Annotated in this window: 51 protein-coding genes, 1 pseudogene and 1 riboswitch (2 of these 53 only partly in view); of the genes and pseudogenes, 31 read left to right on the top strand and 21 right to left on the bottom strand. The window is 64.3% G+C overall.

Features of this window, described 5'->3' with window-relative positions; all coding sequences use genetic code 11:
• The 3 genes in view from B0G73_RS04385 to B0G73_RS04375 are tightly spaced (at most 53 nt apart) and all read left to right on the top strand, a layout consistent with a single transcriptional unit that may run on beyond the window.
• A protein-coding gene (locus B0G73_RS04385) for an amino acid aminotransferase (protein ID WP_106278228.1) crosses the window boundary here: on the top strand, positions 1 to 954 show its 3' portion. Its footprint begins 246 nt before the window's first position; only the last 954 of its 1200 coding nucleotides appear in the window; its start codon lies off the left edge, out of view; it ends in the stop codon at positions 952 to 954.
• Positions 955 to 1007: 53 nt separating this feature from the next.
• Positions 1008 to 1799: a class II aldolase/adducin family protein gene (locus B0G73_RS04380; RefSeq protein WP_106278226.1), complete on the top strand. Its 792-nt coding sequence runs from the start codon at positions 1008 to 1010 to the stop codon at positions 1797 to 1799.
• 4 nt (positions 1800 to 1803) lie between these two features.
• A complete protein-coding gene (locus B0G73_RS04375) occupies positions 1804 to 2787 on the top strand; it encodes a 2-dehydropantoate 2-reductase (RefSeq protein ID WP_106278224.1) in 984 nt (327 codons plus the stop codon).
• 58 nt (positions 2788 to 2845) lie between these two features.
• Here B0G73_RS04375 and B0G73_RS04370 read toward each other — a convergent pair whose 3' ends face one another.
• The 4 genes from B0G73_RS04370 to B0G73_RS04355 form a co-directional block, all read right to left on the bottom strand.
• Positions 2846 to 3037: a hypothetical protein gene (locus B0G73_RS04370; protein ID WP_106278222.1), complete on the bottom strand. Its 192-nt coding sequence runs from the start codon at positions 3035 to 3037 to the stop codon at positions 2846 to 2848.
• 20 nt (positions 3038 to 3057) lie between these two features.
• A complete protein-coding gene (locus tag B0G73_RS04365; protein WP_106278220.1) occupies positions 3058 to 4809 on the bottom strand; it encodes an FAD-dependent oxidoreductase in 1752 nt (583 codons plus the stop codon).
• A 160-nt stretch (positions 4810 to 4969) separates the two neighbouring features.
• The gene (locus tag B0G73_RS04360) at positions 4970 to 6922 is read right to left on the bottom strand and encodes an AI-2E family transporter (protein WP_106278218.1); all 1953 of its coding nucleotides are present in this window, start codon (positions 6920 to 6922) and stop codon (positions 4970 to 4972) included.
• A 133-nt stretch (positions 6923 to 7055) separates the two neighbouring features.
• A complete protein-coding gene (locus B0G73_RS04355) occupies positions 7056 to 8336 on the bottom strand; it encodes a DUF445 domain-containing protein (protein ID WP_106278216.1) in 1281 nt (426 codons plus the stop codon).
• Between the two features lie 223 nt (positions 8337 to 8559).
• Here B0G73_RS04355 and B0G73_RS04350 point away from each other — a divergent pair, with 223 nt between their 5' ends.
• The 5 genes from B0G73_RS04350 to B0G73_RS04330 all read left to right on the top strand — a co-directional run bounded on the left by B0G73_RS04350 (position 8560) and on the right by B0G73_RS04330 (position 14155).
• A complete protein-coding gene (locus B0G73_RS04350) occupies positions 8560 to 9702 on the top strand; it encodes a DNA repair exonuclease (protein WP_106278214.1) in 1143 nt (380 codons plus the stop codon).
• A complete protein-coding gene (locus B0G73_RS04345) occupies positions 9699 to 12323 on the top strand; it encodes an AAA family ATPase (protein WP_106278213.1) in 2625 nt (874 codons plus the stop codon). Before B0G73_RS04350 ends, B0G73_RS04345 begins: the two co-directional genes overlap by 4 nt.
• 245 nt (positions 12324 to 12568) lie before the next feature.
• Entirely contained in the window at positions 12569 to 13045 is a 477-nt protein-coding gene (locus B0G73_RS04340; protein WP_106278211.1) for a type VI secretion system tube protein Hcp, read from the top strand.
• A 19-nt stretch (positions 13046 to 13064) separates the two neighbouring features.
• Positions 13065 to 13547: a DUF2778 domain-containing protein gene (locus tag B0G73_RS04335; protein ID WP_106278209.1), complete on the top strand. Its 483-nt coding sequence runs from the start codon at positions 13065 to 13067 to the stop codon at positions 13545 to 13547.
• Complete coding sequence (locus B0G73_RS04330) at positions 13544 to 14155, top strand: hypothetical protein (protein WP_106278207.1); 612 nt, start codon at positions 13544 to 13546, stop codon at positions 14153 to 14155. The genes B0G73_RS04335 and B0G73_RS04330 overlap by 4 nt, the downstream gene beginning before the upstream one ends.
• 14 nt (positions 14156 to 14169) lie before the next feature.
• Here the strand turns inward: B0G73_RS04330 and cobJ are convergent, their stop codons facing one another.
• Genes cobJ through cobG form a run of 4 tightly spaced genes read right to left on the bottom strand, consistent with a single transcriptional unit; the run spans position 14170 to position 18843 of the window.
• Positions 14170 to 15873 (bottom strand): precorrin-3B C(17)-methyltransferase, encoded by a 1704-nt coding sequence (gene cobJ, locus B0G73_RS04325; protein ID WP_106278205.1) that lies wholly within the window; start codon positions 15871 to 15873, stop codon positions 14170 to 14172.
• Positions 15870 to 16601, bottom strand: coding sequence for a precorrin-2 C(20)-methyltransferase (locus B0G73_RS04320; RefSeq protein ID WP_106278203.1), 732 nt, complete (start codon positions 16599 to 16601; stop codon positions 15870 to 15872). The genes cobJ and B0G73_RS04320 overlap by 4 nt, the downstream gene beginning before the upstream one ends.
• Complete coding sequence (locus tag B0G73_RS04315; RefSeq protein WP_106278201.1) at positions 16602 to 17228, bottom strand: precorrin-8X methylmutase; 627 nt, start codon at positions 17226 to 17228, stop codon at positions 16602 to 16604.
• Positions 17221 to 18843 (bottom strand): precorrin-3B synthase, encoded by a 1623-nt coding sequence (gene cobG, locus B0G73_RS04310; protein ID WP_374956996.1) that lies wholly within the window; start codon positions 18841 to 18843, stop codon positions 17221 to 17223. Before cobG ends, B0G73_RS04315 begins: the two co-directional genes overlap by 8 nt.
• Positions 18844 to 18935: 92 nt before the next feature.
• A riboswitch (cobalamin riboswitch) is annotated at positions 18936 to 19115 on the bottom strand.
• Positions 19116 to 19199: 84 nt separating this feature from the next.
• On the opposite strand from cobG, the gene cbiE reads away from it, so the two are divergent.
• From cbiE to cobM, 4 genes are read left to right on the top strand one after another with little or no spacing between them, the layout of a single operon-like run.
• Positions 19200 to 20588, top strand: a complete 1389-nt coding sequence (cbiE, locus tag B0G73_RS04305) for a precorrin-6y C5,15-methyltransferase (decarboxylating) subunit CbiE (protein ID WP_106278414.1) — start codon at positions 19200 to 19202, stop codon at positions 20586 to 20588.
• Positions 20588 to 21685, top strand: a complete 1098-nt coding sequence (locus B0G73_RS04300; protein WP_106278198.1) for a cobalt-precorrin-5B (C(1))-methyltransferase — start codon at positions 20588 to 20590, stop codon at positions 21683 to 21685. The genes cbiE and B0G73_RS04300 overlap by 1 nt, the downstream gene beginning before the upstream one ends.
• A gap of 2 nt (positions 21686 to 21687) precedes the next feature.
• Positions 21688 to 22410: a cobalt-precorrin-6A reductase gene (locus B0G73_RS04295; protein WP_106278413.1), complete on the top strand. Its 723-nt coding sequence runs from the start codon at positions 21688 to 21690 to the stop codon at positions 22408 to 22410.
• A 46-nt stretch (positions 22411 to 22456) separates the two neighbouring features.
• Entirely contained in the window at positions 22457 to 23182 is a 726-nt protein-coding gene (cobM, locus tag B0G73_RS04290; protein ID WP_106278196.1) for a precorrin-4 C(11)-methyltransferase, read from the top strand.
• A gap of 73 nt (positions 23183 to 23255) precedes the next feature.
• Here cobM and metE read toward each other — a convergent pair whose 3' ends face one another.
• The gene (gene metE / locus B0G73_RS04285) at positions 23256 to 25550 is read right to left on the bottom strand and encodes a 5-methyltetrahydropteroyltriglutamate--homocysteine S-methyltransferase (RefSeq protein ID WP_106278194.1); all 2295 of its coding nucleotides are present in this window, start codon (positions 25548 to 25550) and stop codon (positions 23256 to 23258) included.
• A 135-nt stretch (positions 25551 to 25685) separates the two neighbouring features.
• On the opposite strand from metE, the gene B0G73_RS04280 reads away from it, so the two are divergent.
• Positions 25686 to 26615 carry a LysR family transcriptional regulator gene (locus B0G73_RS04280; RefSeq protein ID WP_106278192.1) on the top strand — a complete coding sequence of 310 codons (930 nt, stop codon included), beginning with the start codon at positions 25686 to 25688 and terminating at the stop codon, positions 26613 to 26615.
• A gap of 30 nt (positions 26616 to 26645) precedes the next feature.
• Here the strand turns inward: B0G73_RS04280 and B0G73_RS04275 are convergent, their stop codons facing one another.
• Both B0G73_RS04275 and speB read right to left on the bottom strand, forming a co-directional pair.
• Positions 26646 to 27731 carry a polyamine ABC transporter substrate-binding protein gene (locus B0G73_RS04275; protein WP_374956997.1) on the bottom strand — a complete coding sequence of 362 codons (1086 nt, stop codon included), beginning with the start codon at positions 27729 to 27731 and terminating at the stop codon, positions 26646 to 26648.
• A 57-nt stretch (positions 27732 to 27788) separates the two neighbouring features.
• Positions 27789 to 28766 (bottom strand): agmatinase, encoded by a 978-nt coding sequence (gene speB, locus B0G73_RS04270; protein ID WP_106278188.1) that lies wholly within the window; start codon positions 28764 to 28766, stop codon positions 27789 to 27791.
• A gap of 189 nt (positions 28767 to 28955) precedes the next feature.
• On the opposite strand from speB, the gene B0G73_RS04265 reads away from it, so the two are divergent.
• The 3 genes from B0G73_RS04265 (at position 28956) to B0G73_RS04255 (ending at position 32088) form a co-directional block, all read left to right on the top strand.
• A complete protein-coding gene (locus B0G73_RS04265; protein ID WP_181196490.1) occupies positions 28956 to 29852 on the top strand; it encodes a LysR substrate-binding domain-containing protein in 897 nt (298 codons plus the stop codon).
• A gap of 215 nt (positions 29853 to 30067) precedes the next feature.
• A complete protein-coding gene (locus B0G73_RS04260; RefSeq protein WP_106278184.1) occupies positions 30068 to 30961 on the top strand; it encodes a GyrI-like domain-containing protein in 894 nt (297 codons plus the stop codon).
• Between the two features lie 2 nt (positions 30962 to 30963).
• On the top strand, positions 30964 to 32088 hold the full coding sequence (locus B0G73_RS04255; protein ID WP_106278182.1) for a prolyl oligopeptidase family serine peptidase: 1125 nt from the start codon (positions 30964 to 30966) through the stop codon (positions 32086 to 32088).
• 75 nt (positions 32089 to 32163) lie between these two features.
• Here B0G73_RS04255 and B0G73_RS04250 read toward each other — a convergent pair whose 3' ends face one another.
• Entirely contained in the window at positions 32164 to 33657 is a 1494-nt protein-coding gene (locus B0G73_RS04250; protein ID WP_106278180.1) for an MDR family MFS transporter, read from the bottom strand.
• A 215-nt stretch (positions 33658 to 33872) separates the two neighbouring features.
• Between B0G73_RS04250 and B0G73_RS04245 the strand changes: the two genes are divergently transcribed.
• The 5 genes from B0G73_RS04245 (at position 33873) to B0G73_RS04225 (ending at position 37881) form a co-directional block, all read left to right on the top strand.
• Positions 33873 to 34139: a DUF1488 domain-containing protein gene (locus B0G73_RS04245; RefSeq protein ID WP_106278178.1), complete on the top strand. Its 267-nt coding sequence runs from the start codon at positions 33873 to 33875 to the stop codon at positions 34137 to 34139.
• Positions 34140 to 34435: 296 nt separating this feature from the next.
• On the top strand, positions 34436 to 35587 hold the full coding sequence (locus B0G73_RS04240) for a porin (RefSeq protein ID WP_106278176.1): 1152 nt from the start codon (positions 34436 to 34438) through the stop codon (positions 35585 to 35587).
• Between the two features lie 144 nt (positions 35588 to 35731).
• A complete protein-coding gene (locus B0G73_RS04235) occupies positions 35732 to 36040 on the top strand; it encodes a DUF4148 domain-containing protein (protein WP_106278174.1) in 309 nt (102 codons plus the stop codon).
• 349 nt (positions 36041 to 36389) lie between these two features.
• Positions 36390 to 37025: a carbonic anhydrase gene (locus tag B0G73_RS04230; RefSeq protein WP_106278172.1), complete on the top strand. Its 636-nt coding sequence runs from the start codon at positions 36390 to 36392 to the stop codon at positions 37023 to 37025.
• Between the two features lie 118 nt (positions 37026 to 37143).
• Positions 37144 to 37881, top strand: a complete 738-nt coding sequence (locus B0G73_RS04225) for a carbonic anhydrase (protein WP_106278170.1) — start codon at positions 37144 to 37146, stop codon at positions 37879 to 37881.
• A gap of 15 nt (positions 37882 to 37896) precedes the next feature.
• Here the strand turns inward: B0G73_RS04225 and B0G73_RS04220 are convergent, their stop codons facing one another.
• Positions 37897 to 38484, bottom strand: coding sequence for an alpha-ketoglutarate-dependent dioxygenase AlkB (locus tag B0G73_RS04220; RefSeq protein WP_106278168.1), 588 nt, complete (start codon positions 38482 to 38484; stop codon positions 37897 to 37899).
• Between the two features lie 124 nt (positions 38485 to 38608).
• Positions 38609 to 40282: an alpha,alpha-trehalase TreA gene (gene treA / locus B0G73_RS04215; protein WP_106278166.1), complete on the bottom strand. Its 1674-nt coding sequence runs from the start codon at positions 40280 to 40282 to the stop codon at positions 38609 to 38611.
• Positions 40283 to 40581: 299 nt separating this feature from the next.
• On the opposite strand from treA, the gene B0G73_RS04210 reads away from it, so the two are divergent.
• A complete protein-coding gene (locus tag B0G73_RS04210; RefSeq protein ID WP_106278164.1) occupies positions 40582 to 41481 on the top strand; it encodes a DMT family transporter in 900 nt (299 codons plus the stop codon).
• A gap of 346 nt (positions 41482 to 41827) precedes the next feature.
• The gene (locus tag B0G73_RS39975) at positions 41828 to 42811 is read left to right on the top strand and encodes a DUF4148 domain-containing protein (RefSeq protein ID WP_146144150.1); all 984 of its coding nucleotides are present in this window, start codon (positions 41828 to 41830) and stop codon (positions 42809 to 42811) included.
• A gap of 41 nt (positions 42812 to 42852) precedes the next feature.
• Here B0G73_RS39975 and surE read toward each other — a convergent pair whose 3' ends face one another.
• The 3 genes from surE to B0G73_RS04190 all read right to left on the bottom strand — a co-directional run bounded on the left by surE (position 42853) and on the right by B0G73_RS04190 (position 44825).
• Positions 42853 to 43632: a 5'/3'-nucleotidase SurE gene (gene surE / locus B0G73_RS04200; protein WP_106278162.1), complete on the bottom strand. Its 780-nt coding sequence runs from the start codon at positions 43630 to 43632 to the stop codon at positions 42853 to 42855.
• 84 nt (positions 43633 to 43716) lie between these two features.
• Positions 43717 to 44457 carry an LrgB family protein gene (locus tag B0G73_RS04195; RefSeq protein ID WP_106278160.1) on the bottom strand — a complete coding sequence of 247 codons (741 nt, stop codon included), beginning with the start codon at positions 44455 to 44457 and terminating at the stop codon, positions 43717 to 43719.
• Positions 44454 to 44825 carry a CidA/LrgA family protein gene (locus tag B0G73_RS04190; RefSeq protein ID WP_106278409.1) on the bottom strand — a complete coding sequence of 124 codons (372 nt, stop codon included), beginning with the start codon at positions 44823 to 44825 and terminating at the stop codon, positions 44454 to 44456. The genes B0G73_RS04195 and B0G73_RS04190 overlap by 4 nt, the downstream gene beginning before the upstream one ends.
• Before the next feature lie 147 nt (positions 44826 to 44972).
• Between B0G73_RS04190 and B0G73_RS04185 the strand changes: the two genes are divergently transcribed.
• Together B0G73_RS04185 and B0G73_RS04180 are read left to right on the top strand one after the other, a co-directional pair.
• A complete protein-coding gene (locus B0G73_RS04185; protein WP_106278158.1) occupies positions 44973 to 46136 on the top strand; it encodes an epoxide hydrolase family protein in 1164 nt (387 codons plus the stop codon).
• A gap of 539 nt (positions 46137 to 46675) precedes the next feature.
• Positions 46676 to 47635 carry a hypothetical protein gene (locus B0G73_RS04180; protein ID WP_106278156.1) on the top strand — a complete coding sequence of 320 codons (960 nt, stop codon included), beginning with the start codon at positions 46676 to 46678 and terminating at the stop codon, positions 47633 to 47635.
• Positions 47636 to 47696: 61 nt separating this feature from the next.
• Here B0G73_RS04180 and B0G73_RS04175 read toward each other — a convergent pair whose 3' ends face one another.
• Together B0G73_RS04175 and B0G73_RS04170 are read right to left on the bottom strand one after the other, a co-directional pair.
• Positions 47697 to 48782 (bottom strand): TIGR03118 family protein, encoded by a 1086-nt coding sequence (locus B0G73_RS04175; RefSeq protein WP_106278155.1) that lies wholly within the window; start codon positions 48780 to 48782, stop codon positions 47697 to 47699.
• Positions 48783 to 48902: 120 nt separating this feature from the next.
• Positions 48903 to 50306, bottom strand: a complete 1404-nt coding sequence (locus B0G73_RS04170; protein WP_106278153.1) for a PLP-dependent aminotransferase family protein — start codon at positions 50304 to 50306, stop codon at positions 48903 to 48905.
• A gap of 395 nt (positions 50307 to 50701) precedes the next feature.
• Here B0G73_RS04170 and B0G73_RS04165 point away from each other — a divergent pair.
• Positions 50702 to 51909, top strand: a pseudogene (locus B0G73_RS04165) (NAD(P)/FAD-dependent oxidoreductase).
• 135 nt (positions 51910 to 52044) lie between these two features.
• Positions 52045 to 53196, top strand: a complete 1152-nt coding sequence (locus B0G73_RS04160; protein ID WP_106278151.1) for a branched-chain amino acid ABC transporter substrate-binding protein — start codon at positions 52045 to 52047, stop codon at positions 53194 to 53196.
• 22 nt (positions 53197 to 53218) lie between these two features.
• On the opposite strand, the gene B0G73_RS40380 is transcribed toward B0G73_RS04160, so the two are convergent.
• Positions 53219 to 53362, bottom strand: coding sequence for a hypothetical protein (locus B0G73_RS40380; protein WP_181196489.1), 144 nt, complete (start codon positions 53360 to 53362; stop codon positions 53219 to 53221).
• A gap of 31 nt (positions 53363 to 53393) precedes the next feature.
• Here B0G73_RS40380 and B0G73_RS04155 point away from each other — a divergent pair, with 31 nt between their 5' ends.
• Positions 53394 to 54008, top strand: coding sequence for an HAD family phosphatase (locus tag B0G73_RS04155; protein ID WP_106278149.1), 615 nt, complete (start codon positions 53394 to 53396; stop codon positions 54006 to 54008).
• Positions 54009 to 54033: 25 nt separating this feature from the next.
• On the opposite strand, the gene B0G73_RS04150 is transcribed toward B0G73_RS04155, so the two are convergent.
• Positions 54034 to 54939: a LysR family transcriptional regulator gene (locus tag B0G73_RS04150; RefSeq protein ID WP_106278148.1), complete on the bottom strand. Its 906-nt coding sequence runs from the start codon at positions 54937 to 54939 to the stop codon at positions 54034 to 54036.
• 160 nt (positions 54940 to 55099) lie between these two features.
• On the opposite strand from B0G73_RS04150, the gene B0G73_RS04145 reads away from it, so the two are divergent.
• The 3 genes in view from B0G73_RS04145 to B0G73_RS04135 are tightly spaced (at most 39 nt apart) and all read left to right on the top strand, a layout consistent with a single transcriptional unit that may run on beyond the window.
• The gene (locus B0G73_RS04145; RefSeq protein WP_106278146.1) at positions 55100 to 55435 is read left to right on the top strand and encodes a helix-turn-helix transcriptional regulator; all 336 of its coding nucleotides are present in this window, start codon (positions 55100 to 55102) and stop codon (positions 55433 to 55435) included.
• Complete coding sequence (locus B0G73_RS04140; RefSeq protein WP_106278145.1) at positions 55432 to 55881, top strand: SRPBCC domain-containing protein; 450 nt, start codon at positions 55432 to 55434, stop codon at positions 55879 to 55881. The genes B0G73_RS04145 and B0G73_RS04140 overlap by 4 nt, the downstream gene beginning before the upstream one ends.
• A 39-nt stretch (positions 55882 to 55920) precedes the next feature.
• Positions 55921 to 55967, top strand: partial view of a glutathione S-transferase family protein gene (locus B0G73_RS04135; protein WP_106278143.1) — the 5' portion only. Its footprint extends 592 nt past the window's final position; only the first 47 of its 639 coding nucleotides appear in the window; its start codon is at positions 55921 to 55923; the stop codon falls past the right edge of the window.

The following is a 55967-nucleotide window of genomic DNA, read 5'->3' as shown; positions in this document are numbered from 1 at the left end:
TTCGGCGCGGACAGCGAGGCGCGCAAGGCGGGGCGGATCGCTACGCTGCAGACCATCGGCGGCTCGGGCGCGCTCAAGGTGGGCGCCGATTTCCTGAAACGTTATTTCCCCGGCTCACAGATCTGGATCAGCGACCCGAGTTGGGAAAACCATCGCGTCGTGTTCGAAGGCGCGGGGCTCACGGTCAACACTTATCCGTATTACGACGAACACACCGGCGGCTTGCGTTTCGCCGACATGATCGAAACGATCGGCCGCTTGCCGGAACAGAGCGTCGTGCTGCTGCACGCGTGCTGCCACAACCCGACCGGCGTCGATCTGAGCGCGGCGCAATGGGCCGAGCTGGTGCCGGTCTTGCAGCGCCGCAAGCTGATCGCATTTGTCGATATGGCTTATCAGGGTTTCGGCGCCGGTCTGGAAGAAGACGCCGCTTGCGTGCGTCTGCTGGCCGACGCGGGCATACCGTTGATCGCCGCCAATTCGTTCTCGAAGAATTTCTCGCTGTATGGCGAGCGGGTCGGTGCGCTGAGCGTGGTGTGCAAGAGCGCGGAAGAGGCCGGCCGCGTACTCGGTCAATTGATGTCGACGGTGCGCGCGAACTACAGCAATCCGCCGACGCACGGCGCGCGGCTCGTCGCCAACGTGCTCGCCGATGCCTCGTTGCGCGCTTCGTGGGAAGCGGAACTCGCCACCATGCGCGAACGGATTCTCGCCATGCGCGGCACGATACACGCCGGACTCGCGGGCCGTGTGGATGAAGTGATGCGCGCGCGCTACCTCGCGCAGCGCGGCATGTTCACCTATACGGGCTTGAGCGAAAGCCAGGTGGAGCGTCTGCGCAGCGAATACGCGGTGTATGTGCTGCGCTCCGGGCGCATGTGCGTGGCCGGTCTGAACGAACGCAACGCGGAGTATGTGGCGGCGTCGATCGCGGCCGTGGTGTCGGGCGCGTAAGCACGGCTTTTCGAGCAACAGAACGATAACAGCGGTCGACAAGGGAGACCCAGATGACCACCCTCGATATACCAGCGCCGACGGCGCCGAAGGCTCACGCGATGCATCCGGACGAATGGCACGCGCGTGTGCAGCTTGCAGCGTGCTACCGGATCTTCGACATGCTCGGCTGGACCGAGATGATCTACAACCACATCACGCTGCGCATTCCCGCCAGCGTGAGCGGCGGCGAGCGGCAGTTCCTGATCAATCCGTTCGGGCTGCACTATAGCGAAGTGACCGCGAGCAATCTCGTGAAGATCGACGCACAGGGTCGCGTGCTCGATCACTCGCCGTATCCGGTGAATCCGGCCGGCTTCGTCGTGCATGCGGCGATTCATGAAGGCTTGCCCGACGCGCACTGCGTGATGCACACGCACACCACGGCGGGCGTCGCCGTGGCCTGTCTGGAAGACGGTCTGCAGCAGACCAACTTCTACAGCGCGCAACTGCACGATCGCATTGCGTATCACGACTTCGAGGGCATCACCGTGCACGCGGAAGAAGGTCCGCGTCTGCTGGAGCACATCGGCAACCGGCAGGCGGTGATCCTGCGCAACCATGGGCTGCTTGCGTGGGGCCACACCTTGCCGCAAACTTTCGCGGTTCTGTGGACGCTCAACCGGGCCTGCGAAATCCAGATGGCGACGTTTGCAATGGGTCGCGCGCGGCCGGTGCCGGAAGAGGTCGCGATTCGCTGCTCGCGCGACGCGCTGCAGTTCGATCCGCGTCACGGCGCGGGGCAGGACGTGTTCGACGCGTTGGTGCGGCGAGTGGACCGCATCGACGCCAGTTATAAGGATTGAAACGATGAAAGTAGCAATCTACGGCGCGGGCGCGATCGGCGGCTGGATGGGCGTGAAGCTCGCGCAGGCCGGCCACGGCGTGAGCGTGGTGGCGCGCGGCGAGACGCTGAACGCGCTACGCGAGCACGGCCTGCGTTTGATCGAAAGCGGCGCGACGCATGCCGTGAAAGTGAACGCGAGCGAGAAGCCCGCGGACCTCGGCGTGCAGGATCTCGTCGTGGTCGCCGTCAAGGGTCCGGCGATGGCGTCGGTGGCCGCGCGGATCGCGCCGCTGCTTGGCGCGCAAACCATCGTCTTGACCGCGATGAACGGCGTGCCCTGGTGGTTCTGCGACGGACTCGGCACGGACTTCGCCGGCAAGCGCCTGAAGTCGATCGATCCGGACGGCGCGATTGCCGCCGCGATTCCGTCTGCGCAGACGGTGGGCTGCGTGGTGCACGCCAGTTGCCTCGTCGAAGCGCCGGGCGTCATCCGGCATCATCAGGGTAACGGGCTGATTATCGGCGAGGCGTCGGGACAGGCGAGCGAGCGTGTCGCGGCGCTCACGGCCAAGCTCGCGGCGGCCGGCTTCAATGCGTCGGCGTCTGCGCAGATTCAGCGCGACGTCTGGTACAAGCTGTGGGGCAATATGACGATGAATCCGATCAGCGCGATCACCGGCGCGACCACGGACCGGATTCTCAGCGACGAGCTGGCCCGCAACTTCGTCACGAGCATCATGCTGGAGGCCAAGGAAATCGGCGCGCGCTTCGGCATTCCGATCGATCAGGAGCCGGCGGATCGCCACGAGGTCACGCTGAAACTCGGCGCGATGAAAACCTCGATGCTGCAGGACGTGCAGGCGGGTAAAGCAGTCGAACTCGACGCGCTGGTGGCCGCGGTGCGCGAACTGGGACAACTGACAGGCGTCGCTACGCCGTATACGGATGCGTTGCTCGGTCTCGCGCGCCTGCATGCGAGCACGTTGGGTTTGTATCCGAAGCAGTAACACTGTCGTCGAGGAAAAGCCGCCGCGCCCCGTCAGGCGCGGCGGCTTTTTTTACGCTTTATGCCGGCACCGCAGTCGAAACCGGCAGCCGTGCCGCATCGATCAGCGACAACGCGCGCTGCGGGTTGTCGAGTTCGGTCAGGCACAGCATCGCGAGGCGGGCCAGATATAGCGGCGCCTGAGTCTCGCCTTCGTTCGTGAGGGTCTTGCAGAGCGTCGTGTAGACGAGGTCGAGATCGCTATCGGTCATGATGTTTGTCTCCCTTTGTACTAGATCGTCAGCGCCGCGCCGATGGCGCGCTGCGTGGCCGCTGCGCTGCCGTCGCGCCAGCGGGCGAGTACATGGCCATCGGGACGAATCAGATAGACCGTGCCGGGCGTGGCGTCGAGCATGTCGTGCAAACGGCCGGTGTGATCGATCACGTTTGAGCTCGCGACGTTTTGCGTGTCGTTCCTGACCAGCTTGACGGTTTTGAACGGGATACGTTGTTCGGCCAACGTGCTTTGCAACTGCTGCCACGCTGTGTCTTGCGTGGAGTCGTCGTTCGCGTTCGCGCCGAAGCGCAGCGCGGTGAAGCAAGCTCCGAGCAGATCCGTCAGATGGATATCGTCCAAGACGCCTTGGTCCCTGCGTTTGAGTCTGCATTCCGGAAGCACAGTACCGGGCGCCGGCCCTTGCGCGAAAGCGCCGTTCGCGTCACCCGCGGTTTCGTTCAGCGGCGACTGCGCGTATGCAATCGCATGCGTCTGCCGCGGGTTGATCAACGGACGCACCGCCGCATGATGCTCGGCGAGACCGAGCACGGCCTGGCGCATCAGGTCGAAGGCGAACGAGGGCGGCGCCATGAACTCCGTGCTCTTCATGCCGTAGCTCAGGTTCTCGCGCGCGGCGAACACGCGCTCGTCGCTGTAGCTGTCGAGCAGACGCAACGACGCCACGCCGTTCACCACGCAGGCCAGTTTCCAGCCAAGGTTGTCCGCGTCGTCAATACCGGAATTGGCGCCGCGCACGCCGAAAATCGGCACGAGATGCGCGGCGTCGCCCGCGAACAGCACCGCGCCATGCCGGTAGCGTTCGAGCGTCAAGGCGTTGGCCTTATAGACGGTGATCCAGATCGGCGACCACGCGCCGGTTTCGCCCATCGAATCGAGCACGCTCTGCACGCGCGGCATGACGTTCTCGGGCTGCACGGCGGCTTCCGGGTCTTCGTCGTCGCGAAGCTGGTAGTCGATGCGCCAGACATTGTCGGGCTGCTTGTGCACCAGCACCGTCGAGCCGGGATTGGACGGCGGATCGAAATAGGCGAGGCGTTCGGTGGCGCGCGCGCTGGCCAGTTCGATATCCACGATCACGTAACGGCCTTCGTACGTGGTGCCGGTGAGCTTGAGGCCGAGCGCCTCGCGAATCGTGCTGCGGCCGCCGTCGCAGGCCACCACCCAGTCGGCGTCCATCTGCCATGCGGTGTCGCCGGTGCGCAGGGCGAGCGTCGCGCCGGCCGTGCCTTCCAGATTCTCGCGGCCGCCTTCGGCCGCGTGTTGCTCGATGCCGGTCACGCGCGTCTGCCAGCGGATCTCGATCAGATCCGCATGCCGTTCTATCTCGCCGAGCAGCAACTGCTCGATCTGATATTGCGCGATGTTGATCATCGGCGGCAGCGATTGCTCGTCGTCCTGATGCATGGCGAAGCGGAACACTTCGGTGTCGCGATAGAAGCTGCGGCCGCCGGTCCACGGCAAGCCTTTTTGCAGGAAGCCTTGCACGACGCCGAGTCGCTTGAAGATTTCCAGACTGCGCCGCGAGATGCAGATCGCGCGGCTGCCGGTGCAGACGCCGTCGTCGGCTTCGATCAGCACCGAGCGCACGCCCTGGCGAGCCAGCGCGAGCGCCAGCGTCATGCCCACCGGCCCGCCGCCGACAATCGCCACCGGCCACCTGACCGGATCGCGCCCGTCGACGAGCGGTGGCGCCACGCCTTCATAGTGACGCGGCGAAAATGGATAGGGTTTGAAGGGGCGGCTCATGCGTGTCTCCTGGAGCTTCGATGCCGGGGATCGACCGCCGTGGCTGGTTAGCTCTTCGAGGCGGTGCGAATCGATAGCGAAGTATGAAGGAGGGTGCGCGCGTGGCTGTCCTCATTTTGGGTACAGCGGCGCGGGGCGGCTGTACCCACAGCGAAAGCGCCTAGTCCGCGCCGCCCACATGCGAAGCGTGGCGCGCGTGCTGCAGGCTCGACGCCGCCAGGCATTCTTCGATCATCGCGCGGAAGGTGGGCGCCGCGTGCGAAGCGCCGGTCGCGCCCATCTCCGCGCCGCCCTCCGGCGCACCGCCGACGCCGACCACCAGCGTCGCGCGCGGCCGCCATTCGCGCGTGCGCCGCAGCATGTTGCGCAGATACGGCGGCGATTCGGGCGCATCGAGCGAGACGATGCAGATGATCGGCGCGTCCTTGAAGCTCGGTTCGTCGGCGCGTGCGCTGCGATAGCCCGAGTGCGTCGCCATCATCGGCGCGAGACCCTGGCGGCCGAGCAGTTGCACGGCGATCGCGGTGGTGACTTCGTCGAACGAACCGCGGCCGGGTACGCACAGCACGGACGTTTTTGCCGCTTCGGAGCGCATCTGCGGGTGCGCTGAAACGTGGCTGTCGTGCCGCTCGGACAGATCGGCCGAGGCCGAAGCGAGCAGCGCGCTCGCGGTATCGGCGGGTTCGCTGCGTGCGAGGCGGTCCGGCAAGCCGTCGGCGATTTCGAGGTTTTCGACGATGTCCACCAGCGCGTCGTTGATACGCTGCAACTGGTCCGGCATTAGCACGCCGCGCATTGCGTCGTTGCGGGCGAGCTTGAGACCTTCGAGCGCGACCTTATCGTAATAGTCGATCAGCGACATCTCGCGCAGCAGGCGCTCCGCCTGCACGATCGCCTCGTGCGGATCGTCCGCGAGCAGCCGCTGATAAAAGTTCTGCGCGGGCGTGAGCGCGGGCTGATCGCCCAGCAGCACCGTGAGAAAGTTCAGCCGGTCAGCGTAGCGGCCCAGCGTGACCACGCACAACGTGAGCGGCGTCGACAGCACGAGACCGATCGGCCCCCACAGCCAGCTCCAGAAAATCGCCGCCACCACGACCGCGAGCGGCGAAAGGCCGGAACGGTGACCGTAAAGCAGCGGCTCGGCGATCTGCCCGGCCACCACGTCGACGACAATGAACAGGATCAGCGTATAGACCGCCATGGTCCATTGCGGCTGGATCGCGGCCGCGAGGAACACGGCGAGAATCGCGGCGATCCAGATGCCGATATACGGCACGAAGCGCAGCAAGGCGGCGATCACGCCGAACAGCAGCGCCCCCGGCACGCCGATGATCGCGAGCCCGATGGCGATCACACCGCCCGCGCTCAGATTCACCCCGAGTTGCGCGACGAAGTAGCGCGACAGCCGCACGGCGGCGTCGTTGATCGCGGTGGTGGTGCGGTGCAGATCGCGTGAGCCGAACAGGCTGATCAAACGGTCGCGCAAATCCTCGCGTTGCAGCAGGATGAAGATCGTCACGACCAGCACGATAAAGGTCGTTTCGATCGGCGCGATGGCGGGCGACAACGCGCGTTGCGCGAGCTGCATCGGCGTGGGCGAGGGTTCGTGCACTTCGACCGGCTGCGGCACGGCGGGCGCATTGCGCGCGGCGCGTCCGGTGGGGCGCGGCGGGTTCGGCTTGGGCGGGGACACGCGCTGCAACGCGACGGCGGCGCGGCTCATCAGCGAATCGGCGCGGCCGACGGTTTTTTCCTGCACCGTTTCGATCTTCTGCTCGATCGCCTCCTGATACTGCGGCAGGTCGGCCGCGAGCTGCACCAGTTGCGCGGTGATCAGCGCACCGACGGCGAGTAAGCTGGCCAACGCGAACAACACGGCGATAAAAATCGACGGCAATTGCCCCATATGGAAACGCCGCAACATCTGTACGAGCGGAGCGAGCAGGAAGCTGAGTAGCACCGACAGCGTGATCGGGATCAACACCGCGCGGCCGAAGTACAAGCCGCACACCACCACCACGCCGGTAATCACCGACGCAAGCCCGTGCAGACTCGGCGTGCCCGGCGGGTAAACGCGGTTCGGCCGCTCAGTTGGCGGTAACGAGATTTTCATGAGCACACTTTCCGATTGAGACGTGCTGTCGTTCTTATAAGGGCTGCTCGCGGACCGAGAGAGGGTGTCCGGGCCAAACGCATGAGCAATTCGTATGCCCGGATTGTAGGCGCTTTGACGCAGGGCGGCCTGCTCATCCCATGTGCAGACGCAGCAAGCCCAGCAATTGCGAGCTCGCGTACAGCAGCAGGCCGATAAAGCCGCCCACGATCGTCCCGTTGATGCGGATGTATTGCAGATCCTTACCAATGTTCAGCTCGATCTGCCGTGACATCTCATGCGAGTCCCAGTTCTTGACGGTGTCGCTGATATGGCGCGTCAGGAACCGCGCGAAGTCCGGCGCCATTGTGCGCGCGGCTTCTTCGAGGTGATCGTTGAGCGACTGGCGCAACGCCGGATCGTGCGCGAGTTCGCGGCCGACCCATTGGCCCATTGCCACCACGCGCGCGTGCAGGGCCGAGTCGCTGCTTTGCAGATCGCGCTTGAGCCACGCGCGCAATTCGCCCCACATGTCTTTCACGTACGAACTGAGCGCGTCGCCTTCCACCAGATAGCGTTTCAGTTCCTCGCCTTTTTGCAGGAACGCGGGATCGGTTTTGAGCTTGACGATCAGCTTGTGCGCCGCGTCGTCGAACTTCTGACGCAGTTCATGCGTAGGATTCTCGCTGATCTGTTCGAGCATGCGATTCACCGCGTTGGCGATAGCTTCGGCGCCTTTCTCTCCGAGCCATGCCGACGGCAGGATCTTCTCCATCTTCGGGTACTCGCTTTTCACCCAATCGACGATCCGCCCGGCGATGAACTCGCGCGCGTACGGTTCGCGCAGCAGCGCCACCACCTGTTCGATGCCGGCGTCGAGCAGTTCCTGATGGCGGCCGTCCTTGGTGAGCGTGTCGAGAATCGAACCCATCGATTGCGACAGATCCACCTTGGCCAGCACGTCGCGCAGCGCGTCCTTGATGAAAACCTGAATGCGCACGTCGTCGGTCAATTCGAGAATGCCGCTGGTGAGCTTGACGACGTAGTCGCCTAAACGGGCGGTGTTTTCCGGCTGCGTCAGCCACGCGGTGATGGTGCGCGCGGGGTCGTGCTTCTGGATCAGACCGACCAGTGAAGGCACATCCAGGAATTTGTCCTGCACGAACACCGCGAGGTTGTCGGCGATCTTGTGCTTGTTCCGCGGAATGATCGCGGTGTGCGCGGAGACGACCGGGATCGGCACGCGGCGAAACAGGGCGGCGACCGCGAACCAGTCGGCGAGCGCGCCCACCATCGCGGCCTCGGCCACCGCCTTGATGCCGTCCACCCAGATGCCGCGCGGCATGAATGCGGTCACCACGAAAACGCAGGCGGCGGCGATCAACAGCAGGAGCGGGGTGCGCTTGGCCTTCTTCAGTTCGATTGCTTTGTTCATCGGCGGCGGGCAACGGGTCCAGGTCGATTGAAATCAGGCGGCGCGCTCCACGCGCGCGTCCGGAATCGCGAGTGTAGCGCCGCTCGCCGGCGCATGGGCCAGGCGCGCTCGTTGTCTAGGACTAGCTTTGCCGCGCGGGCACGGTAACATCTGCGGTTAGACTGCGCTGGCTCGCCTGGAGAGACAGCTTGCAATTGAACGGAATGAAACGGAAGGAGGCACAGTGATCAGGTTTCTGCACACCGCGGACTGGCAGATCGGCACGCAATTCGGCCAGTTCGAGCCGGACGAGGCGGCACATCTTGCCGAGGCACGCTTCGAGACCGTGCGCCGGATCGCAGCAGAAGCCGCTGCGCGCGATGTCGATGCGGTGCTCGTTGCCGGCGACGTGTTCGATCTCCAAACCGTCTCCGACACGGTGATCCGCCGTTTGTTCGGCGCGTTGCAAGCGTTCGCGGGGCCGTGGATCATGTTGCCGGGCAATCACGATGCCGCGCTCGTCGAGAGCGTATGGACGCGCGCGCAGCGCCTGAACTGCATCGCGCCGAATGTGCGCGTGGTGCTCGAACCCGGCGTGGTGCTGCTGGACGAGTGCCGCTGCGCGGTCTTGTGCGCGCCGCTCACGCAACGCATCACGTATGACGACACCACCGGTTTCTTCGATACCGCGGAGACACCGGCCGGCTATCATCGCGTCGGACTCGCGCACGGCAGCGTAAGCGGGATTTTGCAGGAAGGCATCGACTCGTCGAATCCGATTGCGCCGACGCGTGCCGCGAGCGCGCGTCTGGACTATCTGGCGCTCGGCGACTGGCACGGGCATCTGCGTGTCGATGAGCGCATCTGGTACGCGGGCACGCATGAGCAAGACCGCTTCCGCGCCAACGATCCGGGTTTCATGCTCGATGTCACGCTGAGCGAGCCGGGCGCGGCGCCGGTGGTCGAGCCGGTGCGGGTCGGTCAATATCAATGGCATCGCTGGGAGGAGACCATCGCCGTGCCGACCGATGTGGATTCGCTCAAGGCGCGCCTCGCCACGCTGGGCAGCCACGACGTGCTGCGCGTGACGGTTGGTGGCACGGCCGCGCTGGCCGACGCCGAAGCGCTTCACATCGCCGTGGAAGAAGCCCGCGCGCGTGTGCGCGCTTTGCGCGTCGACCTGAGCGGCCTGCAAGTGCTGCCCACCGACGACGATCTCGCCGAACTCGGCGCGCAGAGCGGCTACCTCGCGAAAGTGGTGGCGCGTCTGCGCGGCTTGCAGGAGGACCCGCAGTCCGACCCGCAAGAGATCAAGCGCGCGGCCGAGGCGTTGCTGCTTCTGGCGCGTTTTCAACGTGAACTGCCGCGCGAAGCGAGGTCCGCATGAAGCTGCAAAGTATTGCGATTCAGGAGTTCAAGCAGTTCACCGGGAAGCTCGTCATCGACGATCTGCAGCCCGGTCTGAATCTTTTCGTCGGTCCGAACGAAGCCGGCAAGAGCACCATTGCCGAAGCCGTGCGCGCCGTGTTTCTGGAGCGCTACAAGGCCTCCCATCTGAAAGACCTGTTGCCGTGGGGCAAGGCGAGCGGGCAACCGTCGGTCGAAGTGAGCTTCGAACTGGACGGCATGGCGTGCCGCTTGTCGAAGCAGTTCGTCACGCGGCAGCGTTGCGAGCTGAGGATCGGCCAGAGCGCGTTCGGTGAGGATGAAGCCGAAGACAAGCTCGCGGCCTTGCTCGGTTTTTCACGTCCGGCGCGTGGGCCGTTGAAGGCAGAGAACGCAGGGGTTCCTGGCTTGCTATGGGTGCAGCAAGGCGGCACCCAGGAGATGCGCGATTCCACCGGCCACGCCGCGCAGTATCTGCGCGATGCGTTATCGCAGTTGTCGGGCGGCCGCGAATCGGCAGGCGAGGACGCATTGATCGCCGCCGTGCAGCGCGAGCTTCGGCAACTGCTCACCGCGCGCACGCAGAAGTCCACCGGTCCGCTCGCCGAGGCCGAACAGACCCTCACGCGGCTGATCGAGGAGCGCGCTGATCTCGAACAGCAGCGTCAACAGTTCGAGGCGAACATTGCCAGTCTCGCCACGCAGCAACAAACCTTCGACGATACGCAGCGCAAACGCCCGTGGGAGGTTCACGAGCAGAAAGCGCTACAGGCGCAATTGCGCGCCGATGCCGTCGTGCAACTCGAAGGCAGCCTCAAAGGACTGGAGCAGTCGCTGAAAGCGAGCGAAGCCGAACTGGCTTTGCCATTGCAGCAGGAGCAGAACGCGCTCGACCTGGAAGCGGCCGTCGCGCGCGAGCGCCAGCAACTCGATGCGCTGCGGGCCAGCGTGGCGGCGGTCCAGGCCGAACACGCGGATGCCGCGGCCAGCGTGACGCAATTCGAGCAGGCTTTTGCCGATGCCAACCGCGCGCTCGAACTGGCCAACGCAGCCGTGACCGCGGCCGATCTGCGCAGCCAGATCGGACTCTTTCGCGCGGAAAGCGAGCGGCTCGAAGCGTCGATCGCCGCAGCCAGCAAGGCAAACGGTGCCGTGCTCGAAGCCGCGCGCGAAGCGGCCATGTTCGAAATCGACGAGGCGAAGCTGAAGCGGCTCGCCGCGCTCGGCAGCGAGCTGAGCGTGTTACGTGCTCGCACCGAAGCCGCGATGACGCGCATCGAATATCGCCTGAACGGCGCGATCACCGTCAACGACCACCCAGTGAGCAACGAGGGCGTGCTGCGTGTGGACGAGGAGAAGCGGATCGGCCTCGGCGCGCTCGGCGAATTGCGGGTGATTCCCGGCGTCTCCGATCTGCCGGCGCGTTTGTCCGAACTCGCGTCGCTCGAAACCCAGCATGCGCAGTTGTTGCAGGCGCTCGGCGTCGCCTCGCTCGGCGAGGGCGAAGCGCGGCACGAGCGCTGGAAGACGGCGCTCGCCCAGCAGAAAAGCCAGGCGGAGATTCTCGACTTGTATGCGCCGCAGGGCATCGACGCGTTGCGCGCGGCGTCGGCGACGGCCACGGCGCGCATGCAGGCCGCCAATGAGCGGCTCGCGGGTCTGCCCGACGTTTCCTCTGCACCGCCGCTCGATGAAGCACGCCGCAACGCCGAGATCGCGCGCGACGCGTTGGAAGCCGCACGAAAAGTGCTGACGCAGGCAGCCGACAAAAAATCGACCGGCATGGCGAACGCGGAATCGCTCGCTGATCAATTGCAACGCAAGCAGGCGCAACTGGACGACGAAGCGTTCCGCCGCAACCGTGCGCAGTGGCAGGCGAAGATCGTCGAACAGCGCGTGCAGGTCGAGGCATTGCGCAAGCAGCGCGAAGGGCGCGAGCGCGAACTGGAAACGGCGCGTCTCGACGATCCGGCGGCTGAGGCGAAGCGCTATCGCGCGTCGGCGGAGCTTGCGCGCGGCGAGCAGAACGATCGGCAGGTGAAGATCGCGGCGTTGCGCAGTCAACTGGAGACGGTCGGCGCGTCCGGTCTCGGCGAGCGTCTGGCAGCGGTGGAAGCCAAAGTCGAGCAGGCGACGCGGCGCAAAAACGAACTGAGCTTGCGCGCGAGCGCGTTGAGTCTGCTCGACGAAGTGCTGGTCGACGAACGCGATGCCGCGGTCGCACAATTGCGCGCGCCGCTGACCGAGCGGCTCGGGCATTATCTGAAACGGATTTTCCCGCAATCCACGATCGCGCTCGGCGACGATCTGAGTCCCGCGACATTGGACCGCTTTGGCCGCGCGGACACGCTCGAGGCGCTGAGCTTCGGCACGCGCGAACAACTCGGGATTCTGACGCGGCTCGCTTACGCGGATCTGTTGAAGGCATCAGGCCGGCCGACCCTGCTCATGCTCGACGACGCGGCCGTGCATACCGACGCCGCACGGCGCGACGCGATCAAGCGCGCGCTGATCGACGCGGCCACGCGGCATCAGATTCTGGTGTTCACTTGCCACCCGGAGTTGTGGGATGACCTGGGCGTGAGGCAGCGGGCGATTGAGGATTTGAAGGTGGCGGCGTAGGGGTACGACGCGCGGCGTGACGTGATCGATGCAGACTGCATGAGCGAAGCCGCGCCGCCGATGAATCAACGTGAATTTGCAGAAAGGTCCGTCTTCAGGGATCGTTATTTCCCCGGAAACTACTGATCCGAGTCTTCACCGCAGTCTGAGCCTTTCGCCAAGAGTAGTCGAATCTGCTTGTGTCGAATGCCTACCATGTCCGCGTGACGACCGTCAGAACAGTCGTAATGTCACGGGGATAGTCAATGGCACAGGATACGTTCATCAAGATCAACGGCATCGACGGCGAATCGCAGGACGCCTCGCATCTGAACGAAATTGATGTAATCGGTTGGCGCTGGAAGGTTTCACAGGACTCGACCATGATGTCGGGCTCCGGCGGCGGAGCCGGCAAGGCCACCGTTTCCGATCTGGAATTCACGCACAAGCTGGATCGCGCAAGTCCGAATTTGACCAAATACTGCTTCACCGGCAAGCACGTGGATCAGGTGAAGCTGACTGTGCGAAAGGCCGGGGGAATGCCGTTCGAATATCTGAAGATCACGATGTACGACGTGATCGTTACCCAAGTGGAACCGATCGGCGGCGGTGACGAGTGCCATGAAGATGTTCACCTGTCTTTCTCGACGATGAAGCATGAGTACTTCGTGCAAAACGCGCTGGGAGGAAGCGGCGGTGCGGTGACTGCCACTCTGTATATCAAGAACAACACGACGAATTGACCGGGCGGGGGAGGAGGATATGCCGGTTAAGTGTACTTTTGTTTTGAATGGGCAGGTGGACTCGGTTTTGTCGTGTGATGGCACCGCGTCGGTTACCGCTTTTTCTGGAACGGGTCGTGGCCTGGATAATCCTGCCGACACTGCAATCCCGAACGTCGGGCCGTTACCCAAGGGCATTTACTATTTGGTGGATCGTCAACCGGGTGGCCTTATCGGACCCCTGCGTGACTTATGGAGTGCGCGCGGCGTCGGTTCTACCGACAAGCAGAAATGGTTCACGCTCTGGAATCCGGTATCTGGAGATACGACTAACATTGACGGTGTCGAGCGAGGGAATTTCAGACTGCACCCCATGGGGTCGCTTCAATTGAGCCATGGATGTATCACTGTCAAAAATCCGTATGAATTTGAGCGACTACAAATCTATATTCGGTCGCGTGGACGCACGTTGCCTGTTCCCAGAACGACAATGAAGGCGTACGGGACAGTCGAAGTCAAATGAAAAAACAACACGTGCTGAGTGCAGTTTTCATCGTAACTTCCGTTGTCGGCTCTGTAATCGGCGGTTGGTATCTAGCGTGCCTTTTCGGGCTGCTGCCTCTCGAAATGCCGAGATGTGTGGACCTGTTCATCCGACTGGCACTTTCAGTGACCGGCAATGATGAACTGGCCAATCCTGATGATATGGAGATACTCGCGCTTCTGCTTTACTGGGCGGTCGCGACCTTGCTTATTGCGGTGACACTATTTGGATACAAACGGTGGCTGGTTCGCTATCGCACTGCAAAGAAAAATGATGAAGCGATTCCCAAACTGCCGTTGTTAGTCAAATTTGATGTGTGCTTGCTTGCGCTTCTTGTGAGTGCCGATCTTGGGTGGTGGCTGTTGAGTCTGTTCCTGACATATCCATATAAAATACCGGGTGCTGTTAGAGCAGCTTTCGGATTTTGTCAGTCAGTCAGAGGCAAGTGGGGCGGGGCAGATCGCTGCGACGATCTGGGCTTTTTTGCTCTAAACCTTTACTGGGCTATAGCAACGCTATGTGTCGGCGCGCTTCTCATTTTGTGCTGCATCAGCGCGAGCCGAATTCTGCTCAGGAAAATGTCATAGCGGACACTCGCGCCTCATTCATACCACCGCGGCGTATAAACCCACTCCCCACTTTTAGCCGCATCACCAAACCGCCGCGTCATGGACGACCCCACGATCACCATAGTCCGCATATCCACATCGGACGAACGCAGTTCGCCCAACGTGAGCGTGCGCAGCGCGCTGCCAGGGCGGCCAATATCGCGGCCCAGGACTACCTGAGTCTGCGCCGCACGATACTCCCGCACGATATCCAGCGCCTTATCCAACTGCCACGGCCGTGCGCGCGAAATCGGGTTATAAAACGCCATCACCAGATCCGCTTCGGCGGCATGCCTTAGACGCTTTTCGATAATCGTCCATGGTTTCAGATTGTCGGACAGCGACAGCATGCAGAAGTCGTGGCCCAACGGCGCACCCGCCTGCGCCGCCGTTGCCATCGCCGCCGATACACCCGGCACAATCGACAATTCGACCGCCGCCCAGTCCGTATTCCGCGACGACTCTAACGCTTCGAGCACCGCCGCCGCCATCGCGAACACCCCAGGATCGCCCGACGACACCATCACCACGGAACGTCCCTCGCTCGCCAGTTCGAACGCATGCCGCGCGCGTTGCATTTCCTCGCGATTGTCCGTGCCGTGCACGCGCTGGTCGGCGCGCAATGGGCCGGCCATTTTCACGTAGGTGTCGTAGCCGAGAATATCGGTGGCCTCGGTGAGTGCCGTGCGCGCGGCCGGCACCATCAGATCGGCGCTGCCGGGGCCGAGGCCGATCACGGTCAGACGGCCGCGCGCGCGGCCGATCGTGTCAGGATCGATGGCGAGCGGCGCCAACGCGAGCGCGACGCCTGCCGCCGCATCGTTGTGCAGCGTCTCGTACGGAATGCGCAAGGCGGCGTGCAGCAGGTTGGCTGGCGGCGCGCCATCGTCGGGACGTGTCAGCGCGAAACGCAAGGGCACGTTCAGGCTCGCTGCAGCCTCGATCAGCGCGGGGTCGGCCATGCGCTCAGAAGACGCCAGCAATGCCGCGAGCGACAGCGGCGCGAGACCCTGCGCGTCCAGCGCCTTGCGCACGCGTGTCGCGATCTCGCCATCCACGGCCGTCACCGCCGCGACCACGCTGCGTGGATGAATCACCAGCTCATCTTCGCGACCGTCCCACGTTCGCGGCGTCACGCGGATCGCGAGACGCGCCGAAGCGGAGCGGGGCAGTTGCGCGTCGTCGAGCCACGGTGCTTCGCCTTCGATGCGCGTGCTCTCGCCGGCCAGCAGGTCCGATACGAAGCGCTTGCCCTGGCCGAGATCGGCGAGCGTATAGCCCTCGGGCGGATTCAGCACGCAAGTGCCGAAACGCAGTTCGCCACTCGTCGTGATGGCCGCCGGCACAGCCAGCAGCGCGGCAATCTCGCGCGCCATCACATTGACGCCGGCGAGACCGCCGAGCAGCGGCACGACCGCGCTGCCGTCTTCGGCGACGGCCAGCACCGGCGGCTCGACGCCCTTGTTCGACAACGACGGAGCGACACAGCGAATCACGATACCCGCCGCGCACAATGCGACGATCGGCGTGCCGCACGCATACAGTTCCCGCAGATGTGCGCCGAGTTCGCTGTATGGCACGTCCGCCTCGACGCGTCCCTGCAACGCATGCACCCGGCTGCCCGGGTACAGCGACTGGATGCGCCGCGCCGTCGCCAACGCGCCCGCGCCGAGAATGACGATCGCGGGTGCGCTCATCCTTGCCATTTTTCCCCCGGCACCACGAGCAGCGAAAAATACGGCGACGCCATCGGATCGACTTCGGCGAGCGGCACGATGCGCTGATTGCCCATCGTCGCGCGTTCGACGTAAAGCGCGCGGTCCGCGAGACCGAGTTCGCAGAGTACGCGCCGCACCTTGTCGAAGTTGCGGCCGAGTTTCATCACGACGGCGGCGTCGGCATCGGCGAGACGGCGGCGCAACTCGTCTTCGGGCAACACGCCGGAGAGCACCGACAAGCTTTGATTGCGATACACCAGCGGCGCGCCGAGCACGGCGGCGCCGCCGAGCATCGAGCACACGCCCGGCACGACTTCGCTTTCGTAGCGCGCCGCGAGCCGGTCGTGCAGATACATGTACGAGCCGTAGAAGAACGGATCGCCTTCGCAGATCACGGCGACGTCGCGGCCCGCGTCGAGGTGCGTGGCGACGACTTGCGCGGCGGTGTCGTAGAAGTCGGCGATGATCGCTTCATAGGAAAGCGGCGGTTCGAGTGCTTCGGTGGTCACGGGATAAACGAGCGGCAGATGCTGCTGGGCATCGTGCAAATGCGCTTCGATGATGCTGAACGCGTTGCCTTTCTTGCCCTTCGCGACAAAGTACGCGACCACCGGCGACGCCTTCAGCAAGCGCAGCGCCTTCAGCGTGATGAGTTCCGGGTCGCCGGGGCCGACGCCGAGGCCGAACAAACGTCCTTGCACCGTCATTTATTCGACCTCCGTGGCGAGCGCGTTCACGGCGGCCGCCGCCATCGCGCTGCCGCCGCGCCGGCCATGCACCACCACGTAGGGCACGCCGCGGCTGTCGTCCGCGAGCATGGCTTTCGATTCGGCCGCGCCGACAAAACCCACTGGAAAGCCGAGAATCAGCGCGGGTTTGGGCGCACCGGCGTCGAGCATATCGAGCAGATGAAACAGTGCCGTCGGCGCATTGCCGATCACGACCACGCCGCCCGCCAGTTGCGGCCGCCACAATTCGAGCGCCGCCGCCGAGCGCGTATTGCCGAGTTCACGTGCGAGCGACGGCACGTCTGGATGCGTCAGCGTGCAGATGACCTCGTTGTTCGCGGGCAGCCGCGCGCGCGTGATGCCTTGCGCGACCATGCCGGCATCGCACAGGATCGGCGCGCCTTGCGCGAGCGCCGCGCGGCCCGCCGCGCCCGCGCCTGCGGAAAATTGCAGATCGTCGATCACATCGACCATGCCGCACGCGTGGATCACGCGCACAGCGAGTTTTTCGAGGTCGGCGGGAATGCGCGACAAGTCGGCCTCCGCGCGGATCGTCGCGAAGGATTGGCGATAGATCTCCTGACCGTCGCGAATGTAATCAAGCATCGGTGTCACTCCGGGCGAGGCGTTCGAGCAGGTCGGCGGCCTCGCCGATCGTCAGTTGGCGCGCGACGCACTGGCCGAAGCCGGGCCGGCCGTCGCGCCGATAAAGGTCGTAGAGGCTGGGCGCGGCGGCGAGCAGCGTGAACGGCGCGCAATGCGCGGCGGCGCACGAGCGCGAGCAGCCGCTCAGATGCACGTCCACGCCGGCAGGCAGCCGAGCCGCGAGGCGCAACGCGTCGCTCTTGGTGTCGGCGAGGCCCTTCACGCAGCCGCTCGATCCGGCGCACGCGATCAGGTGCGTAATCGCGTGTGCGGGATCGCAGGCGAGACCGAGGGCGTTCAGGCCGGACAACACGGTCGGAACGGCGTGCGTGGCGATGTCGGGTAATAGCACGCTTTGCCAGGGTGTCAGGTGAAGCGTGGCGTTGCCGTGTTGTTGCGACAGCGTGGCGAGTCCCGTGAGTGTGTCTGCATCGAGACGTCCCAGCGGTGGCTGGCCGCCGACGTGCCAGGATCCGGGCACGCGTTGGGCGTGGGCGCCGAGGCGAAGGTTGGCGTCGGCTGGTGTAACGCGATGCCAGTCGGCGAGCTTCGCGTTTCGCGTTAGCGGGAAGTCGAGATATTGCTCGGCGTGATGCAGTACCGCGTCGACGGATTGCGCGGTTAGCAGGTGGCGCATGCGTGTGGCGTCTGCGGGGGCGAGGTCGAGGAATGTCAGGAGCAGCGCGCGTACCAGGGCCGGGACTTGTGAAGGCAGGATCGCGGCTAGAGCCCCTGTGCTGTTCACGCCCGGTTTTCCAGGCGCGGTGCTTTGGCTTTGCATAAGCGCGCCGGCATAGGCGCTCACAGGCGGACAACCCGCCAACCCGAACACGAACCGCACGCCGTCCGCCTCTTGCGACGCCGCGAGCCACACATCGTGCGGATGGTCCACTCTCGCGAGCCGTTCGCCGCCGTCCAGCAACAGTGCGAATTTCGGCGACAGCGCCGCGAAACGCGCTTCGCTTTGCAGCATCATGAGCAATTCGGCGCACAGCGGGCGCGTGTCGAATAGCGCGAACGGATCGCGTCCGGCAGCGGGGCTGATCATGACGTTGCGGACGTCGTCGGCGGTGGCTGCGGCTGCGGCAGAGAGTGCGTGGGCAGTGCCCACTTGCTGCGCTGCTGCGTCCGGGGCTTTCGAGGCCCATTCATTCACTGCGTTCGCGGCTCTGGTATCTGTTGCGCTCTCCGCCTCTGCGTTCGCGGCGCCGGCGGCAACTGCATTCACAGCGTTGACAGCCGCCGTCGTGTCCGCACGGCCCACCACGCCGTTCGCCGGCATCGGCCCAAGACCGGCGTCGATCAAAGCCGCGATCAACGCCGCCTCTTCACCGCGCTTCACGCCACGCACCTGCACATTCGCGCGATTGGTCAACTCGATCACCCCGGCCGCGTGCCGCGCGCTAGCCTCCGCGATCGCCCGAGCCTGCGCCGCGCTCAATTCGCCGCCGGGCAGTTTGATCCGGCAAATCCCGCCATCGCGCGCGGCGACGATGCGCAGCAGCCCCGGACACGCCGAGGGCCGCAGCGTGCCGGCTGCGTCGGATAAAACGGTGGAGGGCGTTGCTTGATTCAAGACGGACACCGGGTTTAGCGTCGCGCGACAGCCCGAGCATGCCGTGAGGCGGGCATGGCTGCGGCATCGGTACACCCCGCCCGATGTTGGCTGGCACGAACAGTCTCGCCGGCAGGTCTCCTGGCTGGCAGGTCATGGTCCGCCGCGGCCTTCCCGGTCGAACCAGTGGCGTGGAGCGCAGGCGGACTCGCTGCATACAGTTGCGGGGGCAGCCACAGTGGCACTGTGTTCCCTCTTCGGCCCCGAAGGGCACCGGCGGCTGTATTATGCCTTTTTTCGAACAGCACAACGAGGCTGGACGCTTTGATCGGCGTGGCACAGCGCATTATTTGAAGACACAGAATGAGGATGGATGCATGCCCGCGTGGCTGACGGTGGTGGGCATAGGCGACGACGGCTTCGCCGGTTTGGGGCGGCCCGCGCGGCGTGCCTTGCTGGAAGCGTCGGTGGTGTACGGCGGCGAACGTCATCTGGCGATGCTGCCCGCGCGTCTCGCCGCGCGCCGTGCCGCCTGGCCGCGTCCCTTCGATCTCGCACCCTTGCTGGCCGAGCGCGGCGCAGCCGTGTGCGTGCTGGCGAGCGGCGATCCGATGCTGTTCGGCGTCGGCGCGACACTCGCGCGGCAATTGCCGGCGGGGGAATTGCGGGTGCTGCCGGCGCCGTCGTCGTTGTCGCTGGCGGCCGCGCGGCTTGGCTGGCCGTTGCAGGATATCGCGACGGTGTCGCTGGTGGGGCGGCCGTTGCCCACGCTGAACGCGCATCTGCACGACGGCGCGCGCATGTTCGTGCTCAGCGCGGACGGGCGCACGCCCGCGGCGCTCGCGGCATTGCTGAACGCACGAGGTTACGGGGCGACCCGCATGAGCGTGCTGGAACACCTGGGCGGCGAACTGGAGCGGCGCATCGACGGCCGCGCGGATCAGTGGTCCGCGGGCGAGGTGGCCGCGCTGAACCTGATCGCGCTCGACTGCCGTGCTACCGAAGGTGCACCGCGTCTGCCGCTGACCTGCGGTTTGCCCGACGATGCGTTTCGTCACGACGGCCAGTTGACCAAGCGCGACGTGCGCGCGATCACGCTCGCGCGCCTCGCGCCGACGCCCGGCGAATTGCTGTGGGATGTAGGCGCGGGCAGCGGCTCCATCGGCATCGAATGGATGCGCGCGCATTCCACCTGTCGCGCGATTGCGATTGAAGGGCACGCGGAACGGCAACGTTTCATCGAACACAATCGCGATGCGTTAGGTGTGCCGGGGCTGCAACTCGTGGCGGGGCGCGCGCCTGAGGCGCTGCAGGGGTTGCCGGTGCCGGATGCCGTGTTCATCGGCGGCGGCGTGACCGTGCCGGGCGTGCTGGAGGCATGCTGGGCAGGTCTGCGCGAAGGCGGGCGGCTGGTCGCCAATGCGGTGACGTTGCAAGGCGAGGCGGCCTTGGCGGCGTGGCGCGAGCGGCATGGCGGGACGTTGACACGGATCGCATTGGCGGACGCGCAACCGCTTGGCGGGTTCGATACGTGGCGGCAGGCGTTGCCGATCACGCTGCTGGAGGTGACGAAGCCGGCGAGCGGCGAGGGCGCGAACCTCGCGGGAACCGAAACCGTGATTAACGCGACGAGTGCGGCAGATGTGCCGAATGCCAGGCGTGCCGCAAGTGCCGGAAGCGGTATGAGCGCTACGAATGTCACCAACTTGACAAACACGACGAACACGACCGGCGCCACCCCCACCGACCCATCGCCAGAACCCTGATGCGCGAAGAAACCCCCGAACAACCCGCGCCGCTGCGTAGCGGCTACACGACCGGCAGTTGCGCCACCGCGACGTCGCTGGCGGCGGCGCGTCTGTTGCTCGCGGGTGTCGTCAGCGAAGTGGCGGAGATCGTGTTGCCGAAGGGCCAGCATGTGCCGATGCCGCTGGTGTTCTGCCGCCTGATCGGGAATGGCGATGAAGGCGCGGAAGCCGGCACGATCAAGGACGCCGGCGACGATCCCGACGTCACGCACGGCGCGCTCGTCTTCGCGCGCGTGCGCCTCGTCGCCGAAGCGGGCGTGATATTTCGCGCGGGGCGAGGCGTCGGCACGGTGACGCGCGCGGGGCTGACGCTGCCGGTCGGCGAACCCGCCATCAACCCGGTGCCGCGCAGAATGATGACCGAGCATCTGGCCGAACTCGCGGCGGAGCATGCGTACGGCGGCGGCTTCGAAGTGACGATCGGCGTGGAAGGCGGCGAAGCGCTCGCGCTGAAAACGATGAACCCGCGTCTCGGCATTCTCGGCGGGCTGTCGATCCTCGGCACCACCGGCATCGTGCGTCCATTTTCGTGTTCGGCGTATATCGCGTCGATTCATCAGGGGATCGACGTCGCGCGCGCCAACGGCTATACCCATCTCGCCGCCTGCACCGGCAACGCGAGCGAGGACGCGATGCGCGCGCACTACGGCCTGCCGGATATCGCGTTGATCGAAATGGGCGACTTCGTCGGCGCGGTGCTCAAGCATATGAAGCGTGCGCCGGTCGAACGTCTGAGCGTGTGCGGCGGCTTCGGCAAGATCAGCAAGCTGGCGGCGGGTCATCTCGATCTGCATAGCCGCAATTCGAGCATCGACCTCGAGCGGCTCGCGCAATGGGCCGCCGAACAGGGCGCCGACGACGCGCTTCAGGCGGCGATCCGCGCAGCCAACACGAGTCAGCAGGCGGTCGCGTTGGCGCACGCGCGGCAGGTGCCGCTCGGCGATATCGTCTGCCGGCACGCACTGGCGGTGGCACGCGAGATCGTGCCGCCGCAGGTCAACGTCGAAATGTTCGCGATCGATCGCGAGGGTAAGCTGATCGGAGCCGCGCAATGAAAATGAAGCGGATTCTGCTGCTCGGCGGTACGGGCGACGCATTGCGGATCGCGCGGCAACTCGCGCCCGAGCATGTGTATAGTCTCGCCGGCCTCGGCAAGGCGCCTGACGATCTGGCGTGCACGGTGCGAGTCGGCGGCTTTGGCGGCAGCGAAGCTATGACGCGTTACATCGCCGATGAAGGTATCGATCTCGTGATCGACGCGACGCACCCGTATGCCGCGCAAATCAGCGCGAACGCGGCGCAGGCGAGCCGCGCCGCGCGCGTGCCGTATTGGGCACTGCGCCGCCCGGCGTGGCAACCGCAAGCCGGCGACGACTGGCACATGGTCGGCGACTGGAACGAACTCACGGATGCGCTCGCGCCGTTCAGAAAGCCGCTCTTCACGCTCGGCCGCGAACCGCTCGCGCATCTCGACGAAATCCCGCCTCATCAGTTCTGGGTCGTGCGTTGCCTTGAAGCGCACGAAGACACGCCGCGTGCGCGGATCCTCGCGGCGCGCGGTCCATTCACGCTCGAAGGTGAACGTGCGCTATTCGCCCTGCAAGCCTTCGACGTGGTGGTCAGCAAAAATAGCGGCGGCCAGGCGACTGAAGCAAAACTCGAAGTCGCGCGTGAACGCGGTTTGCCGGTCGTGATGCTGCGCCGACCTGAATTGCCGGCAGCAGAGAGGGAGTTCGAAAGCGTTTCCGATCTGCTCGACGCACTGCAACACGCAGTCTGACTCGCGCATGCATGCCACGCCGCCTCAACGAATCAGGGAGTAGTGAATGACGGTGTTTTTTATCGGCGCGGGTCCTGGCGACCCCGAACTGATCACGGTGAAAGGGCAGCGCCTCGTGCGCAGTTGTCCGGTGATCCTGTACGCGGGTTCGCTCGTGCCGGCCGCGGTGCTCGAAGGTCACGCGGCGCAGCAGGTTGTCAACACCGCCGAACTCGACCTCGATCAGATCGTCGCGTTGCTCGCGGCCGCGCACGACAACGGCCAGGACGTGGCGCGTGTGCATTCCGGCGATCCGTCGCTGTACGGCGCGATCGGCGAACAGATCCGCAGACTGCGCGAACTGAAGATACCCTATGAGATCGTGCCGGGCGTCACCGCCACGGCGGCATGCGCGGCCACGTTGGGTTGCGAACTCACATTGCCCGATGTTTCGCAGACGCTGATCCTCACGCGCTTCGCCACCAAAACCAGCATGCCCGAGGGCGAACAACTCGCCGACCTCGCCCGTCATCGTGCGACGATGGCGATTCATCTCGGCGTGCGGCACCTTGCGCGGATCGTCGAAGAATTGCGGCCGCATTACGGCGGCACGTGTCCGATCGCGGTGATCTATCGCGCGAGTTGGCCCGACGAGGAGAAGATCACCGGCACGCTCGACGATATTGTCGGCAAGGTGCAATCGACCTCCATCGAGCGGACCGCGTTGATCCTGGTCGGCCAGGTGCTGGCCGCCGAAGGCTTCGCCGACTCGACGCTGTACGCGAAAGACTGAAACCGTCCACGTGAAAAAGCCCATCCGCGCACCGTCGCACAGTGCGCGGATTAGCTCGCAACGCCAGAGCCTCTTACGCCGTCACTTCATCCGGCTGCCTCGCCGCCAGCTTCACACGCAATGCCTTGGCGGCCTGAACCATATTCGTCAGCGCTGCTTCGGTCTCCGGCCAGCCGCGCGTCTTCAGCCCGCAATCCGGATTGACCCACAAGCGTTCAGCGGGAATCACTTCGCACGCGCGTTCCAGCAGACGTTGCATGGCTTGCGCATCCGGCACGCGCGGCGAGTGGATATCGTAGACGCCCGGGCCGATTTTGTTCGGATACGCGAAAGCGCCGAAGCCGTCGAGCAGTTCCATCGCTGAGCGGGAGGTTTCGATCGTGATCACGTCGGCATCCATCGCGGCGATCGACGGCAGAATGTCGTTGAACTCCGAATAGCACATATGCGTATGAATCTGCGTTTGATCGGCCACGCCCGCGGCTGAAATGCGGAACACGCGCGTGGCCCATTCCAGATACGCGGCCCAATCGGCGCGACGCAACGGCAAGCCTTCGCGGAAAGCCGGTTCGTCGATCTGGATGATGCGAATGCCGGCCTTTTCCAGATCCACCACCTCTTCACGGATCGCGAGCGCGAGTTGCAGCGCGGTAGTTGAGCGCGGCTGGTCGTCACGCACGAACGACCATTGCAGCATCGTCACCGGGCCGGTCAGCATGCCCTTCATCAGACGTTGCGTGAGAGATTGCGCGTAACGCGTGGTCTCGACCGTCATCGGTTCGGGACGGTAGACGTCGCCGTAAATGATCGGCGGTTTCACGCAGCGCGACCCGTAGCTCTGCACCCAGCCATTTTCCGTGAACGCATAGCCCCACAACTGTTCGCCGAAATATTCGACCATGTCGTTGCGTTCGGCTTCGCCATGCACCAGCACGTCGAGTCCCAACTCTTCCTGTTTGCGTACGGCGATCTCGATCTCGCCGCGCATGCGCTGCAGATAGTCGAGTGCGCGCAGTTCGCCGCGCTTGTAGGCGGCACGCGCCTGGCGGATCGCCGGCGTTTGCGGGAACGAGCCGATCGTCGTGGTCGGCAGGAGCGGCAGGCCGAGCGCTTCGCGCTGCAGGCGATTGCGTTCGGCGAACGGGCTTTGCCGGTCGGCCATTGCGCTGCTCACCGCGGCCACGCGTTTTTGCACGAGCGCGTTGACTACCGCGCTGGAACCGCGGCGCGCTTCGAGCGCGCGGTCAGCGGCAGTGAGTGTCGCTTCGGCCGCCGCAGGATCGCGCAAGGCGAGCGCGAGCGTGGCGACTTCGTCGAGTTTTTCGGTGGCGAAGGCTAGCCAGGATTTCAGATCGGCGTCGAGTTTCTTTTCAGAGTCGAGTGAGACCGGCACATGCAGCAGCGAGCACGACGACGAAATCCACAAGCGTTCGCCGAATTCCGCATGCAAGGCCTGCAACGATTCGACGATCTCGCCGAGATCCGCGCGCCAGATATTGCGGCCATCGATCACGCCGGCTGACAACACAGCATGCGCCGGCAGGGCCGCGCGCCATGCGTCGAGTTGCTGCGGCGCGCGCACCAGGTCGAGATGGACACCGGCGACGGGCAACGCGGCCACGCGCGGCGCGTGCTCGGCGGCGCTTTCGAAGTACGTGGCCAGCAGCACTTTCACGCCCGATGCGCCGAGCACGTCATACGCGGCGGAAAAAGCGTCGAGCCATTCCGCGGGCAGATCGACGCACAAGGCCGGCTCGTCGAGTTGCACCCATTCGATGCCGCGCTGCTTGAGCTTGTCCAGCAGACGGCTGTAGCGGATCACGAGCCTCGGCAACAATGACAAACGGTCGAAGCCGGGGACATGGCTCTTCGACAGCCACAGATAAGTGATCGGCCCGATCAGCACCGGCTTGACCGGCAGGTTCAGCGCGAGCGCTTCATCGATCTCGTCGAACAGCCACTCGACGCCGCCGTCGAAGCTCGTCTGCGGTCCCAGTTCGGGGACGAGGTAGTGGTAGTTCGTGTCGAACCACTTGGTCATTTCCATGGCGGGTTGTGCAGCGTTGCCGCGCGCGAGCTGGTAGTACTGGGCAAGCGTTAGCGCCTTCGCATCGAAGCCGAAACGCTGCGGCAAAGCGCCGAGCAGCGCGCTCAGATTGAGCATCTGGTCGTAGTACGCAAAATCGCCGACGGTGACGAAATCCAGTTTTGCATCCTGCTGCAATCGCCAATGACGGGCGCGCAGTTCGCGCGCGACGCCACGCAGATACTGTTCGTCGGATTCGCCGCGCCAGAACGATTCCTGCGCGAATTTCAGTTCGCGCTGCGCGCCGATGCGTGGGAAGCCGGGAATATGCGTGCGGGCCATGTGAAGTCCTGTGGTTCGTTGTGTGAATTGGCGCTCAGTGTGAAAGTCACGCTATGATTCATCAAGCGACATGTTTTCACCAATGTATGAGCCAGATTCATATGCAACCCGATTCGTCTAAAGCGGAGCCATCCCATGCTTGAGCTTCGCCACTTGCGTTCGCTGATTGCCATTGCCGAGTCGGGCAAGCTGGTAGCGGCTGCCGAGCGCGTGCATCTGAGCCAGTCCGCGCTCTCGCATCAGATTCGCGATATCGAGGCGCATTACGAGGTATCGCTATTCGAGCGCACGAAACAGGGTTTGCGTTTCACTGCGGCCGGCGAGCGGCTGCTTGCGCTCGGCCGCGAAACGATCGCGGCGGTGAGCGCGGCGGAGCGCGATCTTGTTCGGCTGAAAGGCGACACGCGCGGCGAGTTGCGCATCGTGCTGGAATGCCATACGTGCTTCGACTGGCTGATGCCGGTCATGGACGAATTCCGCCGGCGGTGGCCGGAGGTCGAAGTGGATCTCGTCGCCGGGTTCCACGCGGATCCGTTGCGCCTGCTGAGCGACGGCAAGGCCGATGTGGTGATCGGCTCGAAGCCGGCCACGCGGCGCAACCTGCATATCGCGCCGCTATTCCGCTTCGAGATTCTGGTGGTGATGGCCAACGAGCATCGGCTGCGCAACAAGCGTCGCGTGGTGTCGGACGATCTGCACAACGAGACGTTGATTACCTATCCAGTGCCGGAGGCGCGCATCGATCTGATTCGCGAGGTGCTGGAGCCCGCCGGCATCAAACTCGACCGGCGCACGGCGGAACTGACCATCGCCATCATGCAACTGGTGGCGAGCCGCCGCGGGATCGCGGCGCTACCGAACTGGGGCGTGAAAAACTACGTCGATCACGATTACGTGCTGGCCAAACGCGTCGGCACCCAGGGACTGTGGAGCGAACTGTACGCAGTGGCCGCGAAAGGCCTGGCAAGCCGGCCTTATTTCGATGATTTCGTCAGGATCGTACGCGATACCTGCGCGGCGCAACTCGACGGCATCGAGTTGCTGACGGAAGAGGGACACCCGTAATGCCCATCGCTCGGCTCACTCGACAGTACTTCACGAACCCGATTTCAACTGTGCCCACAAGCGGCCTTCCAGACGCTTGATCTGTGCGGGCAAAGGCTTGAGCAGGAACAGCGTTTTCAGCACGGGCTCAGGCGGATACACGGTCGGGTCGTTGAGAATTTCCGGCCGCATGAATTTGCGGGCGGCGGCATCCGCGTTCGGATAGAACACGGTGTTGGTAATGTCCGCGTGCACTTCGGGGCGCTCGATATAGTTGATCCAGTCGAGCGCCGCTTCGGGATGGGGCGCATCTTTCGGGATCGCCATCATGTCGAACCAGACCGGTGCGCCGCCTTGCGGAATGAAGTACTTGACCTCGTAGCGCTTGCCGGCTTCACGCGCGCGATGGCTTGCCATCGAAACATCGCCTGACCAGCTCAGCGCGAAGCAGATATCGTCGCCCGCCAGATCGTTGATGTAACTCGTCGCGTTGAACTGCGTGATATACGGGCGGATCTTTTTCAGCGTTTCGTACGCGGCCTGATAGTCGGCGGGATTCTCGCTGTTCGGATCGCGGCCGAGATAGTGCAGCGTGACCGCGAACACATCGGACGGCGCGTCGAGCACGGAAACGCCGCAACTCTTCAGCTTGCTCAGATACTCGGGCTTGAACAGGATGTCCCAGTTGTCGAGCGGCGCCTCGTTGCCGAGAATCTTCCTCACGCGGGTGAGGTTGTAGCCGAGCCCCGTCGTGCCCCATGCCCACGGCACCGCGTACTGATTGCCGGGGTCCGCGTCGGCAACCAGCTTCAGCAGATTGCGGTCGAGGTTCGCGAGATTCGGCAGCTTCGATTTGTCGAGCTTCTGATAAATGCCGGCTTCGATCTGTTTGGCCAGAAAGTTGGAGGTCGGCACCACGACGTCGTAGCCGGTCGAGCCGGTCAGCAGTTTCGCCTGCAAGGTTTCGTCGCCGTCGTACACGTCGTAGCGCACGTGAATGCCGGACTCTTTTTCGAAGTTCGGCACGGTGTCTTTCGCGATGTAGTCAGCCCAGTTGTACAGGTTGAGCTGTTTTTCGTCGGCGTGCGAGGCGGCACTGAATGCGCCGAGCAGCAGGGCGGCCAGAAGCGGTTTCATCGTGGTGCGGGGCATGGTGGGTCATCTCGTCGGGAAAGGGGGCAACGGGTCGCGGACTTATAGATTCGTGAGGCGTTGCAGCTTCTGGTTGCGCATCAGGCACAGCATGTCCGACGCGAGATGCGCGGCGGCGAGGGCGGTCACGTCGCTGTGGTCGTAGGGCGGCGACACTTCCACTACGTCCGCGCCCACCAGGTTCACGGCGCCCAGCGCGCGCGCGATTTCCAAGGCTTGCGCCGAACTCAGCCCGCCCGCTACCGGCGTGCCCGTGCCGGGCGCGAATGCCGGGTCGAGACAGTCGATGTCGAAGGTCAGGTAAGTGGGCGCGCTGCCGACAATGGACAGCACTTCGTCGATCGTGGCTTGCGTGCCGTTGCGATGGACCCACGGCGCATCGAGAATGCGCACGCCCATGAAGTCGTCGTTCCATGTGCGAATGCCGATCTGCACCGAGCGCGCGGGATCGATGAGCCCTTCACGGATTGCCTTGTAGAACATCGTGCCGTGGTTCAGCGAATCGGGGTTGTCGTCCGGCCAGGTATCGCAATGCGCGTCGAAGTGGATCAGGCTGAGCGGCTTGCCGTATTTCTCGACGTGCGCGACGAGCAACGGATACGTGATGTAGTGGTCGCCGCCGAACGTCAGCATGCGCGCGCCGGTGGCAAGAATTCCGCGGGCGTGCGCGATGATCGCGTCGCGAATGCCCGACGGGTTATGCGCGTCGAACCAGCAGTCGCCGTAGTCGACCACGTTCAGATGATCGAACGGATCGACGCCCCACGGAAATGCGCCGAGTTCCGCCAGTTGCACGGAGGCGGCGCGCACGCCCGCCGGGCCGAAGCGCGTGCCGGGGCGGAAGGTCGTGGCGAGATCGAGCGGGATGCCGGATACGGCGACGTCCACGCCGGTGAGGTCACGCGAGTAGGGGCGGCGCATGAATGACAGCACGCCCGCATAGGTCGGCGCGGCAGGCTGGCCGCCCTCTTGAGCGGGGCTTTTCAAATACGGATGCGGCGCGTTCAGATTCAGGGTCATACGGAGCTATCCGGTCGGTTAGATGAAGCGCCCGTCACACAAATATTTCTCATGTCTGCCGCAAGGCGAATCAGCGGCAAGTTACGCGTGACGGGCAACTGGGTCTATGATTGCGGGGAAAAATTCCGGCGAAAAGCGAAGAATCTTGCTGGAAGTATCGATATTTTTAATATCTCGGCCAACCAGACGATGCGCAGACTTCCACCCTTGCAAGCCTTGCTCGCCTTCGACGCCGCCGCGCGTCTGGGCAGCTTCACGCGCGCCGCGCAGGAACTGGCGCTGACGCAGTCGGCGATCAGCCATCAGATCCAGCAGCTCGAGGAATGGACCGGGCAGCCGCTGTTCCGGCGCATCGGCCGTGGGGTGGCGCTGACGGCCGCCGGCACGCTGTACGCGCAAACCGTGACGACGGCGCTCGCCACGCTCGCCGACGGGCGCGATCGCATCGAGCCGTACGGCAATCCGGATTCGGTGATTCTCGTGTGCGCGCCGCAATTTGCTTCAGGCTGGCTGATGCCGCGCATGCGGGCGTTCGCCGAAGCGTTGCCGACGCTGGAGCTTTGGCTCGTGACCGGCGAGGAAGTCAACGAGATCGACCGCGTGGACGTCGATCTGGTCGTGTCGTCGAAGGCCATCCGAACGCCGGAGGTGGTGTGCGAGCCATTGCTCGACGAAGCGGCCGTGGCGGTCTGCGGACCGGTGACGGCGCGCCGTCTGCGTGACGCGCCGTTTCCCGATGTGTTGACGCAGGCGCCGTTGCTGGTGCACGAGGCGCGCCCCGAATGGGCGCCGTGGCTGCCTGAATTAAAGCGCGGCGGCTTGCGCACGCGCCGGGCGATCACGGTCAGCGATCCGCGTTTTCTGGTCGCTGCTGCGGAACAGGATATGGGCATTGCGACGGTGTCGCGACTCGACGCGGGCGACGCGTTGACGAGCGGCCGCGTCGAAGTCCTGCCGCAAGTGCCGGGCTTCGCGCTCGCGCCGCTCTGGCTGATGCGCTCGGCGCAGCCGGCGCGCTCGGCCGCCGTTGATGCTGTGCACGCGTGGATGATCGCGTTGTGCCGTGAGGAGCAAGGAGCGCAATGAGCACGCTCGCGATCGCCGGCGCGACAGGGAAAGAGCATGCTGCCTCTCTGGCGCGAGCGAGACAGAGCATGCTGCATTGCCGGCGCGACCAGGAAAGATCATGATGCCTCGCCGGCGCGAGCGACAAAGAGCATGCTGCATCGCGCGGCGCGCGCCGCCTGAAATTTCGCAAGCTCTGCACCGTCTTGCGGCCGCGACGCCGCTATCCTAGCGCCATGATGAAGCCCAGCACCGAACGAGATTACCGTCGGCGGATCGCCCGCGTGGTCGAGGCGATTCTGCTCGAACCCGGCGCGCACCATACGCTGGAGAGCCTCGCCGCGGTGGCGCTCCTGTCGCCGTTTCATTTTCATCGCGTCTACCGGGCGCTGACCGGTGAGAGCGTGGTGGAGACCGTGCAGCGCCTGCGGCTTGCGCAAGCGGCGCAACGGCTGACCGATGCCGCCGCGTCGGTCACCGCGGTCGCGCACGATGCCGGCTACAACAGCCCGCAAGCCTTCGCGCGTGCGTTTCGCGGCTTCACCGGCGTCTCGCCGAGCGAGTTCAAGGCATGGCAAAAACGCCTGGCCGCGCCATGCACGGGCCGCGCGGCTGACGCGCAAGTCGACGCGCCAAGGAACAACGCCGCGGCTCCGGCGCTGCCTGCCGTCGAACTCACGGAGATTGCGCCGTTCGATGTGCTGAGTCTGCGGCACGACGGACCGGTCGCGACGATCGGCCAGACCTTTCGCTCGCTCATGACGATGCTGCGCTGCGACGAAAAGGCGGTGATGGATCAGCGCGTGGGCATCTGCGTGCGCGATCCGGCGGCGAAGGACAGCTTCAGCTATCGTGCGGCGATCGTCGCGAGTCCGCATGACGTGCCGCTCGAAGCGAGCGATGCAGTCGAACCGTTGCGGCTCGAAGGCGGGCTGTACGCGGTGCATCGGCTGATCGGTCCGTATGCGTTGATCTCGCCGACCTTTCGCGCACTTTACGGCGGCTGGCTGCCGCAAAGCGGTTATCTGCGCGACCGGCGTCCCGCACTCGAGCTGTATCGCAATCCACTGGTCGCCGGTCTGCAGCAGACGTGCGTGACCGACCTGATGATTCCTATCCGCAAGGACTGACCATGTTTCGTGTGAGCTGTGCCGTCATCGCCGGATTGGCGTGTGCGGCGGCGTTGTGCTGGGCGGGCGCCGTGTCGGCGGATCAGGCCGACTTGCATGTGGGCGAGACGACGCGCGTGTTTCGTCCCGCCGTGGCTCGCCATTGGCGCGGGGCGAAAACCGAGGCGCTGGTGACGCGCATCTGGTATCCGGTCGATACGTCGGTGCCGCAGACGCCGCGCGAGATCGGCGCGCCCGCTCAGCCGATCTTTCACGGCCATGCCGCCGCCGAAGATGCGCCGCTCTCGACCGCCCGCACGAGCTACCCGTTGCTAGTGCTCTCGCACGGCACGGGCGGCACCGCCGACAGTCTCGACTGGCTCGCCGCCGCGCTCGCCGCGCGAGGCTATATCGTGGCCGGCGCCAATCATCCGGGCAACAACGCGGCGGCGCCGATGACGCGCGACGGCTTCATGCTCTGGTGGGAGCGCGCCACCGACGCGAGCGAAGTGCTCGACGGCGTGCTCGCCGATGCGCTGCTCGGGCCGCATGTGGACCGTGAGCGGATCGGCGCGGTGGGTTTTTCGCTGGGCGGCTATACCGTGCTCGAACTGGCGGGCGCGCGGACCAATCTGCCGGCGTTCGAGCGTTTCTGCACATCGCCCGAGGCCGACGCGATCTGTCATCCACCGGAGGCGGCGCGCATCAGCGATGCATCGGGCGCGGCGCCCTCGGCGCTGGACGATCTATCACCGGCAACGAAGGCCTCGCGCGCGCGGTCTGGCGCGTCGTATCGCGATCCACGCGTCAAAGCCGTGTTCGCCATTGCGCCCGCGTTGGGCGAGGCCTTCGACGACAACTCGTTTGCCGACGTGACGATTCCCGTCTCGCTGCTCGCGGGTGACGCCGACGTCACCGCGCCGGTGGCCACCAACATTCATCGCATCGCGGGTTTGCTGCGCAACGCGCATGTGGAGATGGTGCCGGGCGCGTCGCATTACACGTTTCTGGATACCTGTCTCGCCGATGTCGTCGCGCACGTGGCGGGTATTTGCCGGGATGGACCGGGCGTCGATCGCGATGCGGTGCATGCGCTGGCTGCCGACCGGGCGGTCCGCTTTTTCGCGGCGACCTTGCCGGCGCGGTGACGCTGACAGAAGTGCGTCAGGCTTATCGAACAAAGCGCGGCAGCGGACCGTACGCCGCCGCGCCCGCCACGCATCTCAGTCCTCCAGCGGCGCCAACGCTTCGATCGGCATCTTCCTCTCACCGCCGATCCTGATTGCGGGCACGAACATCAGCAGCACGACCACGAAGATCGCGATGACGAAGAGCGAAATGAACGTGAGGTGCAGCGATTGATGCAGGACAGTGCGGATCATGTCGCTGTCACCGAGACTGGCGGCCTGATTCTGCAACAGCGCCTTCAACTGGTCCGACGTGACCACGGCCACACCTTTCGAATGACTGAGGCCGAAGTTGAGCACCGCGCCGAACAGCGTCGCGCCCAGGGTGCTGCCGAGATTGCGCGAAAACAGATTCGACGCGGTGGCGCTGCCGCGTTCGTCCATGCGAACGATCTCCTGGATCAGGATCAGGCAACTGACGCTCGACGTGCCCATGCCGAAGCCCATGATCAACGAGCCGAACGCCGCGACGAGCGGCGAGCCGCCGGGCGACAGAAACAGCAGCAACAGCGCGCCGAGCGGAATGGCCGCGCTGCCGCCGATCAGAATGCGCCGCAAGCCGAGGCGATGAAATGACTTCGCGGCGAGCGTCGCGCCGGCCGGCCAGCCCACCATCATCATCGTCAAGGCGAGGCCGGCGATCACCGGTGAGCGATGCAGCACGCCCTGCACGTACATCGGCAAAAACGTGGTCGCGCCCATCAGGATCATGCCGGACAGCAACGTCGCGCCGTTGGAGGCGGCAATCGGCCGGCGGCTCCAGAGCGCGAAGGAGATCATCGGTTCAGCCGCGCGGCGCTCCTGCCACACGAACAGCAACACGCACAGCGCGAACGCGCCGCCCGCCATCGACGCTTGCGCGACCTGGTCGTCGCCGGCGTAGGTGAGCGCCATCATGAGCGCGGCGATGGCCGCCATGAACAGCGCCGCGCCGCCGAAGTCGATCGAAGGGCGCGCGTGCCGTTCCGATTCGCGCAGAAACGCGATGAAGCCCGCCGCGGAGGCAAGCCCGATCGGCACGTTCATCCAGAAGATCCAGGCCCACGACATGTTGTGAATGATGAAGCCGCCGACCATCGGGCCCACCACCGCCGAAATCGCCCACACGCTCGCGAGATAGCCTTGCACCTTGCCGCGTTCGCGCGCGGGATAGAGGTCGGCGACGATGGTCAGCGTGACCGGCTGGATCGCGCCGGCACCGACGCCCTGAATCAGCCGGAACGCGATCATGGCCGGCATCGACCAGGCGAAGCCGGCCAGCACCGAGCCAAGCAGAAAGATGGCGATGCCGGCCAGCATGACGGGCTTGCGGCCGTACAGATCGGCGAGTTTGCCGAATACCACGGTCATGGCGGTCTGGGTGAGCAGGAACGACGAGAAGACCCAGCTATACAGATGCAGATCGCCGAGTTGCGCGACGATCTGAGGCATGGCGGTGGAGACGATGGTGGCTTCGATGGCGACCATCGCCATGGACGCCATCACGGCGGCAATGACGAGGGGACGCGACGATTGCGGGTTGCGGGACATGGGCCAGGAGTTAGTATTAGGATATAAGGCACGTCGGGCAGCGTGGCCATGGGCGGCCAGGCCGTGACGCATCGGCACGACCGTACGAGGACGGCCGGTGTCGAGTATGCACCCTGCTGAGAATGTGCGCTGACCACGGCCGGTCTTGCGGACCACGCCGCCGTGGCACAGCGTTTGCGCACTCGAAGCTTTCTTTCGACAAATGGAGGGTCATCATGAGGATCGAATTCACCGGACGCCGTGAAGTGGTTGCGGCGGCGCGCGTCGCCTTCGAAGCCAATGTCGACGGGGCCGACGTCTGGTGCAGCGTGTCGCTGGATGCGCTGAACGAGCATTTCGGCAACGACGGCCCGTCGGCCCATGACCTCGTCAATACGTTCGAGGCGAATCGCGCGCGGATTGAAAACGCTACGCGCAAGGTCCTCGAAAAAAACGGCGGGCAGTCCGTGGAACTCGAAACCGGTGATTTCAACAGGGCCTGAGCGGCCTGGTTTCTGATTGACGATGAGCCCGGCGCGCGCGCCGGGCCTCGCAAACGACTCAACGGCTGTTGTTCACACACAACCCGTCCATTCCGCGCAGAGCCATCGCCGCGCGTCTCCTGCTTTCAAAACACCTCGTCGAAGCGCGGCGCATCGCGATTGCTGCGTGCAGATGACGGATTCTTGCAGATTCCATAAAGGACTGCTCCAGGGTCCGGGCATTCGTTTTCAATGCCCGCGTTTCTATACTCGCGTCGCTGTTCAACCTGATATTCCAGCTACGCAGGAGCATTGACGTGAAAAAGATTACCGCCGCGGTCGCGGCGTTCGCAGGACTCGCCGCCGCGACGGCGCATGCGCAAAGTTCGGTCACGCTGTACGGCCTCATCGACGCCGGCGTGATGTACACCAACAACGTGAAGAAGGGCGGCTCGCAGGGCGCGCTGGTGCAGGCGACGAGCGGCAACATCAACGGCAGCCGCTTCGGCTTGCGCGGCGCGGAAGATCTCGGCGGCGGATTGCAGGCGATTTTCGTGCTGGAAAATGGCTACAACGTGCAGAACGGCAAGCTGGGCCAGAACAACCGGCTGTTCGGCCGTCAGGCGTTTGTCGGCTTGAGCAGCAAGCAGTACGGCACGCTCACACTGGGCCGCCAGTACGACTCGCTGGTCGATTTCGTCGCGCCGCTCTCGGGCACGGCGGGCACCTTTGGCGACACCGGCTTCGCACATCCGTTCGACAATGACAATCTGAATCACTCCGTGCGCATGAGCAACGCCGTGAAGTACACGAGCGCGAACTACGCCGGTCTGAAGTTCGGCGGGATGTACGCGTTCTCGAACAACACGGAATTCGCGGTCAATCGTGCCTATAGCGCCGGCGTGAGCTATGTCAACGGTCCGTTCAAGGCGGCTGCCGGCTATTTGCAGATCAACGGTTCGAACTCGACCGGCAATACGTCCGGCGCGGTCGATCTCGGCGAATCCACGGCCAACGGCACGGGCGGCTTTCAGCTTGGCGCCGATGTGCAGCGCACGGCCGGCGCCGCGTTGAGCTATGGCTTCGGTCCCGTGACGGCCGGCTTCGTCTACACGCATAGCCAGTTCCAGAACACCGCGTCGTTCGGTGCCACGCATGGCTCGATGCGCTTCGACAACTACGAAGTGAACGGCAAGTACGCCGTGACGCCCGCGCTGAGCCTCGGGGCGGCCTATACCTATACGGACGCGCATGTGGGCGGCACCTCGAGCTTCGGCTCGGATCCGAAGTGGAATCAGGCGAACCTGCAAGCCGTCTATGCGCTGTCGTTGCGCACCGACGTGTATGCCGAAGCGATGTACCAGCACGTGAGCGGCAAGGGCTACACCGCGTTTATCAACACGGCGGGCGGCGCGTCGTCGACGGCAAATCAGGTGGTCGGCACGGTGGGGATCCGCACGCGCTTCTGAGCGTGATTGCTCCGGATTCAGGAACAATCCCTTCGACGGCGGGCCGTTATTCTATGAGGAATCGGCACCTATATTGGTTTCAGTGGTTGCGCGGAGAGCGATTCGAAGCGCTGCTGACCATCAATTATTGGAGGTGTTTCCATCATGAATTCCCTGATCAAGGCTGTCGTTATCGTCGCTTCGCTGGCTGCTTCGGCCACCGTGTTCGCCCAATCGAATTCCGGCATTACGCGCGCGCAGGTGCGCGCGGAACTGGTTCAACTGCAGCAGGGCGGCTATCACGTCGGCGACGGCGACCAGGCGCATTACCCGGAAGCGATTCAGGCCGCTGAAGCCCGCGTCGCCGCGCGCAACGGCGAAACCAGCGGTTATGGCGGCAACGTGGCCGGTTCGTCGCAAAGCGGCCGCCCGGCTGTGTCCGCCGCCGACTGGAATGCGATGTATAGCCGTTGATCCGACGGGCGCGAGGTAGTGCGCGCCGCGTTGGAAGGGACTCTTCCAGCATGGCGTATATATCGGCTTCGGCGGTATCGGTAAAGTAGTCAGGCACGCACGGTTTCCGGTGTGCGAGCGAGAGAGTTGGCCCCGGCTGGTTAACAGCCGGGGCTTTTTTTATTTCGCCGCGCACGGTGAAAATGTTCTCACGATGGCGCCTCGGCGACGTTCGCACTCGCACGTTTGTCCAGTGCGCGGCCACGCCTTTGGCTGCGGTATAGTCGCGCCAATGGATCGTATGTATGCTCGCGGGTTTCATATTGCCGCGAGCACTGCGGGCTCACGCTTCGATTTATGGAGAACAACCGTGCAGGAAATCATCGAGGGTCTCATCCGCTTTCAACGCGAAGTCTTTCCGCAGCAGAGCGCATTGTTCAAGCGTCTGTCCATGGCGCAAAGTCCCAGTACGCTTTTCGTGACGTGCTCGGATAGCCGTGTCGTGCCGGAGCTGCTGACGCAGACCGAGCCGGGTTCGCTGTTCGTGATCCGCAATGCGGGCAATATCGTGCCGTCTTATGGTCCGGAACCGGGCGGTGTGTCGGCGACCGTCGAATACGCGGTGGCCGTGTTGGGCGTGCGCGATATCGTGATCTGCGGCCACTCGAACTGCGGCGCGATGACGGCGATCTCGACCTGCAAGAATCTCGATCATCTGCCGGCAGTGGCGGGCTGGCTGCGTCACGCGGATGCGGCCAAGGCCATCAACGCATCACGCACCTACCATTCGGACGCCGAGTGCCTCTCCGCGCTGGTCAAGGACAACGTGATCGCGCAACTGGCGAACATCCGCACGCATCCTTCGGTGGCAGTCGGGCTCGCGAATAAAACACTGCGGCTGCACGGCTGGATCTTCGATATCGAAAGCGGCACGATGCTCGCGCTCGACGGCACTAGCGGCAAATTTTTACCGCTAGTGGACAACCCGGACATCTACGCCGTCTAACTTGATGTTCGAACGTGGCAAGCGCACGATGAGACGTTGCGCGCGCGACCCGCTTTCACGGTTCATGCCGGTTCGAACGGCACCGCTGGGGCATTGCTCATGACATAGGAGGCGCGCCATGTGCGGCCGTCATCTGTCTTCCCCTATGCGGCGCAATCTGTTGCTGGCCGGTGCGTCGTCGATCACGCTGGCGGGTTTGCCGCGGCGCGTTGCCGTGGCGGCGGAACCCGCGTCAGGCAATGCGCCGAATTCGATTCCACCTTCCGAAGCGCTCGACCGCCTGATGCAGGGCAACGCCCGTTACGCCGCGAATAGCCCTTCAAACAAGGACTATTCCGCGGGCCGCGCGGCGCGTGTCTCGGCGCAGTATCCGATTGCCGCCGTCGTTGGGTGTGCGGATTCGCGGGTCGCGCCCGAGCTCGCCTTCGATCAGGGTCCGGGCGATCTGTTCGTGGTGCGCGTGGCCGGCAATTTCGTCAACGACGATATTCTCGCGAGCCTCGAATACGGCGTCGAGTTCCTCGGCGTGCCGCTCATCATGGTGCTCGGGCATACGCAGTGTGGTGCGGTGAGCGCCACGGTCAAGGCGCTCAAGGATGGCGTTCATTTGCCTGGCCATCTGCCGGAACTGGTTCGCGCGATCAAGCCCGCCATGCAGATGGCGAAAGTGGCGAAAGTGACGAAAGGAGATCAAGGCGAGGATCTCGTTACGCAAACCACGATTGAAAACGTCAGGTTGAATGTCAACCGGCTGATCGCATCCAGACCGATGATCGGACTGTATGTGAAAAGCGGGAAGGTCAAGATTGCCGGCGGCATTTACGACCTGGCGACCGGCAAGGTCACATTGCTCTGACGCACCATTCGCTAGTCAACCGCTGAAGCACCGAAACGCAAGGCTGATACGCGGCTCCGTCACACCCGCGAGCTTGGGAATGCCGTGCTCGTGCGTGAACTGTGACGCATAGCTCATGACCAGACAACTGCCGGGTTCCAGTTCGACATGCACGATCCGTCCGGCGCCGGCGCCCGCTTTCGGCCGGATCGACATGCGGCGGCTCGCGCCGAGCGAAATGATGGCAATGGGCTGGGCGGGCACCAGCTTTTCGGTCTTGTCGCTGTGAAGCGCGACGCTGTCGCCGCCGTCGCGATAGAGATTGAGGCCGACGCGGTTGAACGGCGCGCCCACGAGCGCGCGCACGGCTTCGAATGCCTCGCCCAAGGGCGCGGGCAGATCTTCGGCACCACGCGCGAAGGTGGCGAGCAGACGCGGCACGGCGACTTCGCGGTCGTACATCATTCGCTGCTGACTAAGCCAGCCGACATTGCGCAGCGCCGTCTCGAACCACGCTTGCGCCGTGGCAGCCGGGATCGACTCGGGCAGATAGCAGATTCCGCCTTCCTGGTCATGGAGAAGGGAGACGGGCTCGGGCGCGAATAGGGCTTGCTGGGACACCATGATTCCGACGTGGGCTGGGTGCCGCGCAATCAGACAATGAAGGGCGACTCGGGCAACCATTATACTGTGTTTTTATACAGTATTCATGGCTTGCCGCGGCCGCGAGACCGCCCTCCGTGCGGACTCAATCGCCCGGGCTATACAGGTCGAGCAGCTTGAGCGTCACGCCATTGGTCCAGCCGAAGCCGTCCTGCAACGGATATTCGCCACCGCCGCCGCCGCCCGTTCCCGAGCCTTCCACCACGTATTTCTCGACCAGTTTCTGATCGGACGCGTAGACGCCTTTCACGTCGGTAAGAAAACGCGTGCCGATCTGTTGCGCGAGCGCGTCCTGCCCGTAGCGCTTCAAGCCCTGAATGGCGGCCCAATGCAGCGGCGCCCAGCCGTTCGGCGCATCCCATTGCTGCGTCGTGTTGTAGGTCGTGGTGACGAGACCGCCCGGTTTCAACAAGGTCGACTGCACGTGTTTCGCCGTCTTGAGCGCACGTTCCGGCCACGCCGCGCCGACAAACAGCGGAAACACCATCGCCGCCGTCTTGTTGTCGCGCGGTTTGGCGAGTTGCCAGTCGTAGTCGCCGTAATAGCCGTTGGGATTCCACAGATAGCGGTTGATGCCGAGCGCGCGTTTCGCGGCGCGTTGCGCGAATTCGCCGACGCAGCGGAAATCGCGCGTCTCGCCGCAACCCTTGGCGATGGTGATCTCGAGATGGAACATCAGGCTGTTCAGGTCGACCGGAATGATCGACGTGGTGCGCACCGTCGCGAGTGTCATGTTGTCGCCGAACCAGCGCGAGCTGAAATCCCAGCCGCTTTCGGCGGTGGCGCGCAACTCGCGGTAGACGTCGTTCGGCTTGCGGCCGCTTGCCTTTTGCGCGGTCTGGATGTCCTCCAGATACGACTCGTCGCGCGGCGTGTCGAGCTCATCCCAGTAGCGGTTGAGCACGGTGCGATCCGGCATCACGACCACATTGCGCGTGGCCGAGCCGGGTTGCGTGGTGGTCTCGCCCTGCATCCAGTACGCGTATTCCTTGCGCAGCGCCGGCAGGTACTTCTGGTAGACGCCGTGGCCTTCCGCCTTCGCGGCGAGTTCGACCATGTGCGAGAAAAACGGCGGCTGCGAACGGTCGAGGTAATAGGTGCGATTGCCGTTCGGAATATGGCCGAAGGTATTGATCTCGTAGGCGAAGTTGTCGAGCATGTCATCGACGAGATTTTCGTTGCCCGATTCCTGCAGCCCGAGCATCGTGAAATAGGTGTCCCAGTAGTAGCCTTCGCGGAAACGGCCGCCCGGCACCACATAGGGTTTCGGCAATGGAATCAGGGAGCTGTTGGGCGGCGCGCTCGTGGTGGTGCGGGTCAACGCGGGCCACAGCCAGTTGATGTGTTCACGCAGAGTCTGGTTGGCGGGCGGCGTGATGATCGGCTCACTCGGCGGCGTGAAGTATTTGTTGACGAACTTCGCCAGCGAAAAGCGGGGGTTGTGCTTCTGCTGCTCGTACAGTTGGACGATCGCGGCGGGATCGGCGTTCGGCGTTGCGTCGACGAAGGTCTTCTGATCCGGGTAGATCTGCGCGGTTTGCACGGCTACGAAGAGATCGCCGTAGAGTATGTCGGGCGCGGGCGGAAGCGTGCCGCCGACCTGCGTGTCGGCATGGCAGACGCCGGCGAGATTGATCAGGAAAACGAAGCTTGAAGCGGCCGCTATGCGGTGCAGCCTGGTGGATTCGACGCTACGGAAAGCGGAACGGGATACGCTGCCGGCGCGCGCGAAGTTGCGCAATTGCGATGACTCAATCATGTCTCCTCCAGAGGAATGGACAACAGGATTGGTCTGCCTCGCGCCCAATGCTTCTTCTAGGGATAACCAGGGCGTGGCTAGCATCGCACAAATTACGCGGCGTTACAAACGACTATGCGAGCGGCATGCGCAAGATGCGCATGCCGCTGCGCTGCACCAACGAGCATGGCGGTTTGGCTTTTTCACCGAGCCGATCATTGACGGCGCTGCAGGCATAATCCGTTTTCCACCGATGCGAGCCGCGCAGCCGGCCCGCCAACCGGGGCAACGTGGGGTTCCACGCGCTCCCAGGAAAATCCATGCCGCCTATCACCGCCGTCCGCACGAGCGCCGTGCCCCTACGCAGCGTCGTGCTGATCCTCGTGTCGATGTTCTGTTTCGCGCTGGTCGACGCGCTCGCCAAATCCGTGGCGCTCGCTTATCCGGCCAACGAAGTCACGTTCTTTCGCATGTTGTTCGGCTTGGTGCCGGCCGTCGCGGTATGCCTGCGCGGCAAGCCGATCGCCGAGCGGATCAGGCACATGGACGTGCGCGGGCAGACTCTTCGCGCGCTGACGCTGCTGGGCGCATCGGGCCTCTTTTTCGCCGGTTTGCCGTACATGCCGCTTAGTGAAGCGGTGGCGATCGTCTACTCGGAGACCTTGCTGGTGATCGTGCTCGCGCCGCTGTTGCTGAAGGAGGCGTTGAAGCCGCGCGATGCGCTGGCCGCCGCGGTCGGCTTTGCCGGCGTACTGTTCGTGGTGCGTCCGGACGGCTCGCATTCGAGCTGGCTCGGTCCTGTCCTGCTGATGTCGAGCGCCTTCTTCGGCGCGCTATCGATCATTCAGATCAAGCGCATTCGCGCCTCCGACGATTCGGGGACGACGGTGCTGTATTTCACGACGATCGGCACGATCGTCACCGGCGCGTCGCTGTTCTTCGTGTGGCGCACGCCCACGCTCCAGGCGCTCGCGGTGATGGCCTTGCTCGGCTGCTTCGCCACGGCCGGGCAATTGCTGATGACCATGGCGTTCCGCCAGGCCGACGCGGGCGCGCTCGCGCCGTACAACTACACGAGCATAGTGTGGGCGGCTTTGTTCGGTTATATGGCGTGGGGCGAGACGATCGGCGCCATGTCGCTGCTCGGCATTGCATTGATTGTCGGGAGTTCGATTGCCGTTGCGATGCGTGGGAAGCAGGAAGAAGGGCCGCTCGTATAGCTACGCGCGATCCGTTGTGGACACGTTTCGGCCTTGCCGGGTTGCTTCGCAGTTCCAGGTACCGTCGGGGAAAAAATACGCGCCGAAGCTGGCTTTTTCGGCCAACGGACCATGCACAATCGGACGATTCGACGCCTCACGGATATAAATAGAAAATGAGCGCATCCAGGTTGCGTGCGCCTCCGTACGTGACTTGATCGGCCGAACCCGCGGCTAAAACCGGGGCCGCGAACTCGCGGTCATCGTAGCGGCGTCGAATGGACCCGTTCGTCGCAACCTTCTGATGAATCCGAGCATTTCCGTGCAACTGCGGACACGCATTCAACACGACTGAAAGGGCAGGCGCATGTATAGCGAACCGAGGAAGATCGTTCTCGCAGGTCTTGTCGTCAGCGCTGTTGCAATCGCTGCCTATGTGTCGCAGGCCGGCAAACCCTGGCAGTCGACGGACGAATTCGGTGCCGCGCGAGGTGAGTCGCCGGCTTACCGAACGCGCGGCGACACGATCAGCGGCGCGGTCATATCCGGTCCGGCCACCGCTCGCAACGATTCGAGCGGTGTTCCGGCCGGCGGCCTGCAGGCGGCGCGCAACAGTCTGCAACGCAACGATCTTGCCGCCGCGCAGGCGCAACTGGATGCAGTGCGTTCCGCGCATCAGGACGACGATCAGGTGCGCGCGTTGCAAAAGGAAGTGCAGGCGCGCGCGGATAATGAGCAGCGTGCCGTAAACGCGCCGCGAGTCGAGAAGGCGCCGAAACCTGCTGCGAAGCCCGTGCGGATGTTTTCTTCATCAGCGAAACATGGGCGGTCGCGTGAGAGCCGCGCTGCGGTCCGGGAACAGACGAACCCCGAGGCGAACCGCGAGACGAGTTATGCGAAGAACCAGGCCGCGTTGGACAGCCTGGTTGCCCGTGTCGACAGCCACAGCGCGCCGGACGCGAGAACGCCGGCCAACGGCGAACCGGCCGTGGCGAGGCAACCTTCATCGGTCCGGGCCGGCCCGAAAGCGATGCAGAGCGCGAGCAGCGTGCCGGGCGTCGTGACGCCGCTAGTCCAGCAAGTGCCGCAGAAACCGCCGGTGGTTTCAACCGTGCCGACGGAGCCGCAAGCAGGCTTGGCCACGCAAGCCACGCTGCCGTCGCCGCCATTGGTGCAGGCTATACCGTCTGCCGGCACGGCGGCGAAAACGGACGACGGCCCGAAAACGCGCTCGCAGGTGCGCGCGGAAATCGCCCGCGCCCGGGAAAACGGCAGCCTCCCCGCGTTCGGCAATCCCGACCCCGCAGGGCCGGGCGGGGCGCCGAGTCTCACCGCTGCGCCGCGTCCGTGACGCTGCGCAAACCGGCGATTGGCGGAAGGCGAGCCGCAGGATCAACTCAGCGAAGCCGTGAGCCGCGCGAAGGTGGGCTCGTCGGTGCGATCGAAAGCGAGCGGTGTGACCGACACGCGCCCCGACGCCACCACGGCCGTTTCGCTGTCCGGATCGTTCGCGCGCGCGCCGCGTTGAAAGCGCAACCAGTGATAAGCCATGCCGCGCGGATCGACTTGCGGCAACACGTCGATATCTTCCACCAGTCCAACGCCCTGGCGAGTCGGCGTGAGCGGACCGGCACGTGCCGCGTCGACATCGGGAAAATTGATGTTCAGGCAGGTGGGCGCCGCCTGCTCGATTGCAAGCAACTGGCGGATCACGCCGGGCGCGAGCGCACGCGCGGTGTCCCAGCGCACGTGGTCGCGATTGCTGAAAGTCTGGCTCAGCGCGAACGACGGCAAACCGAGCAACAGGCCCGTCATGGCGGCGCCGACGGTGCCTGAAAACATCGTTTCGACACCGAGGTTGCCGCCGCGATTGATGCCGGAAAGAATCAGCGTGGGCGGCGTGTCGCGCATCAGATGACGCACGCCCATCACGACGCAATCGCCGGGTGTGCCGGCCACGCCGAAACGCCGCTCGCCCTGGCGGCTCACGCGCAGCGGCGAATGCAGGCTGATCGAATGCGACGTGCCGCTCTGATCGTGCTCGGGCGCGACCACCCAGACTTCGTGCGCGAGCTCGGCGGCCACGGCTTCGAGTACGGCGAGGCCGGGCGCGTCGATACCGTCGTCGTTCGTTAACAGTACCCGCGGCACTTTGGATTCATAGGCAGACATCGCGGCAAACTCCTTTGGATGGGTAAGGGAAGGGAAGCCTCATTATCCGGCCATCGGGCTTTTCTGTTGCTGCGATGACATCGCTCAGCCCGTCAGCCAGCGCGCGGCGAGCGGCATCAACACCGGCACGACGAACGCGGTGAACACACCGTTCAGGCCCATGCCGAGACCGGCGAACGCGCCCATTTCCTCGCTCACCTGAAAAGCGCGCGCCGTGCCGATGCCGTGCGATGCGATCCCCAGCGCGAAACCGCGCACCTCGGGTTCGGCAATGCGCAGCGCGTTGAGAATCGCGCGCGCGAACACGGCACCGAATACGCCGGTCGAAATGACGAGGACGGCGGTCAGGGACGGAATGCCGCCGATCTCGGAAGCGACCGCCATCGCGATCGGCGTGGTCGCGGATTTGGGCGCGAGCGACGCGAGCGTTTGATGCGACGCGCCGAACAGCGCCGCCACGCCGACCGACGAAACGATGGCCGTCAACGATCCCGCGACGAGGCCGCCGATCAGCGGCAACGCGGAGCGGCGCAGCTTCGGCCATTGCCGGTAGAGCGGCAGCGCGAGCGCCACGGTTGCAGGACCCAGCAGAAAGTGTACGAATTGCGCGCCTTCAAAATACGTCGCGTACGGCGTGCCGGTGATCTCGAGCAACACCACCAGCAGCGCTACCGCGATCAGCACGGGATTGGCGAGCGGATTGAAGCGCGCCTTCGCGTAGATTGTCTGGGCGATGAGGTAGGCGATCAGCGTGATCGTCAGCCCGAGCAAGGGACTCGCGGCGAGATACACCCAGATGGCGCCGAGTTTCGGAAGGGCGGTCATGATGCGGACTCCGGCGCGGAGGGCTCATGATGCTGGCGGCGCATCAACGCCCGCGTGACGAGCGCGGCCACCGCAATCGCGAGCGTCGTGCTGACCGCAATGGAGACGATCACCGCGACAGCGTCGCCGCGAATCCGGCTCGCGGACACCATGATGCCGACGCCCGCTGGAACGAACAGCAAGGACAGATGGCGCAGCAGTTCGAGCGCGGTCGGCTCGATCGCATCGGCGGTTTGCGGGCGCAGCATGATGAAGCCGAACAACAGCAGCATGCCGATCACCGGACCCGGCACCGGCAAATGGAACACGTACGACACACCTTCGCCGAGGCACTGAAAAGTGAGCAGGGCGGCGAGCGCTTGAAGCATGGCAGTCTCCAGAATGCGAAAACGGAAAAATGCGCCATTGTGTACCATGCAGATTGCCTCGTGCTGGCTCGCTGCCTGAACGGGGCGTGGCTCCGCTGTTTGAGCCGGTTGCGCACGTCGACCCATACACCGTCCGGACGAGTTGCCATGCAGACACAAGCGTTTCAGATTGCAATCGACGACCACGAGATTGACGAGCTTCGCCGGCGTATTCGCGCGACACGTTGGGCGCCCGCCACGCCGTCGCCGGCCTGGCAGCAGGGCGCCGATGCCACATGGCTGCGTGAACTGGCTGAGTATTGGGCCGAGCGTTTCGACTGGCGCGCGGCCGAGCGCGGCTTGAACCAGCAGCCGCAATTTCTCGCCGATGTGCAAGGGCAGCGCGTGCATTTCGTCCATCGGCACGGCGTAGGGCCGGCGCCGTATCCGCTGGTGATCACTCATGGCTGGCCCGGCTCGTTCTTCGAGTTTCATGCGCTGCTCGACCGCTTATGCGACCCGGCCGCGTCCGGCGGCGATCCTGCCGATGCCTTCGATGTCGTCGTGCCGTCGCTGCCTGGTTTCGCGTTTTCGCAGGCGCCCGCGCAAGCCGGCACGTCCGCGTTTCAGGTGGCCGATGTGTGGGCCTCGCTGATGCAAGGCCTCGGCTATGAGCATTTCGGCGCGCAGGGCGGCGATCTCGGCGCGGGCGTATCGATCGCGCTCGCCGCGCGGCATCCGCAAGCCGTCGGGGGCATTCATCTCAACTTCCTGCCGAGCTCCTATGAGCCGGCCCTCGGCGCTGCGCAAAAACCGCTTACACCGGCCGAAGAAAATTTCCTGCGGGAGAAAAACGAGTGGGCCGCGCAGGAAGGCGGCTATGCGCACATGCACAGCACCCGGCCGCTCACGCTCGCGGCGTCGCTCAACGATTCACCGGTGGGACTGGCCGCATGGATCGGCGAGAAGTTTCGCGCATGGAGCGATTGCGAAGGCGACGTGGAGCGTGTGTTTTCGAAAGACGATCTGCTGACCAACATCTCGCTCTACTGGTACACGCAGTGCATTGGCCCGGCGATCCAGATGTACTGGGAAAACCGTCTGCAGCCGATGCGTTTCGCCGAAGGGCAACGCGTCGCGCCGCCGGTCGGCTTCGCGCACTTTCCGAAGGAGATCAATCATCCGCCGCGCAGCTGGCTCGAAAGAACGTTCAACGTCGTGCAATGGAGCGACATGCCGGCTGGCGGACATTTCGCGGCCATGGAAAAGCCTGATCTGCTCGCGGCGGAAATTCGCCGCTTTTTCCGGCCGCTACGGCAGCCGCGCAGCTAGTCGAAACCCGGTTGCCGTCGCCAAGCCGGCACGAATGATTTGACGGTCGCACGGCTTCATCGGAACGGTGCGCTACGGAGCTGAACCGGACGCGGCGGAATAGCGCTGCCGTCTGTCGCAAAGTTGCGAACACGCGTACGCAAGCGACGTGTCTGCAAATCGTAAGCACATGACGAAACGCGACGAGTAAGTTATTCGCGACGCTCACTGACGCATCCGCAATTATTGCGCAATGCAATCGCCCCCAACCAACCTGCCGCAGCACCACGTCATGTCTCTCTGCGTTTTGGCGGAAAGGCGATGCAAGGACGTGAAACGATAGACCAACCCTGATGCCTGCGCCCCGGTTCATCCGACTCCATCGCCGCAGATCAGCGTGCCCGGCTCGAATGTGACGCCACGATGGCACGATTCGCGATTTCAAATGTCGCGCACCTTGCGGCTGTTTCCGCGCCCGAGGCAAGAACATGTGGATCAACCTTCGACAGTGACGCATCGCTCAAAAGGCGGTCCGTCGCTCACGCGTGCTTAGGAGCAACGTGAATCTTTTTCCGTGCACTCTCGTTTATGTCGATGTCGATGCGAAGCCGGGTCCCAACTCGACGAATCGCGATCCGCTCTCGTATGTCAGTCAGGCGGTCTGCCTGAACAACAGCTTGCGGCGAGTGGGCCTGCCGACCTTGACGATCATGACCAACGCGCCGGAGCTGGTTGCGCGCCGGCTCGAAAGCATACCGGTGGAGCATCGCCCGCTCGTGACGCGGCTCACCGCGACGATCGAGTTGCCGAAGAATACGCCGTTCTACGCGGCGCATTTCAAACTCGACCTGATGGACCAGGTGGCGGAGAGCTTACCCGCCGACACGATGATGTTGCTGCTCGACGCCGACATGGTGGCGCTGCTGCCGCTAGACCGCGATCTGATCGAACGATGCGCGCAAGCCGGCCTCGGTGTCTTCGACATTTCGGATCAGGTGTTTCCGGCTTACGGCAGCGAGCGCGTGGTCGCGGATCTGGAGATCGTCGCGGACCGGCGCTTGATGAATCCGCGCTGGTACGGCGGCGAATTTCTGATCGCGACACCCGTTGCATTGCGCCGGCTGGTGCCCCGCGCGCGAGCCAGTTACGCACGCTATCTCAACGAAAGCGAGCGTTTAAGGCATCACGGCGACGAAGCGTTCATCTCGGCCGCGCTCAATGCGCTCAGCGACGAAGGGCAAGTGCTGATCGAAGTCGGCGCGTATCAGGCTGTGGGGCGCCATTGGGCCGGCAACAACTATCGGGATTTGCGCTGGTTCCGTTGCTGTTCGTTCGTCCATTTGCCCGGCGGCAAGGCGCTGCTAGAAAAGGAAGCGCGTTTCGACGACTTCGCGCCGGACCGTTTCTGGCGCACCATGCGCGCGGCGCATTTGCGTGGCCGCGTGCGTCACGCGCTCAAGCGGATCGTGAGACTGCTGAACGTGCAGCGGCTCGCGGCGCGCATGCGCTGCGCGGCGTGAAGCGGCCGCCGCGCCAGTCACCTGCGCGCGCCGGAGCGCGCCTGCGACGCGCGTTCGTGCGTCACATTTTCACATCGATACGTCCGTAGACGCCGTTCGTTTCTTCATTCGGGCCGGCGGCGAAAAACAGCGTGTTGACCGGCTGATTGCTGAGCCCATTGCCGAACGCGATACCCCACAGACCGTGCTGCACGAACGGCGTGTTGTCGGGCAAGTTGATGGCGCCGAGAGACTGGCCGCTCGCCGGATCGAAGGCGTTGATCGTGCCGTCACCGAAATTGCCGATCAGCACGTCGCCACTGAAGCGTCCAAAATTGGCCGGCGCCTGCGTGATGCCCCACGGCGCATTCAGCACGCCGCCTGAGGCGAAACGCTGCAGCAGATTACCCGCCGTATCGTAGACATCCACGAAGCCGAGGCCGGCGCCGTCGACGTTGTCGTGGGCCGCCGCGTCCTGCTTCGCGTAGGTCACGAAGAGCTTTGCGCCGAGCGCCTGAATGCCGAACGGCGCGAAGCCCGCTGGAAGCGACGCGTCCTGGAACTTGCCGGGCGTCGATACCTTCGCGAAGCTCTTGTCGAAGACGTCGATTCTGTTGTTGTGAAAGTCGGCGGCGTAGAGGAAGTTGGCGCCGCCGTTGCTGGCCAGCGCGAGGCCCTTGTACACCGCGCCGGCGCTGCCGCTGTCGAATACGACGAAGGCGGTGGTGGGCGCGACCGTCGGCGCCCACGCGGTGATCGTGCCGCCTTCGCCGGCAAAGATAAATGCGCCCACGCCGGATTTGCCGCCCTGAGTCACGACGAAGTCCGTCGTGCCGTTGAACACGATGCCGGTCGGATTCGCTGGTCCGTTGGTTCCGTTCGGAATGCTGACCACAAGCGATTGTGGCGTGCCGTTGCCGTCATAAAGCGTGGCGAGCGAGGTGGCGTTATCGGCCACCCAGACGAAACCTTTTGGATTGAAGGCAACGCCCCATGCGTTTTTCAGATTCGGGTCCGTATGCGCCGCCGCGACGGCGCCGTCCGAGACGAGCGCCGTCGACGTAAACGATTGGCTGTTGACCGAATCGGAACCGCCGCACGACGCGACAAGACTCACCAATGCCGCGCCGCCCACGACGACGCCCAATGCTTTAAGCACAGATTTCATGGCCGCACCTCTCTGTCATGACCGATGGTCATTGCGCTTATTGAACGCACGGTGTCGTGGCTTTATTCCTTTGGCGGAGAAGTTTTTTTGATCATGCGCAGCGGCCAGTCGGGCGGTGCGTCATATCGTGCCGAACAGCGCGCGCGGACGATCCTTGAGCGTGCCGCTCAACAGCCGTAGCGCGCTCACGAGCTGATCGCGGCTGGTCGCGCAGGCGAGGTTGATCCGCACTCCATGCTCGATCTCCGAGCGGTCCACGGCGAACGCCGACGACGGCATCACCACGACGCCGCGCGCCTTCGCATTCGCCGCGAAGTCGTCGGCGCGCCACGGCGGCGGCAACTTCAGCCATACGAACATGCATGCCGGATCGGTCTGCAGCAACTCCTGCGGCAACAGCTCGCGCGCGAGGTCCTGGCGCGCGCGAATCTCGGCGAGCTGCGCGTCCATGATGTGACGCGCGGTGCCGTCCTCGATCCAGATGGAGGCGATCAGCATCGACATCGGCGCGGGCATCCATGCCGTCGTGCGCACGGCTTCCGCGCATAGCGCGGCGCTGTCCGGCGGACTCAGCAGATAGCCGAGCCGCAGACCGGGCGCGAGGATCTTCGAGGTGGCCGCGAGGTGGAAGGTGAGTTCCGGACACAGGCTCGCAATCGTCGGCAGGCGCTGCGAGACCAGTGGGCCATATACGTCGTCCTCGATGATCGCCACGCCGTGCCGGCGCGCGATATCGACGAGCGCCATGCGACGTTCCAGACTCATGGTCGTAACAGTCGGGTTTTGCAGGTTCGGCACGGTGAAAACCGCCTTCACCGGCATGCGCAGGCAGGCGCGTTCGACTTCGTCGGTCAGCAGCCCGTCGCGATCGCTAGGAATGCCGACGATCTCGAACTGGAACACCGGCGCGAGCGCTTTGAGGCCGTAGTAGGTGAGCTGATCGGCGAGGATCACGCCGTCGGTGCCGATCAGGCTGTTCAGCACCGCATATAAGCCGTGCTGCGCGCCGCTCGTGACCACCACGTGATCGGCCGATGGGGCAAAGCCGGGCGCGGCCATCCAGCGCGCGCCGGCCACGCGCGCCCACGCGGGCCCCTGCGGCGGCTGGTACTCCTGCAACTGCGGATAGCGCGGATCGCGTGGCAAATCGGCCAGCGTGCGAGCGAGGCAGTTCAGGAACTCGCCCGTGGCCGGACGGTTGACGGTCAGATCGATCGCGGCGCTGCTGGTGGCTTGCGCGGGTGCCACGCTCGGCATCGCGCCGCCGGTCACGAGCGAGCCGCGCCGTTTGCTGCCGATCACCAGCCCGCGCGACTGCAATTCCTTGTACGCGCGCGACACCGTGGACACATTGATGCCCAGTTCGGTGGCCAGTTGCCGTTGCGGCGGCAGGCGGCTGCCGGGCGGATAGATGCCACTGCGAATCTCGCTCTCGATCGAACTGGACACCTCGATATAGGTGGAGCGCTTCGCCTGCTCCGGCGCGCCAGAGGCGGAGCGGGCGGCGTCTTTGTCAGAAGCCATAAGATCAGGTGTCTCCATACAAAACCGGCTTTGTCCGCAATTGTGCGGAGGTTTGCCGATTCTATACCAGACCTGCGCGACTGCAAGCCTTCGGGTGCCAGCTTACCCGGCCGCGGTGCGCCGGCAAAGAGCGCACCCACGGCGATCCAGGGAAAGTGCCAGGGCCACACAATGTGCGTTTTAATTGCACACAAAAAAATATTGTGTGATTCTAGATGTCATCGTTTGTCTGGTGGCGCGATGCAGGAACCGTCGCCGGACTTCGTCCGGCAATCCGTCAGCAGGAGTTCTCCGATGAGCTTTCCCCAGTCTTCCCCACCCGGCACCAGGCGGAAAACCGGCGCCGGCTCGTTCACCGAAGGCGCGCGCATGGGCGTCGGCGAAGGGCGCAAATGATGCCGGAAATTGCCATTATCGGAGCGGGATTCATCGGCCTCGCGAGCGCCGCGGCGCTGATGCGCGACGGCCATCGGGTCACGCTATTCGACCCGGCAGGCGTAGGGCAGGGCGCGTCGTTCGGCAATGCCGGCACCTTCGCGCACTATGCGTGCATCCCGGTCAACAACCCATCCGTGTTCCGTGATTTGCCGCGCTTTCTGCTGTCGAATCAAAGCCCGTTCAGATTGCGTTGGGGGTATCTGCCGCATCTCGCACCGTGGCTCCTGCGCTTCATGATGAGCTCGCTGCCGCGGCGCTCGCCGCGCTGCTCGATTGCGCGCGGGAAGGCTACGCGCCGCTGCTCGCCAACGCGGAACTGGCGCGTTTTGTCCGGCCGCGCGAATGTCTCTACCTGTATTCGGATGCGGCTTCATTCGATTCCGCGCGTCCCGCGCTCGATCTGCGGCAAAAGCTGGGCGTCGCTTTCGAGGTGCTCGACGGCGCCGCCATACGCGCACTCGAACCGGCGCTGGCGCCGATCTTCGAACGCGGCGTGCTGTTCAGCAATAGCTGGCACTTTTCCAATCCACAAGGCTTTCTGCAGACGCTTTACGAACAACTGGCCGCACAGGGACTGAAGCTGGAACGCTCGACCGTCGACGCGGTGCAACCCGGTACGGACCACGCGAGCTTGACGGTTAGCGGCGTGACGCGGCGGTTCGATCACGTGGTAGTCGCGACCGGCGCACGCTCGGCGCAGTTCGCCGGCCAGTGCGGCGACCCGGTTCCGCTGGATACGGAACGCGGCTATCACGTGCGCTTTCGCGGCGCGCAACACCTGGTGTCGCGGCCGGTCGGCTGGGCGGAGCGCGGTTTCTACATGACGCCGATGAGCGACGGCTTGCGCGTGGCGGGTACGGTCGAACTCGCCGGTTTTGGCGACACGCGCAACCGCTCGCTGCTCGATCTGCTGACGTTCTCGTCGAAGCGGGCGTTGCCCGCGCTCGATACACCGGACAGCAACTGGCTTGGCTTTCGTCCCACGCTGCCCGACGGCGTGCCGGTGCTCGCGCGCTCACGCGCAAGCGCGCGCGTGATTTACGCATTCGGTCATCAGCATCTGGGTTTGACGCTGGCAGGCGTGAGCGGGCGCATCGTCGCCGATCTGATCGCACAGCGTGCGCCGCCGCTCGATCTCGCGCCCTACGCGGCTACGCGCTTTTGATTGCAGCAGAGGCGGGTTGGCAGATTTTTTTCGAGGTTTTACCACCAGCATCGCAGAGCGGTTTCGACGCGTCGCGCATCGGATCGGCCCACCTGCACACACACGCGCGACGTCACATCTCGCAAGGAGCGCATCATGAATCGCCGCTATTGGCTATTGAGTGCCACTGTCTGTGCACTCGCCACGTATATGCCGTTCTCGTGGGCCGCCGACCCCCAGATCGTCAAGATCGGTTTCGTCGGACCGTTGACGGGGCCCGTTGCGCGGGTCGGCAAGGACTTGCAGTACGGCGCGCAGTTGGCGCTCGATGAAGAGAACGCGAAGAACCCAACGATCGGCGGCAAGCCGGTCAAGTTCGTGCTCGACGTGCAGGACGATCAGGCCGACCCGCGCGTGGCGATTCAGGTCGCGCAGAAACTGGTCGACGACGGCGTGGTCGGCGTGATCGGCCATTACAACTCGGGCTGCAGCATTCCGGCCTCGACGGTGTATCACCAGGCGAATGTGGCGATGATCACGCCGGGCTCGACCAATCCGCAATTGACTAAGCAAGGCTTCAAGAACGTGTTTCGGACGATGGGCCACGACGGTATCGGCGGTGTCGTGGCGGGGCATTTCGTGGTGGAGCAGATGAAGGCGAAGCGCATTGCAATCATCGACGACCGCACCGCTTTCGGGCAAGGCCTGGCCGATGCGTTCGAGAAAGGCGTCAAGGAAGCGAACGGCAATATCGTCGATCGGGAATTCACCAACGACAAGGCGATCGATTTTCGCGCCATTCTGACCACGCTCAAGAGTAAGAACGTCGACCTGATTTTCTTCGGCGGCCTGGACGAGCAGGGCGCGATGCTGGTCAAGCAGATGCGATCGCTCGGCATGTCCACACAGCTGTTCGGCGCCGGCGCGCTGAAGAGCAATGCATTCCTGCAGATCGCCGGCACGGCGGGCAACGGAACGCAGGATCTCGAACCCGGCCCGGCGCTCGACAAGCTACCGGCCGCGCAGGCGTTCGGCAAGCGCTACAAGGCGCGTTTCAATCAGGATGTCGAACTGTACGCGCCGTTTTCCTATGACGCGGCCCTTGCCATGCTGAAAGCGATTCACGCCGCCGACTCGCTCGATCGCGCGAAGATCGTCGACAGCCTTGCCAAGGTGACCGTCACCGGAGTAACCGGCAATATCACGTTCGATCCTTACGGCGATCTGATCAAGCCGCCGTACACGTTGTTCCAGGTTGAGCAGGGCCAATGGAAAAGCGTCAAGACGGTGGGCGGCAGCGGCGCATGATGATGTTTTACGAAAGCGGATCTTACTGAGCTGCTGCTTCGCTGACCTCCGCGAAAAAACCGTGACGCCGGCCGATGCCGATGCCGTTGCCGGCAGTCATGGTTTTGTCGAGGCACAATAGAAACAGGCAACCGTTCGGCGCCATCGCGTCGCGCGGTTGCTTCATTTCTGAAAGCTTTCGACGCGAGGCCGACAGCATGACCGCATCCATCACGCTGGTTCTGTTCGACATGGAAGGTGTTTTGTCCCACTACGACCGCGCCGCGCGAGTCGAGCATCTGGCGTCGACCGCGGGCTGCACGGCGGACACCGTGCGTCACGCGATCTGGGGTTCGGGTCTCGAAGCACGCGCGGACGCCGGCGAAATCAGCGATGACGAGTATCTGCGCGAGTTAGGCATGCTGCTGAACTACCCCGTCAGCCGCGACGACTGGCTGGCCGCCCGTCACGCGTCGATCACGCCGAACCAGGAAGCGCTCGCGCTGGCCGCCCAGGTCGCCGAGCGGCATCGCATCGCGGTGCTGACCAACAATTGCCGCCTGTTGACCGACCACATGCCTTATCTGAATCCGTCTGTCGCGCGGCTGTTCGGACCGCACGTTTACTCGTCGGCGGCTTTTGGTGCGGCGAAGCCGGCGGCGCAAACCTACCTGCGTTGTCTTGAACAACTCGGCGTGCCCGCGGCCCAAACGCTTTTCGTCGACGACACGGCCGCCAACGTGAACGGCGCGATCCATGCGGGACTGCAAGGGCACAGGTTCGTCAGCGTCGACGCATTGTCGGACGACTTGCAGCGTCGCGGTTTGATCTAGGGGCTGAGGCTGTTTTTCAAATGTGCTAGTCGCAGAAGTCCGGATTCTGCTGCACCAGTTCGTGCACCCACTCGCTGAATACCCGCACGGACATGCCCAAACGACGGTGTGGATAAAGAATCGAGAGCGGCAATGGCGCGCAATGGCAGTCGCGCAAAATCTCACGCAACGCGCCCGATTCGATTGCCTTCGCCGCCATGAAGCGCGGCGTCTGGATCAGGCCGAGGCCTTCCACCGCGGACGCAACGTAGACCAGGCCTTCGTTGACCGCGAGTTTGCCCTCGATCGGTCGTTTGATCAGCACGCCGTCGGCTTCGAACTCCATCGGGTAGACGCGCCCGGTGCGCGCGGAAAAATAATTGACCGCGTGGTGCCGGTCGAGATCGTCGGGCGTGGCGGGCTCACCCATCTGCTCCAGATAGGCAGGCGCGGCGCAGATCGTCATGCGCACGCTGCCGAGCGAACGCGCCACGAGATTCGAATCGTCGAGCACGCCGATGCGGATCACGCAATCGACGCCTTCCTGCACGAGATCCACGTTGCGGTCGGCCAGTCCCAGCTTCACGGTGATGTCGGGATAGCGCGCGTTGAAATCGCGCATCACGGGAATCAGCACGTGATGCGCGAACGTGGCGGACGTGTCGACGCGTACCGTGCCGCGCGGACTTTGACGTTTGCTGGATAGCGCCGACTCGGCGTCGGAGACCTCGGCGAGAATGCGGGCGCAGTATTCGTAGTAAAGCGCGCCGTCGTCGGTCACCTGCACGCGGCGCGTCGTGCGGTTGAGCAGGCGCACGCCGAGATGACTCTCCAGATTCTGCACGAGCGTCGACACCGAAGCGCGCGGCATCTCCAGTGAATCCGCCGCTTTCGAGAAACTGGACGCGTCCACGACGCGCTTGAACACTGCCATGCCTTGAAGGAGGTCCATACGGTGCTGTCCTCTCGACGCTGAGCGAATCCGTGATTGCGAATCGTTGGAATGATAGCCGTGGCGCGTCGAGGACGGACAGTATCAACGGGCCTACGGGTTCACGGAGTCGGCCGCAAAAAACCTTGACTGCCGAAGTTCACGGCCTATAGTTCACCATATGGCAAAGTCTCCAGTCAGTGAACTCGATCGTACGTTTTCCGCCCTCGTGGACCCTACGCGGCGGGCCATCCTCGCGCGTCTCGAGCGTGAGCCGGGCTTGTCCGTTACGGAAATCGCGCGGCCGTTGCCGCTCAAACTGCCCGCCGTCATGAAGCACCTCGACGTGCTGAGCGACGCGGGTCTGGTGGCGCGCACAAAGAATGGCCGGACCGTCTCGGTCGAACTGGTTGCCGGCCCAATGGAAGAGGCGATGGCGTGGCTGCGACGCTACGAACGCTTCTGGTCCGCGAGTCTTGACCGGCTCGCCGATTTTGTCGAGAGGAACGACGAATGAACGAAAAGCCCAGCCTGACCATCATTCGGCGCATCAAGGCGCCGCCTGCAAGAGTCTACGCAGCATGGACGCGGCCGGAACTGATGGCGCGCTGGTGGGGACCGGACGCCGGGCCGGTGCTGAGCGCCGAAGCCGATCCGCGCGTGGGCGGCCGCTTTCGCGTGGTGTTTCAGACGCTGGACGGCGAAACACACGACTGCCGCGGCGAATACCAGGAAGTGGAGACCGACCGCAAGCTCGTCTTCACATGGGAATGGGTCACGCTGCCCGAGCGCCGGTCGCTCGTGACGATCCGGTTTCGTCCGATCGAAGAGGGCACCGAACTGCATTTCCATCATGCGCAGTTCTTCGACGAGGCCGCTCGCGACGGTCATCAAACCGGTTGGACCGGTGCATTCGAGAAGCTGGACGCACTGCTTGCCGGGCTGGAAAACCAGGCCAAATGAAGCATATTCCACCGAAGTCAACGCACACTGAGGTCGACCATGAAGCTTTACTATGCTGAAACGCTGTCTCCCAGAAAAACCTGCGC

Source organism: Paraburkholderia sp. BL25I1N1, assembly GCF_003002025.1.
Taxonomy (GTDB): Bacteria; Pseudomonadota; Gammaproteobacteria; order Burkholderiales; family Burkholderiaceae; genus Paraburkholderia.
The sequence above is the reverse complement of the archived record's forward strand: the minus strand, read 5'-3'. Positions and strand labels throughout refer to the sequence as shown.

Excerpts from the sequence above, each read along its gene's own strand:
- B0G73_RS04380 (WP_106278226.1), top strand. The coding sequence starts at position 1,008 with ATGACCACCCTCGATATACCAGCGCCGACGGCGCCGAAGGCTCACGCG.
- B0G73_RS04375 (WP_106278224.1), top strand. The coding sequence starts at position 1,804 with ATGAAAGTAGCAATCTACGGCGCGGGCGCGATCGGCGGCTGGATGGGC.
- B0G73_RS04370 (WP_106278222.1), bottom strand. The coding sequence starts at position 3,037 with ATGACCGATAGCGATCTCGACCTCGTCTACACGACGCTCTGCAAGACC.
- B0G73_RS04365 (WP_106278220.1), bottom strand. The coding sequence starts at position 4,809 with ATGAGCCGCCCCTTCAAACCCTATCCATTTTCGCCGCGTCACTATGAA.
- B0G73_RS04360 (WP_106278218.1), bottom strand. The coding sequence starts at position 6,922 with ATGAAAATCTCGTTACCGCCAACTGAGCGGCCGAACCGCGTTTACCCG.
- B0G73_RS04355 (WP_106278216.1), bottom strand. The coding sequence starts at position 8,336 with ATGAACAAAGCAATCGAACTGAAGAAGGCCAAGCGCACCCCGCTCCTG.
- B0G73_RS04345 (WP_106278213.1), top strand. The coding sequence starts at position 9,699 with ATGAAGCTGCAAAGTATTGCGATTCAGGAGTTCAAGCAGTTCACCGGG.
- B0G73_RS04340 (WP_106278211.1), top strand. The coding sequence starts at position 12,569 with ATGGCACAGGATACGTTCATCAAGATCAACGGCATCGACGGCGAATCG.
- B0G73_RS04335 (WP_106278209.1), top strand. The coding sequence starts at position 13,065 with ATGCCGGTTAAGTGTACTTTTGTTTTGAATGGGCAGGTGGACTCGGTT.
- B0G73_RS04330 (WP_106278207.1), top strand. The coding sequence starts at position 13,544 with ATGAAAAAACAACACGTGCTGAGTGCAGTTTTCATCGTAACTTCCGTT.
- cobJ (WP_106278205.1), bottom strand. The coding sequence starts at position 15,873 with ATGAGCGCACCCGCGATCGTCATTCTCGGCGCGGGCGCGTTGGCGACG.
- B0G73_RS04320 (WP_106278203.1), bottom strand. The coding sequence starts at position 16,601 with ATGACGGTGCAAGGACGTTTGTTCGGCCTCGGCGTCGGCCCCGGCGAC.
- B0G73_RS04315 (WP_106278201.1), bottom strand. The coding sequence starts at position 17,228 with ATGCTTGATTACATTCGCGACGGTCAGGAGATCTATCGCCAATCCTTC.
- cbiE (WP_106278414.1), top strand. The coding sequence starts at position 19,200 with ATGCCCGCGTGGCTGACGGTGGTGGGCATAGGCGACGACGGCTTCGCC.
- B0G73_RS04300 (WP_106278198.1), top strand. The coding sequence starts at position 20,588 with ATGCGCGAAGAAACCCCCGAACAACCCGCGCCGCTGCGTAGCGGCTAC.
- B0G73_RS04295 (WP_106278413.1), top strand. The coding sequence starts at position 21,688 with ATGAAGCGGATTCTGCTGCTCGGCGGTACGGGCGACGCATTGCGGATC.
- cobM (WP_106278196.1), top strand. The coding sequence starts at position 22,457 with ATGACGGTGTTTTTTATCGGCGCGGGTCCTGGCGACCCCGAACTGATC.
- metE (WP_106278194.1), bottom strand. The coding sequence starts at position 25,550 with ATGGCCCGCACGCATATTCCCGGCTTCCCACGCATCGGCGCGCAGCGC.
- B0G73_RS04280 (WP_106278192.1), top strand. The coding sequence starts at position 25,686 with ATGCTTGAGCTTCGCCACTTGCGTTCGCTGATTGCCATTGCCGAGTCG.
- B0G73_RS04275 (WP_374956997.1), bottom strand. The coding sequence starts at position 27,731 with ATGAAACCGCTTCTGGCCGCCCTGCTGCTCGGCGCATTCAGTGCCGCC.
- speB (WP_106278188.1), bottom strand. The coding sequence starts at position 28,766 with ATGACCCTGAATCTGAACGCGCCGCATCCGTATTTGAAAAGCCCCGCT.
- B0G73_RS04265 (WP_181196490.1), top strand. The coding sequence starts at position 28,956 with ATGCGCAGACTTCCACCCTTGCAAGCCTTGCTCGCCTTCGACGCCGCC.
- B0G73_RS04260 (WP_106278184.1), top strand. The coding sequence starts at position 30,068 with ATGATGAAGCCCAGCACCGAACGAGATTACCGTCGGCGGATCGCCCGC.
- B0G73_RS04255 (WP_106278182.1), top strand. The coding sequence starts at position 30,964 with ATGTTTCGTGTGAGCTGTGCCGTCATCGCCGGATTGGCGTGTGCGGCG.
- B0G73_RS04250 (WP_106278180.1), bottom strand. The coding sequence starts at position 33,657 with ATGTCCCGCAACCCGCAATCGTCGCGTCCCCTCGTCATTGCCGCCGTG.
- B0G73_RS04245 (WP_106278178.1), top strand. The coding sequence starts at position 33,873 with ATGAGGATCGAATTCACCGGACGCCGTGAAGTGGTTGCGGCGGCGCGC.
- B0G73_RS04235 (WP_106278174.1), top strand. The coding sequence starts at position 35,732 with ATGAATTCCCTGATCAAGGCTGTCGTTATCGTCGCTTCGCTGGCTGCT.
- B0G73_RS04225 (WP_106278170.1), top strand. The coding sequence starts at position 37,144 with ATGTGCGGCCGTCATCTGTCTTCCCCTATGCGGCGCAATCTGTTGCTG.
- B0G73_RS04220 (WP_106278168.1), bottom strand. The coding sequence starts at position 38,484 with ATGGTGTCCCAGCAAGCCCTATTCGCGCCCGAGCCCGTCTCCCTTCTC.
- treA (WP_106278166.1), bottom strand. The coding sequence starts at position 40,282 with ATGATTGAGTCATCGCAATTGCGCAACTTCGCGCGCGCCGGCAGCGTA.
- B0G73_RS04210 (WP_106278164.1), top strand. The coding sequence starts at position 40,582 with ATGCCGCCTATCACCGCCGTCCGCACGAGCGCCGTGCCCCTACGCAGC.
- B0G73_RS39975 (WP_146144150.1), top strand. The coding sequence starts at position 41,828 with ATGTATAGCGAACCGAGGAAGATCGTTCTCGCAGGTCTTGTCGTCAGC.
- surE (WP_106278162.1), bottom strand. The coding sequence starts at position 43,632 with ATGTCTGCCTATGAATCCAAAGTGCCGCGGGTACTGTTAACGAACGAC.
- B0G73_RS04195 (WP_106278160.1), bottom strand. The coding sequence starts at position 44,457 with ATGACCGCCCTTCCGAAACTCGGCGCCATCTGGGTGTATCTCGCCGCG.
- B0G73_RS04190 (WP_106278409.1), bottom strand. The coding sequence starts at position 44,825 with ATGCTTCAAGCGCTCGCCGCCCTGCTCACTTTTCAGTGCCTCGGCGAA.
- B0G73_RS04185 (WP_106278158.1), top strand. The coding sequence starts at position 44,973 with ATGCAGACACAAGCGTTTCAGATTGCAATCGACGACCACGAGATTGAC.
- B0G73_RS04175 (WP_106278155.1), bottom strand. The coding sequence starts at position 48,782 with ATGAAATCTGTGCTTAAAGCATTGGGCGTCGTCGTGGGCGGCGCGGCA.
- B0G73_RS04170 (WP_106278153.1), bottom strand. The coding sequence starts at position 50,306 with ATGGCTTCTGACAAAGACGCCGCCCGCTCCGCCTCTGGCGCGCCGGAG.
- B0G73_RS04160 (WP_106278151.1), top strand. The coding sequence starts at position 52,045 with ATGAATCGCCGCTATTGGCTATTGAGTGCCACTGTCTGTGCACTCGCC.
- B0G73_RS40380 (WP_181196489.1), bottom strand. The coding sequence starts at position 53,362 with ATGAAGCAACCGCGCGACGCGATGGCGCCGAACGGTTGCCTGTTTCTA.
- B0G73_RS04155 (WP_106278149.1), top strand. The coding sequence starts at position 53,394 with ATGACCGCATCCATCACGCTGGTTCTGTTCGACATGGAAGGTGTTTTG.
- B0G73_RS04150 (WP_106278148.1), bottom strand. The coding sequence starts at position 54,939 with ATGGACCTCCTTCAAGGCATGGCAGTGTTCAAGCGCGTCGTGGACGCG.
- B0G73_RS04145 (WP_106278146.1), top strand. The coding sequence starts at position 55,100 with ATGGCAAAGTCTCCAGTCAGTGAACTCGATCGTACGTTTTCCGCCCTC.
- B0G73_RS04140 (WP_106278145.1), top strand. The coding sequence starts at position 55,432 with ATGAACGAAAAGCCCAGCCTGACCATCATTCGGCGCATCAAGGCGCCG.